Here is a 57,671-nt window from a genome sequence, read left to right on the forward strand (position 1 = left end):
CACATAGTTTTTGCTCTGTGGAAAAGAAATATGCAGAAGAATAACAAAGGAGGTTATCAGTAGATAACCTCCTGTCATGTATCAAATTAAAGTTTTACTACGTTAGTAGCTTGAGGTCCGCGATTTCCTTCAACGATTTCGAAAGAAACTTCTTGACCTTCTTCTAAAGATTTGTAGCCTTCGCCTTGAATTGCAGTGAAGTGTACGAACACATCGTCAGCACCTTCAATTTCGATAAATCCAAAACCTTTTTCGCTATTAAACCATTTTACTTTACCTTGCATACTACAATGCCCCCTAAATATGTGTATTTTTATCGTGGATTTCAAAATGTAAAACAAGGAATTTTACATTCAAATATCGAATATATAAGGTAAGAAGTGGTAGGGGGATTTCATTAATCCTTCATGGCATGTTTTTTAATCCGTTGAGCCTTCTTTTTTTGTTTGGTGTAATGGAAGTACAAATTATTTTACGGAATGTAAATATTGCTTTTTCTATTCATTTTGCATATAAAGTTTTATAATTGTTTATATAAGATTGAAGGGGAGATTTCTATGTATCGAACCACCGTAAATGAAAAGGAAATTATTATTACATTAGCAGCAAAAATACGGAAAGAAGTAACAGACAGAAATCCATTATACGAGGCTGTTCTTCAAATAGCTGAACGATTACTTCAAACAAAACAACCGACATTTGCTGTAAATCATGAAATATTTGGGTTGATTATTGGAGAAGTACAAAGAGGAGAAGTAACAGTTTTTGCAGTGGAACATATTATTCCAAAACAGAATATATTCGGTTCGAACAATATTTTCTATCCAACTGGGGAAACAAGCAAATTTGTAATGGGAATAGAATAGAAATAAAAAGCGGCCATAACAATGTGTTACGGTCGCTTTCTGAAGAGAGGGGAATGGGGATGAAACGGGTAATAAAAGAGTTTTTCTTTCAGCACGATATTGTCATTATGATTGGAGTTTTAATTGCTATTATCGTATTTTTGAACATGCAATTGTTTACATGGATTGCAGCTATTGCAGTTATTGCAGGTATTATTTTTTATACAATTAACGAATATGTAACACATCGTTTTTTATTCCATTTAAAACCGCCAAAGAATGCATTTTTATTAAAAATGCTAAAACGTCTTCATTACGATCATCATGTATACCCGAATGATTTAAATCTACTATTTTTACCAGTGTGGTATAGTCTTCCTGGATTTACGATTTATTTATGTATTGTATATGGTATTACTTCTAACGTCACGGTGACATTATCATTTGGAATTGGAATGATTGTCATGCTATTAGTATATGAATGGAAACATTACATTGCGCATCGACCAATGCGTCCATTGACTCCGTACGGAAGATGGCTAAAGAAGCAACATTTACTTCATCATTATAAAAATGAGAATTATTGGTTTGGAGTATCAAATTTATTTTACGATTTTCTGTTTAAGACATATAAAGAAGGAAAAGATGTCGAAACGAGTGAAACTGCTCGTAATTTAGAAGGTGAAAAAGCGGTGCGATAAGTACTGCTTTTTATTTTAATAAACTATATCGGAATTTTAGGGAAAAATGACATAATTTGTCTATCGAAAAATCTTTGCATACAAAAATAGATTGTCTACAATAAACTTAAGTTTCTGAATATTTATAAAATTAGGATTTTTATTTATGAAAGAAAGCGTTTAGCGATTTGTATTGAAAAGAAAGGAGTAGGTATGAAATGAAACAAGAAACATCTGCGCGTAAATTGAATGGTGAAATCAATTACTCAAACGTAGTACAGTCTGCCGAATTTCAAAATTTGTTACAAGCAAAGAAAAAATTTATTGTACCGATGAGTATTTTCTTTTTCAGTTTTTTTATTGCTTTGCCTATATTAACATCGTATTCAAAAGTACTCAATACATCAGCGTTTGGTGATATTACATGGGCATGGGTATTTGCATTTGCTCAGTTCATTATGACATGGACATTGTGCATGATTTACAGTAAAAAAGCAGAATCATTTGATCGATTATCGAATCAAATTCTTGAAAACTTGGATAAAGAGAGGGGATAAATATTGAATACAACAGCTTTCACTTTATTTTTAGCCATTGTTCTTGGAACGCTTGTTATTACGTATTATGCATCGAAAAAAACAAAAAATGCAAGTGATTTTTATACAGCAGGCGGTGGGTTAACAGGATGGCAAAACGGTTTGGCGATTGCGGGCGATTACATGTCCGCTGCTTCTTTTCTTGGAATTGCCGGAGCAATAGCATTAACAGGGTTTGATGGATTTTTTTATAGCATTGGTTTTCTTGTTGCCTATTTAGTTGTATTATATCTTGTTGCAGAGCCGCTTCGGAACCTCGGGAAATTTACATTAGCAGATATGATTGCAGCGCGTTTTGATGCAAGAAAAGTACGCGGAGTAGCAGCGCTTAATACGATGACAATTTCAATTTTTTATATGATTGCACAGTTAGTCGGAGCAGGAGCACTTATTAAATTATTATTAGGAATCGAATACAGTGCGGCTGTACTCATTGTTGGGACATTGATGACTGTATATGTTATTTTTGGAGGAATGACAGCAACGAGCTGGGTGCAAATTGTTAAAGCGGTATTATTAATGGCCGGTACTTTTATTATTTCTGTTATTGTGTTTTCAAAGTTTAACTTTAGTATTACAGAAATGTTTGCACAAATGAAGACAGCGACACCATTGAAAGAAGCATTTTTAAATCCTGGTGTAAAGTATAAAGATGGTTTAGATACAATTTCGCTAAATTTAGGACTTGTTCTTGGTACAGCAGGGTTGCCGCATATTCTCGTTCGTTTCTTTACAGTGCGTGATGCGAAAACAGCCCGTCAATCTGTTGTATATGCCACGTGGCTAATCGGAGCTTTTTATATTATGACAATTTTCTTAGGATTTGGTGCAGCAGCATTTGTTGGGAATGGAGCAATTGTGAAAGCGAATGCAGCTGGTAATATGGCGGCACCAATGTTAGCAGAAGCGTTAGGTGGAAATCTTTTATTCGCTTTCGTTTCGGCAGTAGCCTTTGCGACAATTTTAGCTGTAGTAGCAGGACTTGTTTTAACAGCAGCATCGGCGTTTGCTCACGATTTTTATAATGAAATTTTACGCCGAGGAAAAGCAACAGAAAAAGAACAAGTAAAAATGGCACGCTACGCTTCAGTGGGAGTTGCAGTATTTTCTATTATTTTAGCGTTATTTGCACAAACGTTAAATGTAGCGTTCCTTGTATCGCTTGCATTTGCTGTTGCGGCAAGCGCGAACTTACCAGTTATTCTATTTACGATATACTGGAAGCGCTTTAATACGACGGGTGCTATTTGTGGTATGCTTGTTGGCTTAACTTCCGCAATTCTCCTCGTTGCAATGAGTCCGAATGTATGGAATCCAGTGGTTGGAAAAGCGATTTTTGTGGGAGACCCCTTATTTCCATATACAACGCCAGGAATTATTTCTATTCCACTTGGATTTTTAGCGGCATATTTAGGAACGATTTTCTCAAGTAAGAAAGAAGATGTGGCGAAATTTGATGAAATACTTGTAAAGTCGAATACAGGACATGGTATTAGTGATATCTCAGCACATTAAGAAACAGAAGTGCTTTCTGGCTAAGGGAAGGCACTTCTGTTTTTATTTGTTTTCTCAATTAAATTTATCCATTTTTATTGTGGATTTTTTTGTTTATACAGTAGGATTTATATTATTTTTGTGGAATGAAAGTTTAGTGAGAGAAAAGTTTCAACTATTATGAGGCACCGAGCAGCTATAGAGATAAAAAGTTGTAATGGAAGGTGGAATATATAGTGAAAACGAGGCAAATTGGAGAATTATTAGCCAAAGATGAAAAATATGTATGGCATGGAATGCGTCCGTATAGTCCGAGCAGTACAATGATTGGAACAAAGGCAGAGGGCTGTTGGGTGGAGGATAGTGAAGGAAAGCGCTATTTAGATGGAATGAGCGGTCTTTGGTGTGTGAATAGTGGTTATGGAAGAAAAGAACTAGCTGATGCTGCACATGAACAGCTGAAAAAGCTTTCTTATTTTCCGATGTCACAGTCACATGAGCCGGCAATTCAATTAGCAGAAAAATTAAATGAGTGGCTTGGAGGAGAATACGTTATTTTCTTCTCTAACAGTGGATCAGAGGCTAATGAGACAGCATTTAAAATTGCTCGCCAATATTATGCATTTAAAGGAGAACCGCATCGTTTTAAAGTTATGGCACGCTACCGTGGTTATCATGGAAATACGATGGCAGCAATGGCAGCAACAGGCCAAGCACAACGGAAATATCAATATGAACCGTTAGTAGCAGGATTTTTACATGTCACACCGCCAGACTGTTATCGCATGCCGAGAATTGAAGAAGAAAATATTTACGAGGTGGAATGCGTAAAGGAAATTGACCGCGTAATGTCATGGGAACTAAGTGAAACGATCGCTGCATTTATTATGGAGCCAATTATTACAGGCGGAGGTATTTTAATGCCGCCGCAAAATTATATGAAAGCTGTCCAAGAAACGTGCAAAAAGCATGGAGCCCTTCTTATTAGTGATGAGGTTATTTGTGGTTTTGGACGTACAGGAAAACCATTTGGGTTCATGCATTATGATGTAAAGCCAGATATTATTACGATGGCAAAGGGAATTACAAGTGGATATTTACCATTGTCCGCAACGGCAGTGAAAAAAGAAATTTACGAGGCGTTCCAAGGGGCTGGAGAATACGAATTTTTCCGCCATATTAATACATTTGGTGGAAATCCAGCTGCTTGTGCCTTAGCGCTTAAAAATTTAGAAATTATGGAGGACGAAGGCTTGATTGATCGTTCTGCTCAGATGGGATCTCTTCTATTGAAACAATTAAAAGAGGCAATTGGTGATCATCCATATGTAGGAGATATTCGCGGAAAGGGATTACTCGTGGGAATTGAACTTGTAAACGATAAAGCGACGAAAGAACCAATTGATGGGGACAAAATTGCAAGTGTTGTGAATGCTTGTAAAGAAAAAGGATTACTTATTGGACGCAACGGTATGACGACAGTCGGTTATAATAACGTTTTAACGTTAGCGCCGCCGCTTGTAATTTCTAGTGAAGAAATTACGTTTGTTGTAACAACAGTGAAAGAGGCAATGGAGCGTATTAGATAAAAATAGGCAGGCGAGCCGGGACATAGAGGCTCGCCTGTCTATTTTTCAAGACACATGTTTCATCATGGCATGTAATCATCTGCTTTAAAAAGATGTCTTTTCCATTCATGACACATCTCTAATCATTTTTTATAACAGTACAGCTACATTAGCCCTTATAGATGATCTTTTCTTGTATTCCTGCTCATCATTTATTGTGGTTACATGGTAATGAGATTTACGATTGCTTAAAAGAAATTAGTATTGGAGATTTTGTTATTTATAATACAGTTCATGCACTTGTATAATAAAGGAAACGGATGGGTAAATAAAAAGAACGGAGAAGTAAATATGTTATTAAATCAACGGTTTACAATTGGAGAAATGGCGAAAATGCATAATATCCCTGAATCGACATTGCGGTATTATGATGAAAAGGGAATCTTTCATCCAGCAATTGTTGATTCGCAAACAAATTATCGCTACTATACAATCGATCAATTTTCAATGTTGGATACAATTAAGTTTTTACGACAGTTAAATATACCGCTAAAAGAGATTAAACGATATATAGATGAAAGAACACCAGCATTTGCGCTGGATTTATTGGAGAAACAGGAAGAGATGTTACTGAAAAAACAAAGGGAAATTGAATATACGTTAGCAAAAATAAAGCATAAAATTTATTTAATGAAAGAAGCTGTACAAACAGATGCTTATACGGTCTTTTTTAAAGAATTACCAAAGCGGAAAATTACAGCTCTTCCTATTACTCCAAATGTAACAGATGATATGTTTGAATATTATATTCATTCACTTCAAAAAAATATGAAACAAGTAGATGATAGTTTATTTTCAGGTGATATAGGTGTGACTGTAGCAAAAGATGGATTATTACAACATGATTTTCAAGCATACAATCGTGTATTTATTCTTCTTGATTACATGCCATTTCAAATTACTACTTCCCATGTAATTGAAGAGGGAATATATGCGTGTGCGTATCATCATGGACCATACGAAGAAACTGGTAAGACTTACAAGAGGCTGCTACTAGCTATTGAGAAAGATGGATATGAAATATATGGTGACGCAATTGAACTGGCCTTAATTGATTTGTCTGTAACGGATAATCAAGAGGAGCAAGTGACAGAAATCCAAATCCCTGTGATGAAAAAAGTGAAATAGAAAGGCTTCTCATTTATATATTTTTTACTTCTCTCTTGACCTTCAAGTAACTTGAAGGTCTACAATATGAACAGAGAGTCGTAAAGGAGAATTTTGTAATGGAAACAACTGAGCATTTAAGAGAAAAACCGATGAAAAGTCTATTTATTTCTTATTTAATTCCGGCTGTACTTGGAATGGTACTGATGTCGGTGAATATTATAATCGATGCGGTTATGGTCAGCCGTGGTGTGGGAGCAAATGGATTGGCTGGAGTAAACGTTGCTGTTCCCGCATTTTCTATCTTTTTCTCCATCTCACTATGGATTGGGATGGGCGGAGCTACGATGTATTCTATTGCTTTAGGAGAAAATAATATAGAGAGAGCACGTTCTATTTTTACACAATCTATGACGGTAGCAGTTACGATTGTTGGTATATTAATGATTATTTGTTTATGGAAAATAGAAGATATAGCGTACTTATTTGGAGCAAATGATGTAATTTTACCGTATTCGTTAGATTATCTACACGTATTATTCACCTTTGGAATGATATATGTGTTAGAAAATGTCTTGAGTACATTTATACGAAACGATGGAAATCCGAATTTGGCTATGGCAGGTTTGATTGTCACAGCGGTGTTAAACATTGTATTTAATTATATTTTTATTTTCATTCTAGGCTGGGGTGTGACAGGATCAGCATCTGCTACAATTTTATCTGCAGCAATTGGTTTTCTTGTGCTACTGAGTCATTTCTTTAGAAAAAACAGTATTTTAAAATGGACGAAACTCCATTTAGAATGGGAAACCGTAAAGCAAATTATGGTCATTGGTTTTCCGAGTTTCACGACAGAGGTTACAGTAGCGATTGTAACGATTGGATTTAATATCACTTTTATTCAATATGCTGGTGAACAAGGCGTTGCATCGTATGCTATAGTAAATAGTATTCATGCGATGACGTTACTTTTATTCTTTGGTGTTGGGGCAGCACTGCAACCAATCGCAAGCTTCCATTATGGTGCAAACTTAACGGAAAGATTAAAACAAGGGTTACAGATTGCGGTTAAAACAGCTGTTGCACTCGGTGTTATCGCAACACTGATTGGTTTATTCTTTGGGAAATATCTGGTCGGCTTATTTGACGTTCAATCCGAAGAATTATTAAATATGACGGTTATAGGAATTAGTTTATTCTTCATGCAATACGTATTTTTAGGTTATAACATTGTGTGTGGTGAATATTTCCAATCTGTACGACAAACAAAAAAATCTGTTTTAATTATTTTAAGTCGAGGATTGTTACTTATCATTCCTCTTCTGTGGGTGATGCCGAAATTATTTGGTGTAAATGGAATATGGCTTGTAATGCCTGTTGCGGAACTATTAACAGCATGTGCCGTATTTGTGATGAATCATTATTCACATCCAGTTTCTATACGTGTGTTGGAAGAAAAACATATATAATGATGAAGTCCCCTTAATATGTTAAGGGGATTTTTTCTTGTTCTATACGAATTCGTACAAATATTACTTTTAAAGGATAAACTATCTTGAATTGGAAAATAAAACTATACAAATAATTGGAAGGATATTATGATGAAAAAAATGGTGAAATAGGAGAATTTATAGGGATGTTAAAAAAAAAGAGATTCAAAAAGTATTGTTTTATTTTCATTATCATTGCAGCAGTTTATATGAGTACTTTACAATATATTATTTACAAGCATGGTCACATGGAAGCACCAGATGATGCGGATTATATGATTGTACTTGGTGCTCGTGTGAAAGGAACAGAACCTTCTTATGCTTTGCAATATCGTATTGATAAAGCAGCTGAATATTTAAAAACACATCCACAAACAACTGTTATTGTGTCTGGTGGTAAAGGGAAAAGAGAGGATATTTCCGAAGCTTTAGCGATGAAACGCGGATTGGTGGCGCAGGGAATTCAAGAAGAACGAATTACAATGGAAGATCGTTCCACGAATACAGATGAGAACATAAAATTTTCAAAACTGCTTATTCCAACAAATAAGAAGAAAGGAATCATTGTAACGAATGATTTTCATATGTACCGCGCGAAAAAAATTGCCGAAAAACAAGGATTGCAGCTAGAGGGATTGTCTGCAAGAACACCAAAGCCGATCATCATTCAATCTAATCTTAGAGAGTATGTAGCAATTACGAAGTATTGGATTATGAATCAAATATAATGAGAAATCTTCCGAAATTGGTAACTACTCAGTCGCTCTATGAAAAAAAGAGCAGAAAAGCATTTTTTTTAAACGGTCGAGAGGGACTGGCTGTGTATAGTAGGGGTCATGCTGTATTCTGCATTATGTTATTTTAGCATTTTCTTTGCACTGGTAGGAATGTATTACTTCGTTTGGAGTACGATTAAAGGTATGGAAAGAGGTCTAATATGATAGGAAAGAACCAATTAAATACGATTGGTTCTTTTTCATGTATCGTTTTGTTTTAAGCATATCGTTTGTCTATATACAAAAAATGTGATAATTATGGAGTATTCAGACTATAGGGGGTAGGATATGATGAATGAAATGATACATACAATGGAACAACATGTATCAGTACGAAAATATAAGAAAGAGCCAATTCCAAAGAATATAATCGAAAGAATGATTGGAGCAGCACAGCATGCAGCATCATCACATTTTGTGCAAGCCTATTCAGTTGTATATGTAACAGATGAAGCTTTGAAAGAGCAATTAGCAGAGCTATCTGGAAATCGCCATGTGAAAAGTTGCGCGGCATTCTTTGTTTGCTGTGCAGATTTAAAGCGGTTAGAAGTTGCATGCGAGAAGCATGGAGCAGAAATTAAATCTAATACTACAGAAAATTTCATTGTGGCAACGGTAGATGTATCTCTGTTTGCTCAAAATTTAGCGCTTGCCGCTGAATCTCTCGGATACGGCATTTGTTATATTGGGGGAATTCGTAATAACCCAGAACAAGTAAGTGAATTACTACATTTGCCGGATAACGTGTACCCAGTCTTTGGAATGACAGTTGGTGTACCAGATGAAAAACATGGCGTGAAACCTCGCTTACCAGTTGGAGCTATTCTACATGAAAACACATATGATGAGAACAAATATAACGAACTACTAGATGAGTATGATCGTACGACCAATGAATATTATAAGGAAAGATTGACAAATCAAAAGGATATAACGTGGACAGGATCAATGAGCGAGTTTATGTCACAGGAGAAGCGATTGCATATGAAAGAGTTTTTGGTTAAAAAGGGATTTAATCAAAAATAATGTAGAAAAAGCAAATCTGTTTAGACAGGTTTGCTTTTTTGCATGATTAAAAAACCGACATAAAATCATTCTTTTTTGGTGGGCGAGAGCATCTAGCCATGCATAGAAGCGGTCAGTGCCCTTTCCTGCCACATGCAAGTTTTAAAACAAAAGGAGAAAGCAAGTGCAGATCATGTTGTATTCGGTATAGCAGCGACTTATATGTCGGAAAATTAAAATGGATATATATAGGTAAGAAAGAAGGAGTTTATTGGTCCAATTAGAAGATAGAAAGTGGTTTTGATATTTAGATTGCAAAAGTACAGCTAATATATTTGAAATAATTTTATACTCAATGAAAGAAGGAGATTGCGTGATATATGAATTAGAACAGCAGCAATTTATTCGTTGTAAGCATCTTTTACAGCAAGAGAGACACCTTGAGGTACAAGCGATTATTGAAGGGAATAATCCAGGGCGTGTGTTTGTTGATCATGTTGAGTTTCCACAGTCAGGCCTAGTATGGCTTGGTAATTTGGATGGTTTTATTTTTATTGGTAATTCGAATAATGAATCGTTTAATTCTGAAATAAAGAAGTTTTTAAATGAAAAAATTGCTAAAGAAGCGATTGAACTAGGTGTACATTGGTTCGAAGGATTTGGCCATGGAACAAATTGGGATGAAACAATTAGAAATATATTGAATGGCTATTTATATGAGGAATCTAATCAAAGAGTATACAAATTATATGAAAATCAGTACCAGATTGAAAGTGAACCGAAAATTGATGAGGCATATACAGTTTTTAAAATAACAAAAGAAAATGTAATTGCTAATCGCTTATATGATCATTCATTTTTGGTATCAAAACTTTCATTATTTTGGGATTCTATAGAATCTTTCTTGGAAAAAGGCATTGGATATGTGATTATGTATAAAAATGAAGTAGTAAGTATTTGTTTTTCAGGATTTGTTAGTGAAAATACACATGCAGTAGATATTGAAACAACGAAAGAGCATCGCGGGAAAAAATTAGCTCAGAAAGTTGCACATGCATTTGTACAGGATTGTCTCGCTAATGGGAAAACTCCTTATTGGGATTGTATGGAAGAGAACACATCTTCAATTGTGATTGCAGAGAGTTTAGGATTTGTAAATGTGTTTAATTATATAGTATATGACTATCAGTTTTTACCTGAAGGACAAGAATAGTAAGAATAAACCAATCTGAAAAAGGAATGAACCAGGCGTGTTGATTATCCAGTAAAAAACCATAAATACATACAAAAATGAAGAGAAATTCCCAGGTGTTTTTAAATTATAAAAGAATCACCAGAAAAGATTTTAGTAGAAGCTAAAGTCTTTTTTTGTTTGTAAAATAAAAATATTTCCAATTTTCGATTGACGATTTATTCCTATACTGCTAATATACTGAATAATTTTGCAAAATTATAAAACTGATTCGATAGATACCGAATCAAAGAGAGGGGACCATATGGTACACATTACATCTTGGTTTGAACGACATGTCAAAGTTGTTTATTCACCATTTCGCGAAATGTTATTGAGTTTACACGTTTTATCTAATCCAGCGCATCATGTGAAACGACTACCGTGGGCAGAAAATCTATTGAGTATGATGAATGAAAACGAAAAGGAATTACTGCATGAAATTAATAGAAAAAGTGATGATTGGTTTCGATTCATTGACTGGTGTTCAGAGTTTCCAGTTGAAGTGTATGTAGAAGAAGGGATTGAAAGATTACGAGCTACAGATGAAAAGGTATTTCAAAGATTTTTTCCGGATTTAGAGAAAGAAACGATTTGTAATTTTTTATACGAATACCATCAATGTTATTTCGCAAGGGAGCTTTTTCGAATTGAACCTTGGCTCCAGCAATCCGTACATGATTTGAAAGAAATGATAAAACAAAATCCATTATCGCTTTCTAAGAGGTTACATCCAAGGTTTTTAATTGAAGGGGAGCAAATCACATTTTTAAAAGCACGTACATGGCAGTATCGTTTTGTAGATTTATCTGCGATTACGTTTTATCCATCAACTTTTATCGCACCTCATTTGCTAATGGATAACTTCATTTCTACTCATATAAAAGTGTATTATGAAGTCGAAATTGCTTCATCCTATCCAGATGAAGTACCAAAGGATTTATTGCAAATTTTACAAGCGATATCAGATGAAACACGCTTAAAAATGTTGCGAGATTTATCATTTCAATCGTTTTGTACGCAGCAATTAACAGAGAGGTACAACCTTACGAAATCGACTGTTTCGAATCATTTAAAAATACTTGAAGCAACTGAACTAGTACAAAAAGAGCGAAAAGGATATTACGTATTTTATCAAACAAATCGTGAAAAGCTGGAACAAATTCGAGTGGATTTAGATCAATTTATGGACTTTCCAGCCTTTCATAAAACAGAGGAGGAAAAAACGTGTGGCTAACGTTTTGGGCTACATTTCGTCGTGATTTTTATACGATGCGGAGAGCATATCCATGGGCATTTTTTCTAGGACATATTTTAAGTGGTATTTATATTGTGTTGTTTTCTTATTTAACATATCACTTTATGTTCCAAGGGAAATTAAATGATAGCTTTATGAAACTAGGAAAAACAGATGATTATCTTTCCTACGTTATACTAGGTGCTGTTTTTTATTCGTTTGCCGTTTCTTTATTAATGATTGTGAGCCGAACGTTAATTACGGAATTACGTGAAGGAACTTTAGATGTACTGTTGTTAACTCCATCATCTCGGCAAGGATATTTTTTAGGAGCAGCTGCACAAGGAATGCTTCGAGTTGGACTTGAATTTATTGCAATTTTTATGTTTGGTTTGTTGTTTGGATTACAATTTCGTGAAATGAATATCGCTGCTGTGTCACTGTTATTACTTGTTTTATTTTTTTCAATTTTTGCACAAGCATTAGTGCTTGGAGCTTTCATGCTTTATTTTCGAGATACATATTTAACGCAAAATACATTGTTTATTTTTATGAGTCTTGTTAGCGGAGTATTTTTTCCGGTAGGCTATCTTCCTGCGGTTTTACAGACTATAAGTTTGCTCATGCCATTATCACATGGCTTATCAGCATTTCGATTATGCATGATCGAGGGCGGGAATGTAACTGCTATACAATCTGATCTTATATGGTTATTGGGATTAGGGGTTGTTTATTTTGTAATTGGTGTAATGGCCATAAAACGAATGGAAAAGTATGTTATTGAAAAACATTTTGCATAGGGGAGATTTGGATGATACGGGCGAAACAACTTGTGAAACGCTATGAATTAAAAGAAAAAATAGGTTTTTTTCGCAAAAAAAGAAAAATAATTGAGGCAGTGAACGGGTTAGATTTAACGATTGAGAAAGGAGAAATTGTCGGTTTGTTAGGTGTGAATGGTGCTGGAAAAACAACAACTATTAAAATGTTAGCTACGCTTCTTGAACCGACTTCAGGTGTGATTGAAATTGATGGAACAGATAGTACAAAGCAGGATATTCTTGTGAAGAAAAAAATTAATATGATTGCTGGTGGGGAGCGTATGCTTTATTGGCGCTTAACAGGGAAAGAAAACCTTCAGTATTTTGGAAGTCTATATGGTTTAAAAGGAGCAGAATTAGAAGAACGCATTCATTTTCTTTTGAAGCAAGTGGAGTTAGAAGAAGCTGCTAATACACCTGTTGAACGATATTCAAAGGGAATGAAACAGCGTTTACAAATTGCAAGAGGACTCATCAATGATCCTGATTATTTATTTCTTGATGAGCCGACATTAGGATTAGATGCACCAGTAGCAAAAAAATTACGAGAAATGGTATATAAATTAGCGAAAGAACAGAATAAAGGAATTTTATTAACAAGTCACTATCTTGAAGAAGTAGAAGAGCTTTGCGATCGCCTTTATATTATTGAAAAAGGAAGCCTTCTGTATGAAGGAACTCCTCAAGATATTATACAATCTATCGTACGCGAGTATCATTTAGAAATTGTGATTTCTGTGTTATCAAATGAATTAACAGAACAATTGGAGCGCTCTTTCGGAAAAAGAGAAATAAAGTTTGTAAAGGAACATATAGGAGATGGACTGCGCTATGAACTAACAGCATCCTTTGATATGACCACGGTAGTTTTATCGTTATTAGCAAAACATCAAATTAGCATACTACAATTAGAAACACATAAAGCGAGGTTAGAGGATGCAATCTTGCAAATTGCAAATGGGGTGAGTGCGTGAATATGTTTTTTGCAGAATGGAAGAAGAGTCACCGTAATCATTTTCATAGTAAAATGGTCTATTTTTCTTTATTCATTTGGCCTGTATTATTATTTGCGACTGCTTATTTTTCGGTGAAACCATTTGATACATCAAATAGTAGCCCACTGACAAAATGGATGGATCCAAAGCAAATTAGCTTTTTTCTCATTACAGGTTATATCGGCTATGTTTTCTTTTGGAGTCTTGTTCAATCAGCATGGCAAATGTCATGGGAACGTCAAAATGGAACATTAGAGCTCATTTTTTTAACACCTGTATCACGCGTATGGATGATGTATTGCCGGGCGGGAGCAAATTTAATAGAAGGTGTATGGATGTTCACCGTTTTCTCTATACTCATTGTCTTATTTCTTGATGATGTGAAGGTACCACCAGTTGAAAATATTGTATTTGCTTTTATTGTGTTATGTATTTCAGCAGTTGTATGGGGAGGGGTCTTGAACACTATCTTTTTATTTTCAAGAGATGCGAGCATTCTCTTTACAATTTTAGAAGAACCGATGCAATTTTTTGCTGGTGTACGTATTCCTGTTGTTGTGTTACCTCTATGGGGAAAAATAATGGCAGCATTGTTTCCATTAACATATGTGCTGCAAATATTTCGCTCGCTATTGATGGAGGGAGAGAGTGTTATAGATTTATTCCCAAACTTATGCTTGTTATTTAGTATGTTAGCCTTGTTGGTGGTCATATCTTATTTGCTCGTTCGAAAGGCAGAAAAGCATGCAAAACGAACAGGGAATATGATTTTGTTTTAAGAGGAGGGAGAAAAAATGGAGATTTTTCAAGGTGCAGCAGCATTATGTATAAACAAAGATGGAAATTTATTAATGGTATTACAAGGACGACCAGATGTAAAAGAGGAGGAATTAAAATGGTCCGTTCCATCTGGTGGAAAATTTGAAAATGAAACATTTGAACAGTGTTGTATACGTGAAGTAAAAGAAGAAACGGGATATGATGTACGAATCATTCAAAAGGTACATGAAAAAATTGGTGACAGCAATGGGTATAACGTTCATATTGTGTACTATGAAGTAGAAGTGATTGGCGGAAAAGCAGAAATATGTGATCCGGACGGTTTAATTCATGAAATTAGCTGGAAAAGTTTGAGTGAAATAGAAGGAATCCACTTATCTTTTCCAGAGGATAAAGAGTTGTTTCATCAATTTGTTTTAGGTGGAAATGAATCTTTTGTACATAATGAAAGAAGGGAAGTAATTGTAAAGAAACCTGAAAAAATGGAGGTAATTATGAAAACTTTCATATATATGGTGAGACATGGGGATTCACCGAAATATGGAAAAGAAAAAACGAGAGGATTAACTGAAAAAGGAAAATTAGATGTTCACCGAATAACAGATGTATTACAAGGTGAGGGAATTGACGTTGTTATCTCAAGTCCATACAATCGTTCAATTCTAACTGTTCAGCAGTTAGCGAAGCAAATAGGACAAGAAGTTTTAGTATTTGAAGACTTAAAAGAGAGAATTTTTATTGCTGAAGAGGAACGAATGTCGGATAAAGAATTATTCCCTTTGATAACAAAGTCATTCTTAGAACCCGAATTTGCTTTAACGAGAGGAGAGTCTAATGTCGACTGTCAGAAACGTGCTATAAAAGTCTTAAAAGAATTATTAAACACCTATCGAGGTCAGAAAGTAGTATTAGGCACTCATGGAGCTGTTATGACTTTGATGATGGGGTATTATGACAGTAAGTATGATTTGAATTTTTTACTACAGACATCAAAACCAGATATATACAGAATGGAATTCAATGGACAGGAATTGGTGGAGGTTAAAAGATTGTGGGGAATTTCATAGATTGACTGTATTCATCCATAGCTTCTCCAAATGACGTGTATTATAAACAATAGGGTTACTGCGGTAACTCTTTTTCTTATTGCACTAATGGGGGATTGAGTTCAACAATCTAAAAAATCCGGTTCCTTAGCGTACAAAATTCACGTTTTGTTCTTGCTATCCCGAGATGAAATGGGAGGGAATGGTTTTTGGGCAGAATACCTTTAAAGTTATTTTTTAAATCAATCCTATTTTTTTCTTATGCGGTATTGTTGTTTATTCTATATTTCAGATTATTTTTGTCTGGAGTGTTTCGACAGGATTAGGGAGGGATGATATAGTCGGATTTTCTGATAATAAGTATGTAATTGGTCGTCCACCTGTTAGCTATAATTTATATAAAAAAGATAGTGGGGAAACTATATTAGATAATGTTATTGGTTATAAAAAGGGAAAAACTAAAAGCTATGTTCGGAATGAAATTGAATTTGCAGTGATAAATGAGATAAAGGGTAGCTATGAACTGTATAAAATAGAAAATGCTTCAGAAAAGGATATAGAACAGCTAAAAGAAATGAAGAAATTAGAATAAAAGAGACTACCTGAAAGGTAAAAATGTACACTTGTTATTGTTAGATCTAAAAAATGGTTTAGACTGATAACTGGGTTTTATTTTATGAAAAGAGTTATTATTAAAATAAAGTATTAGGGATTCAGTCCCATGCCCCTCAAGCTAATATTTTGAAGTGTCCTCAAAACGAAAATTTTCTTCGTTTTGGGGAACTACCAATTTCTTAAGTTGATGGGCATGAGGTATTTGTATTTCTTAGCTTGATAGCGATGGGGTGGGACTCCTATATAAATAAAGGCGAAGTCTTCAAAGAGACTCCGCTTTTTCAACGTACAATGAACTTCAACAATTACTAGCTACTTCCTAAACATTGTTCCTCATTTACCAACCTGTTTATGCTTTTTTCAAACTTTGCACCAGAACCTTTCAATCTATAAAAATAAAAAATAAAAAAATTCTGAAATATATTTACATATACATTATTTGTAAGATATGATTAGGTGTATCTTCCTAATATACCAAAAAGTTGGAAGTTTTGTAATTTTTGTTAATAATTCGAAAATAGAGGGGTGTAATATGAAAAAATTACATGCATTAGCATTAACAATGGGTTTAATGACTTCAGCTGTGGTTGTACCTACTGCTACTTTTGCAGGAAGTGATGATTTACCTTATTTGAATGAAATTAAGAAAATGCAACCAGATTTGAGTACATCGGAATTAATATCAAGTATTAATGAAATGGCAAAGAATACAGGAAATACGAAAGAGGCAATTTCTGAACAGATTTATAAAGAACTCAAAGCAGATGAAGCTCAAAGTAAAAAAGAAGCAAGTAAAAAAGTAAATACGTTAGGAGGAGGAGGTGGTACAGTATCTGTAGGTAATAGCAATATGGGCGATTTCTTTTATACTGGTTCATATACTGCATATTTGAATCATGGACATGTTGGTATGTACTATAGTTCAAATACAATAGTAGAATCAGTTCCAGGTGACGGAGTACGTACACTTAGTACAACAGCTCGCAAAGTCGATAAAGGCGACGCTGTTGTCAAATCTGTAAATACTACTTGGCAAAATAAAAATGATGCTGCATGGTGGGTGAAAGATCGTGTAGGTAAAGACGGATATTCTTATAATTTCGCTACGAATAGAATTACCACTCATTATGGAGACAAAAATTGTTCAAAACTTATCTGGTCAGCTTATAAGCTTAATGGTGGTTTAGATTTAGACAAAGATGGTGGCGCTGGCGTATATCCACGAGATGTTCGTGATGCGGAACAAACATCAGTAGTTCGACATATTTAATAGAAAGAAGTGCAACGAATACATTTGTTGCACTTCTTCTTGTAAGAAAGGAATATATCATGATGAAAAAACTACTATTTGTTATTTTAGGTGTAATTGTGATTACAGTATTAGTCTATTTTTTCTTTTTCAGTAACTCAAATGTGGATTTGATATCTGAGGAAGATGTTCAAAAAAAAGATTTTTTGAAGGATAAACACGCTGTGATATACCTTTCTTCTACAGCTGATCAAGACATGGATGGTAAGGGTATTAGTTATGCAGTGTTTATTAATAAGAATGGGGAAGCAAGTGGTTATAAAATGAATGGTTTAGAGCTTGGTGGTATAGGAGTATCAGAAAATAAAAAAGAACTTCTATTAGAAAGTAAGGATAAGCTTAAAATTGTAGGGGAGAACTTTAAAGAGTTTAAGATGAAATACCAACATACAGGAGATTACAGAGCATATTTAAAGAACAGCGACTTGTTTGTAAATATCTATAATTCTGGTAGTAATCCTGATACCGGAGGATATGATTCAAATGTTGTATATGGTAATAAAAAGGGCATTCATAAAGGAAATATTCCACATTATCTTATGAGCTCTGGAGTGGATGAAGAAACTATTTTAGTCATAACTCAAGATATAGACAAAAAAGAATATAGTCTAAAAAAATTAGCATTTAATGATCTAAAGATGAAACTTGAAGATGTTACAGAAATTAGTTTAGATAAAATTATGTCATATTCTAGTTATTCTTCTATTTTAAGTGATTCAAATTATTACTATACGGTTTTAGTTGAAAATGATAATACGATTAAAGGAAAAGTTTATTTGTTGCGTATCGATAAAACGACATTAAAACAAGAATTAATTTTGTTGTCTTCCGAAGAGAACACTACAGCTTCAATACCATTTACAAAACATAATTCCGCGTATTTACATAACAATGAACTCTATTTTATAAATGGATTAGGTAACGTTATTACGTTTAATACACAGACAAATACAGTAAATACTAAATTTAAGATTGACTATCATGTAACAGATGGTGTTAGATACAATGAGCAAACTTTCTTCAAGGGCGATCAATTATATGTCTTACGGTATGATGAAAATCGAAAAGATAAATATTATATAGAAATTTATTCTTTAAAAAATGGTAAGAAAATTAAAGAAAGTGAAGTTATAGGTATGGAAGAAATCATTAACTCTGTCCAGGGAGGGAAATCAATTCATGCTTATGATTTTAAAGTGTTAGGTTCAAAAAATTAAATAAGTGATCTAATATAAACTTCTGGATTTGAGTCAATATTTTGGACACAAGAAAATTAAGTCTATGCTACTTTTTTAGCTAGATCTTCTATTGCTTGGGGAGTTTTATAACCAATACTACTATGAATTCTCTTGCGGTTATACCATCCCTCAATGTATTGAAATAGTGCTACGTTTGCTTGTTCAAATGTGGCATATTTTGTACGATATACTTTTCTTTCTTTAAATTTGCATGAAATGATTCGGTACAAGCGTTATCATACGGGCAGCCTTTCTTACTGAAAGAGGGCTTTATTTTATAATTCGTAAGTATGGTTTGAAATTCTTGACTTGTATATTGGGTGCCTAAGTCGGTATGTAGAATAAGGCCTTCTGATGGCGTTTGAGTATAGTGAGCGCTTTCTAACGCTTTTATCACAAGGTTCTGGCGGGACCCCATAATGAAAGAAGAGAATAGTAATATAGAAGAAACCACATGGAAATTTTTCATGCGGTTTCTTTTTTATAATTAGTAGTAACTTTCAATCATGAATTATATAAATCTATTTTAATTTTTTAACATCTTTGTCTAGCTCTGTCTCCTAAGCCCTCATGTCTAAGAACCTTCCACACGAGAAGGTAAAAACACCTTCTGTGTGAAAGAACCTTAGCCAGCGGGCCTAAACGGTCGGCTCCGCTTTTCTTTATAATCCAGCTCCAGCGGCTAGAACAGTCGGTGGCTTTCGCGTCTTCCGCCGAGGCAAAAAGCGCCTCTATGTCAGAAGCTCCATCCCCCTCTTGTTCTGAGCGAGCCACTTCCGCTTTTCTTTATAAGTCGCTGCCGTGCAGAATAAAACATGATAGCTACTTGCTTTCTCCCTTTGTTTTAAAGGCAGGGAAAGACCCTGACCGCTTCTATGCACAGCCAGATGCTCTGGTCCCATCATTAAAAAAGGGGTTTTATGTCAGTTTTTCAAATTGTATTTAGAATATTACTGCTTACAAGCCTCAACATCGATCCCAGCAGCAATTAATTTTTTTTCTCCTTCTTTTTCAATAATCTTTTGTAACTTTGATAAGAATGAATCAAAATCTGTATGCTGTGCAACTTGGAATGTCATTTTATGTTCAATAGGAATCCACGTATCGATGTCTGCTTCATTATGTTGAATTTTTACTTCTAGCTTATCTAAAGCATTTGCTACTTTTGCTTCATACGTTTCTTTTTCTTCAAACTCCATCCATAGTTCATATAATTCTTCCCCAAGTGGCCCTGACAGTGTATGTTTAATATTTAGAATCGCTTGTTGTTCGTTTTCTTGTTTTTTTCGTTGTAATTCTTCACTATTCATCGTATCGAATGCAGGGATATCACCAGCTTCAGCTTCGACTAAATCGTGGATAATTACCATCTTAAGTAACTTTTCGATATTCACTTTTTTATCTAAATAAGGATGAACGAGGATAGCCATGAGTGACATACGCCATGTATGCTCTGCTACACTCTCTTGACGGCCGTTAGAAAGCCAACTGTGCCGCATTTCATATTTTAGTTTTTCTGCTAGTGCAATAACTTTTAAAATATTATATTCCATATAAATTCCCCTCCATATATTTTAATCTTAATACGAAAGTAGAATGTGTCAAATTTATATTAAATAATTTCAGGGGTTATTTGGAATTGAATGTAATAGTATGAGTTTTTTTGTATGTTAAAATAAGGAAGGGGGAGTGAAGAAAATGAAATTAGATATTGAAAGAGTTGTATTTATTGGCCGTACGTTTGAAGAGTATTGTGATATGTTCCAATTATGTGATGAGGACATACAAAATAAGAAAATACTAGATTGCCCAGCTGGTGCTTGTTCATTTACTGCAGTCGCAAATACAAAGGGCGGAGATGTAACAGCTTGTGATGTTGTATATCAATTTGATGGGGAAGCTTTATATGAAAAAGGATTACAAGATGTAATACATACGATGGAACATATGGAAAAAGCAAAAGCCAATTACATATGGAATTATTTTTCTAGTGTAGAAGATTTACGGAAGCACCGTTTAGAAGCACTTCAAGTTTGCGGAGCGGACATGAAACATAATCAAGAGAAGTATGTGTATGCTACGTTACCTAATTTGCCTTTTCAAGATGAAGAATTTGATATGGTTTTATCAGCACATTTTCTATTTATGTATGGTGATCGCTTCGATTATAAGTTCCATGTTGATACGATTACAGAATTGCTCCGCGTTGCGAAACAAGAAATTAGAATTTTCCCATGTATCGATTTAAAGGGTGAACGATATGAATTTTTAGACGAGCTCATAGAAAATTTACGAAACAAAGGGTGTGAAGTAGCAGAAGTACAGGTCCCATATGAGTTTCAAAAGAATGGGAATATGATGCTGCAAATTAAGAAGGGCTGTTAGTGGAATAGTAAAAAAGTACCTGCTTTAAGTAAGTAACGGAATATTAATATACAGAAATCAAAAAGAAGATAATTTCCTATATAGCTAGAAAGTTATCTTCTTTTTTTCTTTTAAGGTTATTTTTTTATTGGTTGAAAATTCGGAATATTATTGATTTGGTAAGGGTATGACAGAAGGAGTGTACCTATGCATAGAAGCGACTTATATGTTGGAAATCAAAATGGATCAGCAGTATCAGGAATTTATAGAAATGAAGGAATCAGGGGCTGTGAAAACATATGATTCAGCTTTAGTTCACCTTATATAAGGGTAAAGGAGGAATGTGGAGTGGAACGAGCAACAGTGATACAGTCGCAAGATAACACGTTCATGCAAGGCGTGAAAGACTGTTTGCCGACAGTTCTTGGTTATTTAAGTATCGGAGTAGCATCAGGTGTTATTGAAAAAACAGCTGGATTTTCATTAACAGAAATTGCGCTTATTTCGTTGCTGATTTATGCAGGTTCAGCGCAGTTTATTATGGCTGGAATGTTTGTAGCAGGTGCACCAGCTTCTACTATTATTTTTACAGTTTTTTTTGTGAATTTAAGACATTTTTTAATGAGCGCAGCATTAGCTCCCTATTTAAAAAAAGTATCGGTTTGGAAAAACATAGTGATCGGTTCGCAACTTACAGATGAAACATTTGGTGTTGCAGCCCAGCATGTAACAGGAAAACAATATGTAAGTGAAAAATGGATGCTCGGTTTAAATATGACAGGTTATATAAATTGGGTAGCAGCAAATATCATTGGTGGTATTTTGGGAGACTGGATACGAGATCCGCATACATACGGGATGGATTATGCAATTCCAGCGATGTTCATCGGCTTGTTTGTTTTACAATTTGTGAGCAGTCGTCCGGAGCTATTTGTTCATCTTTGCGTTGCAATTGTATCAATGATCATTGCATATGGTGCTCATTTCTTTGTATCAAATAGCGTAGCTGTTATTATTGCCACACTTGCAGCAGCGACAATTGGGATGGTGATTGAAAAATGGAAGTAAGATGGGGTTTGTTACTTGTTGTGCTCGGGTCCGCAATTGTCACATTTCTTCCGAGAGTCGTACCACTACTTGTATTAAGTAAAGTAGAAATTCCAGAATGGGGATTGAAATGGCTGAGTCATATTCCAATTGCAATATTAGCAGCATTGTTAGCACAAACGTTATTTATGCATGAAACAGTGAAAGTAGATTATTTAGTAGCTGCTATTCCAACGTTCTTTGTTGCGATTTTCACACGGAGTTTGCTTGGGGCTGTATTAACAGGAGTCATTGTGGTGTTTTTGTTACGTTTATTTTTTTCGGTTTAATAAAGAAAATTTTCTTTGAAAGAAGTTTCAGTTTTTAGGATAAAGCGGTCATTCATCTCCACATTTCAATGGGGAGATGAATGACTGCCTTCTTTGTGTTATCTACACACTATATGTACTATACTTGATGATTTGAATTATTGATAATATTTAGAAATTATTTTATGCTATATGTATGGAAAATAAGTCAAATCTTAAACATGCGAGAACTTGTGTTTATAACGTTAACTATCATATCGTTTGGTCGGTCAAATATCGAAGAAAGCTGCTAACAGGAAAAATTGAACAGTATCTGAAGGAGCTTTTTCAGGAATTTGTCAATGAAAAAGGGTTTGAAGTCGTCATGATGGAGGTTGGCGAACAAGACCATGTTCATGTATTTGCTTCAGCCCATCCTAAAGTGGCTCCCTCTTATATTGTTAAAATGTTAAAAGGAATCTCAGGGCGAAAATTGTTTTTGGAATTCCCTAAAGTTAAAGGGGAATCATGGAAATTGAATTTATAGAATCGTAGGTTCTATATTGAAACGGTTGGTTCTATAAACGAAGAAGCGATTAAAAAGTATATTGCAAAACAATCGAAAGGTGGGTGAGTCATGTGATTCGTGCATCTTATTTTATATTCAAGCCGAATAACGAAGTAGATCGGATTTTAATTCAGTTGGGGTATGCAGCAAGAAAGTTATGGAATGTCGCAAACTATGAAAAAATGAACTGGAATAAGGAGTCTAATGCTCCTTTTCCTGATTGGTATGATCAGAAAAAGAGACTAAAAAAACATTTTTGGTACAAAAATTTGCCCTCGCAGTCAGCACAGGAAGTTTTAAAAGTTCTTCAAGAAGCGTGGGTATCGTTTTTTGAATTAAAAAAGTCAGGAGGGATTGAAAGCCCAAAGCCTCCACGCTTTAAGCAAAAAAACGTGAATGTCAAGTTTTTGAATAATGGGTTTTGTCTAGATGGGAAAAATCTTCGGCTCTCGATCCCAGCACAACAAAAGGCTTATTTAAAAGAAAAGTATAACATTAAAAAGAAGTTTATCTATATTCCCGTTCCTACTCATATCAAACTAGGTGTTATTAAAACCGTGGAAGTGAAGCTCATATCTGATGGAGAGTACAAGATTATACTAGCTCAAGAATATCCAAATTGTTCGGTTTACGAAAAAAGTGATAAATGTATGGCGATAGATATCGGGGTCGCGAATGCCCTTACTTGTTATGATTATCGAGGACATTCACACATCATTTCTGGTCGCCAATGGCTGTCTGTTGAACGGTATTTTCATAAGAAAATAGCTCATTATCAAGCTATTTCAGACGCTCAACAATCAGTTAAAGGAATCGAATATCCGAAAAAATCTAAGAGAGTCCTTCAGTTATATAAGAAAAAGAGAGCTCAGACGTTTCATATCTTGCATTGTATGACAAAGAGAGTAGTTGACATAGCAGTACAACAAGGAGTCGAGACCATTGTGATCGGCGATATTTCAGGGATTCGCGAAAAAGCTAACTTAGGGAAGAAGAACAATCAAAAATTTCATGCTCTTCCATTTTTGAAAATGGTTCAAATGATTACTTATAAAGCAGAAGAAAAAGGAATAGCTGTTCAAATAATCAAAGAAGATTATACTTCTCAGGTTTGCTCAATCTGTAAACCCATTCCTTCAAAGGAACATGCAAAAAAAGGTAATCGTAGACATAGAGGTCTTTATGTTTGCGAAGAATGTAAAACGGTTATCAATGCAGATGTAAATGGAGCCATTAACATCTGTAAAAGGTATCTGAAAGAGCTAAATGTTCAATCAGTAGTGGTGTTGGACACGCCAAATGTGTATACGTTTAACGGACAACAGTTCGTGGCGTAGAACTTGAAGTTCACCATTTTAATGGCGATGTAGTTCACAAAGAGGAGTATTTCATATTATATCGAACTTTGTAGTATAACGATTACTAAGGGAGGATGCCATGCTTATTTTAGCAAGCGGAGTTGTTATGTTTATGCTTTTTCTCTGTGTTGTAATAGGATTTACTGTATATAAAATGCGTGTTCAAAAAGTGACACCTCAAATTTACTACACGCCATTTGATTCCATTAGCGCACAATCGCGTGTGGAGTTTCATAAAGAGCAGGAAGATAGGGAAGAACGCACGGATGAAGGGGAAGATAACGATAGATAAAAACTATTTTATGTTGAAAGGGCAAAAATGAAAAAGTTTAAAATAATTTGTATTACTAGTGTTGTAACAATTTTGATTCTGCTTGGAATCTCTGTTTTTTCACCCTACAATGTTTTAAATCGTGTTCATGCAGAAGGGATTTTGCAAGAAAAAGAATTAAAAGATGAATTTGAAAGTAAAAACGTAAAGAGCGTTATATATAAAGGTGATCATACTTATGTTGTTAAAACGGATACGAAGGAATATGTTGTAATTCAAGAATACTACACATTTATGAACTATAAATGGAAGGTATATGAACTTCAAAAAACGTGGGGTTAAAATAAACATAACAGAGGAGTAGGTGCTACTTCTCTGTTATGTTTTGAAGAAAAGAACGTATCATCTCATACCCTTGATTCGCAGCTTCCTGGTTGTATGCTGAAGAAAATGGATCAAGAAATCCATGCTCTCCGTTAAACTGTTTTATATTTAGAAGGGGATGGCCTTTACTTTGTAAACTCTCAATCAAAGTAGAAACTGAAAAACTAGTTTCGTTTGTTGGGAATAATAAAAGCGCCTTGCATTTCGGTACAATATTTGTGTAATCACGAATGCGTGAACCATAGCAACCAATAACAAAATCAATTCTAGAATCTTCACTACATAACCAAGCAATTGTTGCGCCAACGCTAAATCCGAGAACTCCTACATACGTATAGTTATTTCGTAGTTCAGCGAGCATATCTTCAATTTGTTGTTTTCCCTGTTGAAATCCAACGTTCTTCATAAAATGTAAATATGCCTCTGATTCCTTGTCGTAATGAAAGGGAGAGGAGCGCTGTAATAAATTCGGACAAATAACGTCTATAGTCGCAGAGGAAAGTGTATGAATGACATGTTCCATATGTTGATTGATTCCATATATTTCATGTAGAAGAAGAAGAGCAGTTTTCTGTTTCATAGGTTAAGATTCTCCTTTTGCAATACGATACTCTCTTTCAACGAGACAAATTCTTGTATGAAACTGTTCATACCATTGTTCTCTTCCTCTTTTTCTGGCGATGGTATGGGAGGCGTGTTCTTTCCACTGCTTGATTGCTTCAAGCGATTCCCAATATGAAATAGTAATACCAAATCCCGCTTCATTACGAACGCTTTCAACATCGATAAATCCGGGTTGCTGCGCTGCTAGTTTTACCATTTCATCTGCTACGATTTCGTAATCGTCAGTTTCAGATGATAGTTGAGAAGTGAAAATGACGGCATAGTATGGAGCTTTGTTCATTGTGCTTCCCCCTTACTATAAATTTTTTCTTTTTAGTTTATCACGAAATCTGAATAGTGTGTCACTTTTTGTCTGAATTAAATATTAATTTCACTTACCGTAGTAAGTGTAATATTAAATAAGAAAGAGAAGTATATAAGTCCATTTTAATTTCCCGATATATAATTCGCTACCATGCAGAATACAACATGACCGCTATTTTCTCTCTTTGTTTTAAACATCGCATGTGGCAGGAAAAGGCCCTGACCGCTTCTAGGCGCGGCCAGATGTTCTTGTCCATCCTAAAAAGAAAGGGGTTTTTATGTCATTTTTTGTGTTTACATAGGCAATAAGACAGTTTCTTAAGCGGGGGAATTGCCTGCAAGTGATAAAAGAACTCCCACTTCAAAATAAAATGAAGTGGGAGTTTTCATATTTCCTCTAAGCTGTTAATGGGAACGGTAAGTTCACGATTTGGATTTGTTGCCTCGTATATGCGCGCAGTTTCATTTGTTTCATCGACATGTTGAATCATAACAGACATGCCTTGAAATGTTACATTTGTTTGTTCCATTGATTCTGAAATTTCTTTTGCTCTTTGAATGTTCATTTTCAAACTCCTCTCTATATCCGATTGGTAAATCATCAAGATGGAAGTTTTCTTGTACTATTATTTTCCCTAAAAACAAGGGATAATATACCAATTGGTAGAGAGTTCACAGTTTTTGAATCATTTGTAATGTTTCTTCAGTGAAAGAAGAGAACATTGGAGCATGGTAATCTTGAATAGCAGTGTGTGCTTGTTTTGCTTCATACAGTGCTTGTTCTTTATCTTTTAGGTGCATATAGCATAATGCACGAAAAGAGCCTGCTGTAGTCAGTAATGCTTGGTCTATTGGATGATGCGTATAAGTAGGGATTGTCACTTGGTCCAATTCATGTAATGCTTCGTGATAACGTTTTAGACCATATAATGCTTTTCCTTTTTCAAGATAATAAAAGCCGTTTTTCTCGGATTCTAGCTTTGTTATCAGCTCTTTTCCATATGTTTCAACATAAGAAAGCGCTATTTCATATTGTTTCGTTATCGTATTATGAAAATAAGCTTGCAATAGGTGAAGGGTGGTTAAGGACAACGTATTTTCTGTAAAGATGGCAAATTGCTTTGCTTTCTCTAAATTGTGTAAATATCCTTCTGTATCTTTAACAAATATAGCTTGATAAGATAAAAGACGATAAAACTCATCCATTTTATAGTACACTTGATTTTTTTTAGAAAAATGAAGTGTTTGTAAAAGGATATCTTTACATCCTTCATAATTCCCAAGTGCTAACAAAATAATAGCTTCATACCAAAAAAGCTCAATTTGCATGATTAAATCCATTTCTAAATGTTTTTCTTTATATTCGTCACGAATAGAATGAATCAATTGTAAGCACTCATTATATTCTTTGTGTCGAAATAATGAGTAGTAGGATATCAGCTTTGTTTCTGTACTTTCCCGATATAAAGCGTATTTCTCAAAAATGATGATTGCTTTTTCGGTATACGCATGTACATCGTAGTTTCCCGTATAAGTTGCTACTTTTGCATATTGTTTATATAAACGTGCAGCGTTTAATGTAGAAGGCAATACATTATGAACAATAGGATGAAGTGTTTCGTACACATCTTTAAAACGCATTTCTTGTATATACTGCTCCATTTTTTGTACAAGAGTAGTGTATTCATTTTCCTCTTCTAACAAAAAGCTTGCATCACAGCCGAGCTTGTCAGCAAGATAATGTAATGTTTTTATAGAAGGAGTCGCTTTCCCATTTTCAATTTGACTAAGCATACTTTTAGTCAATACTGTCCCAGCAAGTTCAGATTGGGTAAGTTTCTTTTCTTTTCGTAACGTCCGTATTTTTTCTCCGAGAGTAGCCATGGAAATCCTCCTTTTACACAAAAAAGTTAAATATAATTAAACTTTTTGTTGCTGAATTCAGAAAATTAATTATATAATAAGTTTAACACAATTTAACTTTTAAAGGGAGAGTGATTATATGGAGGGTGTATTAAAAAATCAAGATGATACACGATTGAAAATTGCAAAGCGAAATATTGTTTTGATGATGATTGGAAAATTATCATCAATGCTTGGGGCAAATATTTATACGTTCGCAATGGGGCTATACGTTTTAAAAACGACAGGGTCTGGTATGGGATTTGCGATTACACTTGTTTGTGGTGCCGTTCCGCGTTTAATTTGTGGGCCAATTGCCGGGGCAGCAGCAGACCGAATGAACCGGAAGAAGCTCGCTGTTGGAGCTGATATATTAAGTGCTCTTATTATGTTCACCATGTTTTTACTTTCAACTTCATTTGAACTTTCATTAATCTTCATCTATGTATCCGCAGCACTGTTATCGATGTGTGCAAGTTTTTTCTCTATCGCTTTAACATCTTCAATTCCATCTCTAGTTGATACAACACGTATTCAAAAAGCAAATTCATTAAATCAAACAGCTACATCGCTTGCAACCATTTTAGGACCGGTTATTGGTGGTCTTGTATACGGCTTATTTTCTATAAAATTCTTTTTTTTACTGAATGGTATTACATTTGCTCTTGCGGCAATGATAGAAGTATTTATGGTCTTTGACTTGTATAAAGCAAACAAAAAAGAAGAGAAGGGTCATTTTTTAACGAGTATAAAAGAAGGTTTTATATATGTGAAAGAGCAAAGTGATATCTTCTCGATGTTGAAATTTTCACTTTGGCTCAATTTCTTTTTTTGTGCAGTTTCGGTCTCGCTTCCGTATATTATTGTTCAAAAATTATCACTTTCTTCTCAGCAATTTGGAGTCATTGAAGCAATGCTTGCTGCCGGGATGCTATTTGCTTCTATTCTTTTATCTGTTCGAGCAGAGGCAACAAATAAGTTTCAGACGATTCGCAGGAACCTTTTCATACTATCAGCCTTATTGTTTTGCATTGCATTACCGATGTTTCTTCCGTTAACTAAAACAATGATTTTTATATATTACATTACCCTTATGATCCTTTTTGGGGTGAATCTCATTACGATTAATGTTCCGTTACAAGTATTCGTTCAAAAAGCGACGGCACCTGAATATTTAGGACGTGTATTCGGATTAATTGAAACGATGTCAACAGCAATTGTCCCTCTTGGAACACTTTTGTATGGTGTACTTTTAGACTATATACCAGCATCCACTGTTATTTTCATATCTGCGTTTGGACTGTTTGTTGTTGTTTTCATAGGAACGAAGCACTGGAAGGATATCCAGCAACAAGAGGGAGTGTCTATGTAGTAAAAATGAACAGTCATTGTTACAAAAATATGAACTTCCTACATTGAGAGAAAAAAAGGAGTATACTAGTATCATAATCCAATTACAAGGAAGTGTCGTAATGAGTACGGTTAGTGCTGTATATGGAGTTATTCTTTCTTCTCTTTTTGTTTCTTTCATTATAGGCGTAACACGTTATATTCATAAATGGAAAGAAGGGAATGCAAAGTTAGACCATATTGAAGAAGAAGTAAGTGATTTCATGTTACATCACGGGAAATAGTTTTTCCGAAATGTATTGTTCGTAGTATTTTTAACCTCATAATTTTATTATGTAAACAAAAGAGGCGTGGTGTTTGAATAAAACACCATGCTTTTTGCTAAGTAAAGTATGATGTTAATTAATTATTAAACTTAGATAAATACAGATAAAAAATGATAAATAAAGTAAAAGGGGATAAGGGAATGACTACTATTTATTTTGTACGACATGCGCATTCTACATATACACCTGATGAGAGGGAAAGGCCGTTATCTGAGAATGGTTGGCAAGCTGCAGAGAGAGTGACAGAAGTATTGAAAAATGAACCTATAGATGTTGTAATTGCTAGTCCATATAAGAGAGCTATTCAAACAGTAGAAGGGGTTGCCAAACATTTTCAATTATCAATTGAATTAGAGGAAGATGTAAGAGAGCGTTTATTAAGCTTGGAGCCTGTTCAAGATTTTGAGCAAGTTATTACAAAAGTATGGGAAAATCCTTTGTTTCATATAGAAGGTGGAGAATCGAACATTATTGCTCAGGAGCGCGGGGTTTCTTGTATAATGAAAATCTTGGAGAAATATAAAGGGAAAAACATTGTTATAGGAACACATGGAAATATTATGGTCCTTATCATGAATTATTTCGATTCCAAATATGATTTTTTATTTTGGAAGGGGTTACAAATGCCTGACATATATAAACTGACATTTACAGAAAATCAACTTGTTCAAGTAAATCAAATTTGGAAAGAAGACTTTGTAAAGAATGTGTGAAGATTAACGAAAAGAGAAGGAGATTATACAGCAGCCATAGAAATAAATGGCTGGAATATAAAAGCTTTTAATAAAAGGAGGCTGTTCATATGTTCGAGAAAAACAATCGATTTTCATCCATGCCAGAAGAAGTTGTGGAAGTTCATAATGTATATGAGATTTTACCACCTGACGGAACGATTATTGGTATGGCAACACCTGAAGAAATGGAAATTGCTGCAGAACTAGAACTAAAACATTATGCCTTTTCACGTTTAATGGAAGCTAATATTCAATTAGACGGTGCCTCCTATAAAGAGATGCTAGAAGAATTTGAAGAATATGAAAGAAAATCAATGGCTTTCTGGCGGGCATTGCATGAAAGATTATCTGTGCCATGGGCGTGGGTATTACGTGTTGATGTCGCAAACGGTCCTATTCATGTAAGTACTGGGAACTTGTTTTATGATGTAGAAGAGTTAGAAGAAAACTTTGAATAAAAAGAAGAGGAAAGCAGTGATTCTATTGCTTTCCTCTTCTTTTTACAAGTTATGTAGATTTTTTATTGCTTCTATTATAATGTCTGGTCGATCTCATACCGGTTTGAATCACAACAGTTTGCGTACCTTCTCCTGTAATTAGCACTTCAACTTTTTTGCCGAAAACATCTACATGAGTAATCAAAATAACGCCCCCTTAAGTTTGAAAAAATCTCTGACAAGCTAATAATATTCCCCATACTCCTATACCGAATAGAATAGAAGTGCTAAGTGAAAATGAGTTGCGAAGCCCTAAATATACAATGAATAATAGCAAGGCTGATGCAGGAAATCCATATAACACACCAAGTGCAAAATCACTTAATTTTTCCCTAGAACCTCCCTCAACAGAAATCCAAAATAAACTAAGCAAACTAATTAACGGAAGTGCGGCAATGAAGCCGCCAAGTGTACTATAGTGCTTGGCAATCTCTGTAACGCCCCCAATAATAAGTGCAGAGACGATTACTTTAATGAGAAAAGACATCGTAGGCCTCCTTTGCTAATAATTCGAATGCAGATTGAATCAGCTTTTTTTCTTCTTCAGATAATTTCTCTTCTATTTTTTTTAGTTTTGTCTCATCGAGTAGTGTGTGTGTAGCTAATGCTTGCTGTCCTTTTTCTGTTAGCTTTACAATTACAACTCGTTCATCTTGTTGACTACGCTCCTTTATTACAAACTCTTTTTGAATTAATCGTTTAATATGTTCAGAAGCCGTGTTATGTGAGAGATGTAGTTTTGCTGCGATAGTACTAATGGTTTGTGCTTCTTGTCGAGAAATCATTTGTAAAATACGAATAGCTTGGTGAGTTAAATTATCTTCATATTCATGACGAAGATAAAAATAAATTGTTTCCCAATGTTTATTTATTAGCATGATTACAACTCCTTTTTTTATATCGTATAATACGATATAATTGTTTGTAAAGATATATAGTTTTATTTGTGAAATTTTTCTTTGGAAAAGTATCTTTTTTTTAGTAGATAATATAAGCTTATCTTATAATCACAATGAAACGAGGGATGGGGATGAAGGCTGTACATACCTTTAAATGGATTGGTGATAAAAAAGCGTATTTAAATGAAATTCATGTTGAAGAGCTAGGTCCTCTTTCTATCGGATTATATGGCGGGAATTCAGAGGGAAGTGCAGTTGAAAATGAGGAAGCTGTCCTTGCTTGGTGTGATCCACATGGTACATGGGAATTTGTGATGATTTTTGATGCAGAGCATACAATTGAAAGAGCGCAGTTTATTATAAATATAATTTGTGAAAGAAAAGAGAAATTACTACAACTATTTTCATATCCAAACCATTTAGTTTTTCATCATACACATATGTATTTATTATCTCTATTTACAGATGAAACATTTATTGAAGAAAGTGAGAAGATGCAAGGGAAAACAGAGTGTCTCATTTGTCTTCGGAAAGATCAGCTCGTGTATTGGTTGTCGGTAGGAGAGTGCTTCATTTATTTATTCCATCCAGAGTTACAACAATGTAAACAGGGCCGTTTAAATGAGCAACGGTTTTATGAGCGAATTGGTAGACGAAATGTTTTTGCAGCAGCAACGCCTTGCTTTACATCAGGTGTTCGTGAATTACAGAAAGGAACAAATCATATTGTGGTAGCAACAGATAGAATCATCACATGTGGCGAACAAATGTTTAAAGAGGAACATTTCTTATATGAGTCGTTGCTTAATGTTAGATATATATTAGAAAAGATGAATACTTGGAAAGAAACAAATAGTGCTGCAATTATAGGTTGGACCGTGGATGTGGGCGGATAGATTGTATTTGTAAGAATATGTTAATTATTGAATTATCTCCTTATAAGGATAAATATTACTATCTCTCTTATTACTAAATAGTAGGATGAGGGGCTATGGATTTTATGAACTGTAAGCCCCCGCCTAGATTTTTTTGATTCTTTACAATCTTAGGAGGGGCTGATATTGAGGTGAAAGTAGGATTTATATAAAGCTATTTTCATTTTTCGACATATAAGTCACTGCTATACAGAATAAAACGTTACCTGTATTCGCTTGCTTCCTTTGTTTTAAGTCTAGCTATATATAATGATTGTCATTCTTTTTATAGTTTAATATGGTATATCTTTAGCCATTCATTTACTTGAAGCATATATTCCATGATACTTCTAACTTGAAGTTCATCAATATGAAAACTTTTTCCTTCGGCAATGGTTCGTAATTTTGTTTTATCAACGAGACTAAAGATAGGAGCATTATGATCAGATAACATTTCAAGTGTTAAGTTACGAATCATTTGTAAATAATTTGGATCTTGTGAAGTAGGATAGGCACTCTTTCTTCTATTTCGAACATCATCAGGTAAAATATCTTTAAATGCTCTTCGTAAAATCCCTTTTTCGATGTTATCAATGCTTTTTATATGGAATGGTACGTTCCATAAATATTCGACAAGTCTGTAATCACAAAACGGTACTCGTACTTCAAAGCCAACATTCATACTCATTCGATCTTTACGATCCAGTAGAAATGGTAGGAAACGTGTTAAAAATAAATAGAACATTTGCCGCTGTCTGGCAGATTTGTAGTCCTCGCCTGGTAGACTTGGTACTTCTGCAACAGCTTCTTGAAATCGCTGTTGTATATAGGAATCTGTGTTTAATTGGTGTTTTACATCTTCTAATAGTAAGTTTGATGCATTGTTCATACTATAGAGCCAAGGAAATGTATTGATAGATAGGAATTCTTCCTGATGAAACCAAGGATATCCTCCAAATACTTCATCTGCCGATTCCCCAGATAATGCAACTGTGGCATCTTTTTTCATTTCCTGAAATAGTAAATAAAGTGAAGTTTCCATTTCACCAGCACCTGGTAAATCACGTGCGCGTAGAGGCACAAATAAATGACTTACTAGTTTATTTGCATCTACAATAATGTCATGATGGTTTGTGCCGACATATTCTGATACCCGATTTATCCACGGGGCGTCTAATCCTGTACGAGAAAACGTAAGTTCAAAGTCTTGGGCACTGTTCACAAAATCAATAGAATATGTGTTTAAAATTTTGTTATCTTTTTGGAATTCTTTTCTAGCCAATGCTGTAATACCGCTTGAATCTAAACCACCTGACAACATACATACGAGAGGAACATCGGCGATTAATTGCCTTTTTACTGTATCTTGTAGAATACTACGAATATGTGCTGCTGTTGTATCTGGATCCTCTGTGTGTATTTTGCTTTCCAGTGTCCAATATCTTTTTACTTCTGTTTTGTTACGTGTACAAGTTAGATAATGACCTGCACGTACTTCTTGTATATGCTTAAATACTCCACATCCAGGTGTGCGAAATAAATGTAACCCAAATATTTCATTTAGGCCACCTGTATCTATTTCCGTTTGAACAGCAGGGTGGGAGAGAAGAACTTTTAATTCTGAACCGAAAATGATACTACTGCCTTGCTGTATATAGAATAGTGGTTTCACTCCTAAATGATCGCGTGCCATAAATAATTGCTGCTTTTGTTCATCCCAAATTGCAAAAGCAAAAATACCATTTAGATGTTGAACACATTCTTCGTGCCATTGTAAATACGCATGTAATAATACTTCTGTATCAGAATGAGTGTAAAATGTATGACCGTGTTGTTTTAATATTTCTCGAAGTTCACGAAAGTTATAAATTTCTCCATTATACGTAATTGCATACGTATAATCTCCAGCTTGATATGTTTTTGGTTGAGAACCACCTTGTGGATCAATTACAATTAATCTCCGATGAGCGAAGGCCGCATGTGTAGAAAACCAATAACCTTCTGCATCAGGACCTCGATGTTCAATACTATTCGCCATTTTTTCAAGAATTGGACGTTCATTTGAAATATCCTTCAACCAATCAACCCAACCTGCAATACCACACATTCTTTTCATCCTCTCTTAATACAAGAAATTGATAGTTAGACTTGAAAATACTATTTATAAAATTATACAAATAGTAACTTTATAAATAGTATATTAGATTAACTAAAAGATAAGTTTGAGAAAGTTTTTATTGATGTAGACACCTTTCTTACAAATCCTGTTTATAAGGTGGAATCTTTTTTATTTACCATCATACATATATATAATGTGGCCACAAAACGTTCATGCAGTATAGTGTCGAAAGGAGTTTGGAAAAAGAATGAGTTATGGGCTTCGTTATGCTGTAGAAAAAAGGAAGAAACTATTGATTGAGAAGTTAATTGATGTAGGGATATATAAAGTATTAAATAAGCAGTTGTACGAATTAACTTTGGATGAATTGGAAAAAGAATATCAGGATCTTTTAAAATATGAAGGGGTGCCAGTTTATATAAATATAAATTAAAGAATCGACATAAAAACCCTTTTTCTTTTTAGGCGGGAGAGAGCAAGTAGCGGTCATGTTGGATTCTGCATAGCAGCGACTTATATGGCGAAAAAATAAAATGGATATATAGTTTATTCAGTATTCTCCTTTTTAGAAGAATTCAAGATGATAGATACGGTTTGCTATCGGTAAGAGATATAGAAAGCTTTATTTATGAATTCCCCTTTCTCAGCGTCATGAGGAGAAAGGGGAGTTTTTTTAATAAGCAGTCATAAATGGAGGGATAGGATCATGGAATATATCCCAGTTTTCATACATTTCTTGTTCAGTTAATAAGCAGTGGTCTAAAGATTTCTCTATTTTTTTCTGTTCATGTCAATACCAATAAAGACTAATTCTGTAATTCGATCCCCGTATGTGTCATCCCAGCGGTTTAAAATGTCAAGATCTTCTGCGATGAGTTGTTCTTCTTCTTCTTCTTCTTCTTTTGAAGTAGCTGAAACCCACTCACCAGCTCTTTGGATGATAAAAAAAGAAACCTTTTGAACTAACGGTATAGGTTACTTGAAATGATTTACAGGATATTTCTGGAATGGTAAACTTAAGTAACCTGTAATAATGGATTGCAAAGTGTGATGCTTTCTTTATTTAGGATTACATATAGTGGGGGTAGCTGCCAATAACATATACCTATTTTAAAATTTGTTTTTGCCTATTTAAAATGGCGTACAAATTATGATAGGAGTGTAATAATGATTGAATTAAACACTGAAAGATTAAGACTAATTCCTCTGAGTGCAGAAAATCTGAAATTACTAATTGATAATCCAAAGAAAATGGAACTAAGGTTATCTTTAAGTGAATCAAATAAATTTCTTAGCTTAGAACTTAAACAAGCTATGGAAACAAGGCTTTCAAAGCTGTTAGTTGATGAGGAAAATTATATATGGTATACTAATTGGTTAATTGTTTCGAAAGATAAAAACTGTAATGTTGGGGGAATCATGTTAAAAGGTCTTCCAAATGAAAATGGTGAAGTAGTAATTGGTTACTATACTCTTCCTGAATATCAAGGAAACGGCTATATGACGGAAACAATTAATACTATGAAAAACTGGTTGTTAAATCAGACGGGTGTTATGTACATTATTGCTGATACTGATAAAGATAATATTCCATCGCACCGGGTATTAGAAAAATCAGGGGGGGAAATGTATAAAGAAACAGATGAATTATACTTTTGGAGATTTGTCCGAAATAAGTTCCATGAAAAAAATAACTAAGAGTCATCATTTTATAGTGCTGGCTCTTAGTTAAGGCATCAGTACAATGTTGATCAATAGAATGGCAAAACCTTGTTCAATTAACGAGTGCTTCAGTTGAACAAAAAATAATTGAATTTTTTATAAAAGAGTAATACATTAGAATATTTTAAGAGCGTGTTTTGATTAAACTTTTTTCAAAACACGCTCTTTTTTTGTTCGTTTGTCAAGGTTATTAGCATTGATTTGTACAAACATGATTCCAAAGCAACAGCAAGCATAAATATACAATCACAACATAATGGAGGAGATTGCATGGTATTTCCACTTGTAAAAATAAAGTGAAACTTCTGTCAGTGGTGGGGGCTTCATCCCCCACCTATCTTCTTTGCTTCTTTCTGAATCTTGAGGTGGGGGTCTTACTGTCCGTTAATGCGGGATAAATAAAGTAGAAAAATAGAAACCGTATGCATATGAAAAATTAAAATCATAAAGAAAAAGATGAGCCCGAAACTGAGCTCATCTTAATTTATGGCTCATCTTCACAACTGATTTTACAATTTATCCATATAAATCGCTGCTATGCAGAATAAAACATGACCTGCACTTGCTTCCTCCCTTTGTTTAAACCTCGCATGTGGCAGGAAAAGGCCCTGACCGCTTCTACGCACGGCCAGATGCTCTCGTCTTCCTCTAAAAGAAAAAGGGGGTTATGTCATTTGTATATTTCAATTACATAATGGATTTTTAACTTTTACATAAAAATAAGCATGAGCTTCTCCCATCATACGCATAAGGGTTAAAGCTTTATAATCTACTTGATCTGCAAAAAAGACAGCATAGTCAGATAGTGCACACTCTTTGTAGTTAGGATTTTTTTGTAAATCTACAAAAATATTGTGTAAGACTCGTTTTACTATATTCCATAGCAGTTGTTCATCTAATTCATAGAACTGACTTATATGCAAAAATAACTCGCCAAAGTGATTTTGCATGACAGAATAAAATACTTTATTACGCATACTTTTTTCATCATCTACTAGAATTCTTGATTTATGATGAAACATGTTTATATCAAATCCTGCATTTTGTAAACGGTTACGATGAACACGAATACCTTCCCAATCACGCACGAGTAGTCGATCCGGTGTACCATCTTTTTTAAAGACAGGAACTGTATTTTGCAGGTGACCTTCTAAACCGATGCCGTATTTCACCATGAGCGGAATAAAACCGGTAAGGGCATTTGTTACATATTTCTCTATGAATTGAACAATTGCATCTTGTAATGATAGGTCATAGTTCTCTTTGTATAGCTCAATTAGTTCTACTATGACTGGTTTATTTGTACCGTGTACGGAAGCGACAAGGGCAGATCCGACAATAGCCCATTCATCTTGATTCACATAAGCATGAATATTATCACGAATGACACAAGCGAGATTTTCACTCCGTAATGTTTGGAATTCCTCGTCTACATCATTTGGATGAAGAAAATGAGCGCCAGCTCGCTCCATAATTGGAACAAAACGATTTCCATCAATCATTTTATCATGAGTAACAATTTGTTTTAAAATATTGCTCATGATTGGTCCGTTATGAATCGTTTGTTCTGATAATGTTCGTACTTCTCCAGTTAAATGAATATTTGTTGTTAGTTTATAATGTGGTCTAATCGTATCATGTTGTGCAGGAAAGATTGTGCGAAAAGACATGCCCGCTAAATATGTTGCTCTATAATCCAATAAAATAATAGTTTGTTTTTCAAGTTCTTCACTATAAATTTCACGTAACGTATGAGTAGCTTGCCATGGATGAATTGGTAATAGTATGTAGTCGTCTATCTTATCACCAAGTTTCAGTTCGGCTTCTACTTGAAGTGCAGGTTCAAAAGAAAATAATACTGCATTCCAAGTTTGTTCTTCCATAAAAGCTGAGCTTATGTAATTTTGGTGTACAGCTACAAAGCAGAGTGGAATGGTATTTTTAAACTCTGCTGAATAAGCCAATGTTTCTTCTGGGCTTAAACCCTTTCTCATTTTGGCACCAGGATGACAAGGGTGTCCTTCAATAACGAGCTGTTCAAAAAAGGCATAGGAATCTTGGGCCTGAGAAGCAGCTTGTAGCGTTGAAGTATTCTCGGTTTGTTCATGAAATGTATAAGCAAGAGCTAAATTAGCAGCACTATTTGTAACATCGTCTTTAAACATCTGAAAATAGGAAGGATGCCCCTGCCAATTTTCTTGCATTAGCAATGTCAATACTTCATTCGGATGCTTAATTTCTTTTTCATTAGATGGTGATACAAGAATATATGGTCCACTTATAACTGGTCGTTCAAAAGCATATATGTGTTGAATCGGTATAAGCAGGTATGCGTTTTGTTTCTTGAAACATAATCCTTGTATCATTGAAAACTCGTCAAATTGATGAGTATGAGTATTTATATAATCTAGTAAATAGTCTGGACAATGCTGCTTTGAAAATGAAGCAAATACCCCTTTATGTTTGCGAAGCAAAATCCCATTCTCTGTCATGTTACATATATTTTCACGTATGAAGGAAGATAGTAATCGTTCAAGTATACCAGCTCGTCCTTTTTGAATCATTTGTTGATAGGTTTCATGTAGTGGTGCGTGATGATGTTGTAAAAAAGAAAGCAAGTTTTGTTCCTCTAATTCTAATGTTTGAATTTTATTGAGATGCATAGAAACCACCTTTCTCAAATTTTTCTATCTTTACAGATAAAAAAGAATATTTTATATTATTTTACATAGATAATGATAATCAATTTCAATTATAAAGGGCGCATGTAAAAATGCAACCAAAAATTTCGGGGTGGTTTTTATTCGCAAACTATTTTTTAGTAGTTCATTTTTCTTATTTATGGGGAATTGGCTTGGAATGACTGCAATCAATTGGTACGTCTATGACTTGTATCACAGTGCCACATATTTAGGATGGATCAACTTTGTACGGCTGATTCCTATTGCATTGTTTAGTGTATATGCAGGGAAGCTTTGTGATTTGTATCCACGTATTAAGTTAATGAAGTCCTATTCATTTTGGGGATTAGTGGTTACAACAGTACTTGCTATTTATGTTGTGTTTATTACTCCTTCTTTTTTTATTTTTCTTCTTTTCTCATTTGTGAGAGGAATAATTAGTGCATTAGAAACACCAAATCGAAATACGATTCTTTCAGATATTGATACGAACCAGCAAATTAGTAAATTGATATCTATGAACTCATTTGTGATGAATGTTTGTCGCTCAACAGGGCCAGCTGTTGCTGGTTTTTTGATTGCAGGAGGACATATTGAGCTGACATTTATGATGCAGGCAGTTTGTTCACTTATTGCATTCATTCTCGTATTACCGATGAAAGATCGAACGATGAAAAAACGAAAAGAAAAGAAAAAAGCAAGCTGGGAACAAATTGTTCAATATTTTTCTCATGATACTATGGGAAAAAATATTTTTATGGCATCAATGATTACAATGGCTTTTGGCTTTTCGTATACGTCTGTATTGCCTGTACTTGTTTCTCATCAATTTACAGGAAAAGCGGAAGTGTTCGGTATTGCGATGTCTGCGGCAGCAATTGGGGCAATTATAGCAACGATTATTCTTCCTAGAATACTAGAGTATATTTCAGAAATTAAGATTTATTACATGAGTTTACTTTTGTTTTCCATTAGTATAGCGCTTCTTGTTATTAGTAATACGTTTACGTTTTTTATACTATTATTCTCTATCGGCCTTTTTGGACAGTTGTTACGCTCTAGTAACCGTGTCTATTTTCAAAATAATGTTCGTGAAGAAGAACGAGGCCTCATGCTTAGTGTTGTATTAATGGACCGAGGAATGATTCCGCTCGGTTCGATTGTAGTAAGTTATGCAATTGAATATGTGGGTATTTCCGAAACATTTGTGATGATGGGGATTTTATGTATTATCCCATTTGTATTTCAATATATAAAAGTGAAAAAACAAAACAGGAAGGTGAAGAATGTTGTCCATTCAAAGTAAACAATTCAATCGAGTACAAGCAGAATATCGTATTTTAAATCGTTTTTGTAATGCGTTAATTCGTGAAAAAAATTTATTAGAAAGTTGTGCTGTGCTAAAGCATGAGCATGGTATTGAAATTATAGATTGTATGAACGAAGCGGAATTATTACTAGAGGTGCAACAAGAAGGAGCATTTGAACGATACGAATTTGCGTTTCCACTTCGTTTTAAAGTAAGGGGACATGTTAGGTGGATTGGTTCATTACAATCGTTTTTTGAGGAAGTAGCACCATTCTTTCAGCTTCATGTTTCAGATGCTTTGCAAAATGAATTACAGAACAGCGTTGAGAACTTGGAAATGGCCTATGAGGCATGGGAGCAAAAACAAGAATGGGTAAAACAACAGCTTGAAACAAACATGATGTTTTTTGCGAAATATAAACCAAATAATCTATATCAATTCTTCGAAGAATTAAAAAGATGTACGTCATTTGACGAATTATTATATACAGAGTCATTAGTAATTGAAGGACATCCACTGCACCCTTCAACAAAGACGAAACTTGGTTTATCGAAAGAAGAAGTAAAGCGCTATGCACCTGAATTTGAACAGATTGTTCCGCTATATGTATTACTTATTCATAAAGATGTAATAGCAGTTACAGGAGATAGTTTTGAAAAAACATTATTATATGAAGTTATGCCAGACTTATATGAAACAGCATATGAAACATTAACAAATCAAAGAAAACAAATGGGGGATTATTATCCATTTCTTGTTCACCCGTGGCAATATGAACATGTACTAATCAAAGAGTATGATAAGGATTTGGAGGAAGCACGTATTATTCCAATTCCTTATCAACTTTCGTCCCGGGCGACGCTTTCATTTCGAACGATGAATCTACTAGAATTGCCATACCATGTAAAGCTTCCAGTACGCGCGCAAGCTACGAGTGCGGTCAGAACGGTATCACCAGAAATAACGATAAACGGACCCATTCTTTCTTCACTGTTTGATACGATTTACGCAAATGAGAAAGAGTTATCGCAGTCAGTAGTAGTTGTTCGTGAACGAGTTGGGGCTACTTTTACGAAAAATGATGATGCTCATTTAGGTCGAAATCTGGCATTTATTTTACGAGAAAGCCCAAATGTTTATAGGAAAGAAGGAGAATTACTATGGGTTGGAGCTAGTTTAACCGCAAGTAATCCATTAAAAGAAGATGAACCCGTTATTGTAGATATAATGCGCGCATATTTTGAAACAGAAACGATTGGAAAAAAAGAGGTATTTCATTATGTTGCTCATTATACTGAAAAAGTTATGATTCCTTTACTACAGCTAGTTTTACGATATGGAATTGCTTTAGAAGGACATATGCAAAACTCTATTATTGTTACAAAGGGAGGAGAAATTCAACGGATTTTTGTGCGTGATTTAGGAGGCGTGCGAATTCATAAGCAGACATTAGGAAAGGTAGTAGATATTGCGAATCTGAAAGAAGCAGTTGTATTTACAGATGATAGAAATGAAGTTTATAACAAGTTTATTCATTCCGTATTGCAAAATCACTTTGGAGATGTGTTATTTACGTTAGCTCGTGCGATAGACGACGTACAGGAAAAAGAATTATGGAGAATCGTTGCTGCGATTGTGAAAGAGTATATGGTAGATGCAACAGAGGAGCAAAAAGCAGCTATATTCGCAGATCAAATTGAAACAAAAGCATTGTTCTCAATGAGAATACAAGATCAAGCGAAATCTTATTTGTATACAAAGTTTCATAATCCGCTTTGTGCGTATATAAATACAAATTGAAAACCACTTTCTTTTAGGTAGGTGAGAGCATCTGGCCGTGCATAGAAGCGGTCAGGGCATTTCCTGCCACATGCAAGGATTAAGGCAAAGGAGAGAAAGCGAGTAGCGGTCATGTTTTGTTCTACATAGCAGAGCTAGACAAAGATGTTGAAAAATTAAAATGTATTTATGTAGTAGGAGGAATGAACATGCTGCCTATTATGAAAGTAAATCTTTCAAAATTGAAGCATAATGCCATGATGATGAAGCAATTATGTGAGCGCTCAAATATGATATGTTTTCCAGTGACAAAAGGGGTCGGCGCTGTGAAAGAGGTAATTGAAACGCTTCAAGAGGCAAAGTATACAAGGTTTGCTGATTCTAGATTACAGCATCTTCATCACATTCGTTCTATTGTCGGAAAAGAAGCTGAGCTCTTATTGATTCGTACGCCAGCTTTGTCGGAGGTAGAAGAAACGGTTCTTTGTGCGGATATTAGTTTGAATTCTGAACTATGTATTATAGAAGCATTAGGAAGAGCGGCGAGAACATATGGAAAAATACATCGTGTAATTTTAATGGTTGATTTAGGTGATCTTCGCGAAGGAATGATGTCGCATCAAGTGGTAGAAGCAGCACAAAGAGTATCGAATATACCTGGAATTGCACTCGATGGTATTGGAGCAAATTTCACTTGCTTTAGCGGTGTGATTCCAACTGAGAGTTCTTTGCAAGAATTAACACAATTAGCAAAGTTAGTAGAGAAAAAAATAGGAACACAGCTTCGGCTTATTTCAGGAGGTAATTCAAGTTCGTTACCACTTATTATGCAAAAAAAACATATTGGACGTGTCAACTCTTTACGGATTGGAGAAGCCATTTTTCTAGGAAAAGAAACAGCATATGGGAAACGTATTCCTTTTATGTACCAAGATGTATTTTCAATTGAAGCAGAAATCATTGAAATAAAAAGAAAGCCGTCTATGCCAAGGGGAGTCATTGGAAGAGATGCGTTTGGCCAAGTTCCGTCTTTTGAAGATAAAGGAGAGCGACTACGAGCAATTGTTGCAATAGGAAGACAGGATCTTGATATTAGCGGTTTACAAGCTTCTGATAAGAATATTGAAATTCTTGGTGGAAGTAGTGATCATTTAATTGTTGATATAACGGATAGTACACTGCATAGCATAGGGGATATAATGACATTTATTCCGGCGTATAGTGCATTGCAAAGCGGTATGGTTTCTTCACTTGTACGAAAACAATATGTGTATGATGAGGTGCTTCAAAAATCGCTTATTTTATAAAGTGAAACTTCCATCAGTAGGGGCTACTGCTCGCGAATCGAGTGTATGAATCATTCCAAAAAATATTTTTTTTGGAAAAATAATAGACAATTTCTAAAATTATGCTATCATATTAACTGAAATTGATTATCAATATTGTTGGTATGGGGGACTACATAATGAACAGGAAAAAAGTAAGTACTTTACTTGTAGCTATGTCATTAGCGGTGGGAGCGCTTGCTGGTTGCAGTGGAGGAGCAAAAGAAACGACTAAAAAAGAAGATAAAGCAGAAGCAAACAGTCAAACAGGATCAGTGAAAATTAAACATGAGTGGGGAGAAACAGAGTTAAAAGAAACACCAAAAAATATTGTAACTCTTGACTTTTCATTTATTGATACATTAGTAGATTTAGGTGTTACACCAGTTGCAAATGCTGGAGTAGGGAAAACGAAAATTCCAGAATATTTACAAGATAAAGCATCAAAAGTTAAAGATGTTGGGGAGCGAAAAGCACCAAACTTAGAAGTTATTTCATCTGTGAAACCAGATTTAATTATTGCAAGTAAAGATCGCCACAATATGATTCAAAAAGAATTAAAAGATATTGCTCCAACGATTGCATTTGATGACAATAGTTATGAAGAAGTAATGAAAAATATGGATACCATTGCTAAAGCAGTTGGAAAAGAAGAGCAAGCGAAAAAGATTCGTACAGATTTACAAGATAAAATTTCAAAAGCAAAAGAGAAAGTAAAAGGAAATCCAACAGTACTGGTTATTGGTGCTTTTGATGATGAGTTTTCAGTATGGATTAAAGATTCATTTATTGGCTCGTTAATGACGGATGTTGGTGTGAAGTATGCATATGAAGGTAAAAAAGAAAAAACAGAAGGTAAAGCAGAAATTGCAAAAATTACGATGGAACGTCTAAATGAAATTAATCCAGACTATATCTTCTTATATGGAGAAAATGTAGAGAAGTTTAAAAATAATCCACTATACAATAACTTAAAAGCAGTAAAAGAAAAGCATGTAATTGATGTTGATCGTAATCTTTGGGCACGTGGGCGCGGACCAATTGCAGCAAATAAAATTTTAGATGAGGCACTTCCAGCATTAACAGGTCAGTCTTCTAAATAAGGAGTTGGAGACTTTGTATCATACACAAACTAGAAGCAGACGGGCGTTAAACCCGTATGCTTCTTCTACTTTGCAATTTATTTTCTTTTTTCTATTATTAGTAATGGTGGGAGCTTTCTCCGCATTATTTCGTGTAAAAGGATTATCATTTCATAACATATCAGAAGTATTTGCAGCGGATACAAAAAATTTAATTTACTATACAGTTTGGCAAGTACGTATACCACGTGTAGTGTTAGGAGCTTTACTTGGCGCGGCATTAGCTGTTGCCGGGTGTCTTTTACAAGGAATTACGCGAAATCCGTTATCTGACCCAGAAAATATGGGAATAAATCAAGGGGCTTCTTGTTTTGTTGTTATTGCCCTTTTAGTATTTGGAGAGAAGGATACGAGTTTCGTTATTTTACTAGCAGCTTTTCTCGGGGCCGCAGCAGGAGGAAGCGTTATTTATTCATTAGCATTTCGCGGCGAATATACACCTTCACGTCTTGTGCTTGCTGGTATTGCAGTGAGTCTATTCCTTGGATCATTAACGACAGGAGCGATTTTGTTATACGAAACACAACTAACAGAGATTTTATATTGGATGGCCGGAAAGTTATCAGGGGCAAGCTGGCAAGATATAAAAATGATGTTAGTATCAGCAGTTCCTGTTATAATTCTTGTTTTTTTTCTAGCAAATCAATTGAATATTTTATCGCTTGGTGAGGAGACAGCGCGTGGACTTGGTGTAAATGTTCTTCGTATTCGGAGAGTATTTGCGTTTTTAATTGTTCTTCTTGTCGGTAGTGCAGTTGCGGTAGCTGGACCGATTGGTTTTATCGGACTGATAGTTCCGCATATTGCAAGAAAATTAGTTGGTCAAGATTATCGAATCATTTTACCATTTTCTGCATTGCTCGGCGCTAATCTTCTTGTCATCGCAGATTTTGCAGCGCAATGGGTGTCTTATCCAGCAGATACACCTGTTGGCGTTATAACAGCGCTTTTAGGTACACCGTTCTTCATTTATTTAATGAGAAGGAAGAGAGGTGCTGTTAAATGAAGAAGTTTGGCCGGTTTACTATTGTTATAATAGTAGGTCTTATATTGCTAATTGCACTTTCTTTACTAAGTTTGCGGCTTGGCGCGGTACCAACGCCATTTGCTGAGATTATAGAAGGACTGATGACAGGAGAAGGTGTTGTCTTAAAATATCGTTTACCACGTCTTATCATAGCGATTTTAGTTGGAATTAACATGGCGTTATCAGGATCCATTTTACAAAGTGTTACAAGAAATCCACTTGCAGCACCTGATGTTATTGGAGTTTCTGCTGGTGGAGGATTAGCGGCTGTTATTATGCTCCTTATGTTTCCGAGTGTGCCGGCAATTATGCTCCCAGTTGCTGCATTTGCTGGGGCAATGATTGCAAGTTTGCTTGTGTATGTATTATCGTATCAAAAAGGAGGAGTAAAACCGGAACGTCTTGCACTATGCGGCGTTGCGATTTCTACGGGTTTACAGGCTCTTATTACATTTATTATTGTGAAATTTGCAGTTGATTCCTCACAAGCACTTGTGTGGCTAAAGGGGAGTTTATATGCAAGATCTTGGGAACATGTTGACATGCTATGGCCGTGGACGATCATTGGAGCGGTCATTACATTTGCAAGTTATAAGCAAATTAATCTTTTGTTATTAAATGAAGAAACAGTAAAAGGTTTAGGCATGCGTATTAATGCTGTTCGTCTTGTTCTGATCGGTGTGGCCGTTGCCTTAGCTGCAAGTTCAGTAGCAGTAGCAGGGACAATTAGTTTTGTAGGGCTTGTTATCCCGCATGCAGCGCGTCTGCTTATTGGTTCAGACAGTAGATTGTTCTTGCCAATTTCAGCGTTACTTGGTGCATTACTCGTTACGGGTGCAGATATGGTGGGGAGAATTATAATTCCGCCAATTGAAATACCAGCTGGTATTATAACAGCACTTATTGGCGCACCGTATTTTATATATTTACTCGTGATTAGAAAAGGAACATAGTCTCCTATAAAGTGAAACTTCCATCAGTGGAGAATTTTTTTCATCTCCCACTGATGGTTAGCCCGCGAATAGCGGGATAAATAACAAATAAGGAGTGAACAAGATGACAAGTTTACATACGGAACAGTTGGAGCTTACGTACGGAAATCAAACCATTATTAATCATCTTGATTTACATATTCCAGAAGGAAAAATTACGGCACTAGTTGGCCGAAATGGATGCGGAAAGTCAACGATTTTAAAATCGCTAGCACGATTGCTGCAACCAACTAAAGGTCACGTATATTTAGATGGTAAAGCAATTCATACGATGCCAACAAAAGAAGTATCAAAGAAATTGGCAATTTTACCACAATCACCGACGGCACCCGAAGGATTAACAGTAGAAGGTCTCGTTTGGCATGGTCGTTATCCGCACCAACACTTACTGGGAAAGCGAACGGAGAAAGACCATGAAATGGTAAACTGGGCGCTTGAAGTAACGGGAATGCATCAATTTACAGATCGTACATTAGATGAACTTTCAGGTGGACAGCGTCAGCGTGTTTGGATTGCGATGGCACTTGCGCAAGATACAGAGTTATTATTACTAGATGAACCGACAACGTATTTAGATATGGCCCACCAGTTAGAAATATTAGAGTTATTGAGAAAGTTAAATGAAGAAGAAAATCGAACGGTTGTTATGGTTGTACATGATTTAAATCATGCGGCTAAATATGCGCATCACATTGTTGCGATTAAAGATGGAGATAAAGTAATGGAAGGAGCACCAAGTGATATTTTAAATGATGAATTGTTTGAAACAGTGTTTGGTGTGAAAGCACGTGTTGTATATGATCCAGTTGCGATGACATATATGTGTACACCTTATGCGTTACTCTCAGAAAAAAAAGAACAGCAAAAAGAAAGAATTGTTGGATAAAAAAACTGTTGAGAAAAGATTCTCAGCAGTTTTTTTATTGGGAATTTTGGGCAGTAAGATCGCTTCTCAAGAATGAGGGAGAAATGAAATAATAAAGTTATTTCATTTTATTTTTAGGCTGTTTTCTCAAAGATTTTTGTTTTTGCAACATAAAATAAAAGTAAGAACATATGTTTGTTTGTTGTGGATTTTATGTTATGATTATATTAACTTAATTTAGAAAAGAGGGATTAATTTGAGTGAGGTAAAAAGTATAATTCGTCATTTTAATCATTATTCATCCTGGCTAATCACTTTAGAAGAAGTCGATGAAACTTTATGGTTTAAACCGATAGCCGATGGTAAATGGTCTGTAAGTGAGATAATAGCACATATTATGAATTGGGATAATCATCTATTAACAGAAATCCTCCCATCTGTACAAAATGAAAAGGGAATGGAGTTTCCCGATTTTGGTATACATAATCAAAAGGCATCAAACTACGCAAAATCAGGCATATCACAATCAAAACTTCTTGAAGAAGCAAAAGATACAAGGGAACTACTTGTAAAAGAACTTAATGAACTGCCAATCGAAAAGCTAAAAAAGCCATTAACTGCAAACGGTGTAACTCATTGTCCACATACAGGAACGCCTTATTCACTTATATATATTGTTAAGGAATTTACAGACCACGATAACCACCACCAAAGACAAATTATACAATTCCTAAGGGAAAACAGCCTATTTTTAAAAATATAAAGGTGTAGCTTTATAATCAGGTTTGATTTAAAGTGTTTCTCAAAACTGGATGATACAACCAAATAAAAAGAAGCCATTTTGAAAAAGCTTAGTCAAAATGGTTTTCATTTTTGAAATTAGATTTTTGGTTTTATAAAAAAGTTGATTATTTCTTTGGCTGTTAATATAGATGCCTTAAGAAATACTATATTGTTATTTTTAACTCAGTATTTTATTTATCGCTGTAGTTGCTTTGGGCCATCCAACATAAAAAGCCATATGTGTTATCAAAGCAATAATCTCCTTTTCGTTAATTCCATTCTTTTTAGCTAATTGTAGATGAAATGGTAGTTGTTCAGTATTGCCAATACTAATTAGAGCGGAAAGGGTAATTAAACTTCTTTCTTTTGATGTTAATGTCGGATCTCTCCATACTTTTTCAAATAATATATTTTCACCGTAATCAACAAAATCAGGAGCAATATCTCGCATTTCCTTTGGTATATTGGATTCGATACGATCATTCACTATTTTTTTCCTCCTTCATAGTAACCATTTGTGCTATTCCTTGACCAAATGACCAGTTTTCAGCAGATGTCTCGTTTAATGTAATAAAAATATCAGTTGTAGAGATGTTTAAATGATTATAAAAAGCTTCCGCGATGGATTGATACAAATCTCTTTTTTGATTTATTGTTCTTCCTGGTCCACATGTAATAGAAACGTGTAGTATTTTATCTGTTCTCTTTTGCTCTCTTTCTAAGAGATAATACGGGTCGTAAAAAAACTGATTAGATTGGTAAGGTAAAAACATGTGAAAGTAATCATTTTCGGGAATTTTAAAATGTTCAATTAATGAATGATGAATACAATTGCTCACCTTTTTTAACTCTTCTTTATTCAATTGCCCTTCTGGATAATAAACATTAACAAATGGCATATTTTCACTTCCTTCCTGACAACTTTATTGTACTTCTGGAATATTGATTTGTATAATTGAAAATAAATAATATTATTATCAATAAAACCGATAGAGATTAGGTGTAAAATTGGAAATAAAAGAGTTAAATACATTTAAAAAGATTATTGAAGAAGGAACTTTTTCACTCGCAGCTAAAAAATTAAACTATGCTCAATCAACGGTAACAACACATATAAAAAAATTAGAAAATGAGCTTGGCTTTCTTTTATTTGAACGAGGGTGGGATGCTCGATTAACAGATGAAGGTGTATTATTTGCTGAGGAAGTAGATAACTTATTAATGCATTGGGATTATTCTGTATCTCAAGCGCAGCGCATAAGTAATGAAGAGAAGGGGGATTTAAGAATAGGATTATTGGAATCAGTTGCAGAAAAATTAATTCCACCTATATTAAAATATTTAAACGATAAAAAACCATACATACATTGTGATTTTGTCGTGGGAAATACAGCGCTTTTATCACAAATGATCGATCAAAATAAGATTGATTTTGCCGTTTGTGGAAACAACAAAAATATTTCCAATGTGAATTTTACTCCACTTTGCAAAGAACAAATCGAATTTATAGTAAGTAATCCAAATCATCCAGTATTATCAAAAGAATCAGTTGAAATATCTGATATTATTAATTATCCCATTTTGGTTGGAGAGAATAGTTGTTATTATTATCAATCTGTGAATGCTTTTTTATCAGAGAACAATTTATCTTTTAAAAGGGTCTATAATTGTAGTGCCCTGCATCTTATTCCACAAATGGTTTTTGGGGATGCGATAGGTATAATCCCTAAAGGAACTATTTTAAAACAAAATTCAATATCATTTAAGGTTGAGGGATTTGATCCTAAAATGCCTATAGGATTAGTAATTTCTTCTAAAAAAAGAAACTATTTAAGCCAGACGAAACAGCAACTTATGAAATTGATTGAATCGATGTTGTTATAAATAACGTTTTCGATTACTTATTATCTAAGTTGATTTGATTAAATACACCATATAAATCTTTAAAAGTTGAGAATACAAAAAGAAGCTATTTTTATCAATTTTAAAATAGCTTCTTTTTAATGACTCGGAGTGAATATGATGAGATACGAAAAAAATAATGTATTTTTTCAAATTAGCATTGCGAAATATAGGTTGTACTTTTAAAATAAAAAGGTCGTGTATTTATTATACTAAAAAAACAAATCGAAATAATGTGAATATTTATGTTTTATCTAGTTATGTTTATGTAAAAATAACTAAACGACATGCATCATGTTATTGCTTCATAAGGAGAGAAGAAATTTGAAAAGTGTAAGATTACCATCGATGATAGAAATCATCATTCTTTTGCTGTTATTTTTAGGCGTTGTCTTTTCATTTCAGACAATTTTTGATTTACCGATTCAGCTTGCGTTATTTATTTCATGGTTTCTTGTCATTGCGCTTGGATTAAGGCTTGGATTTCGTTATCAAGAATTACAAGATGCGATTACAAAAGGAATTTCGAATGGACTCGAAGCAGTTTTAATATTAGTAGCGGTTGGTGCTCTTATTGGAACTTGGATTGCTGGCGGTGTTGTGCCAACACTTATTTATTATGGTTTAGAATTTATTCACCCAAGTATCTTTCTATTAGCAACATTAATTATTTGTTCGATTACATCTATCGCAACAGGTACTTCTTGGGGGACGGTAGGTACAGCTGGTATTGCCATGATGGCAATCGGAGAAGGACTTGGATTACCACTTCCTCTTGTAGCTGGTGCAGTTCTGTCCGGTGCGTATTTCGGAGATAAATTATCACCATTATCTGATAGCACCGTACTTGCAGCTTCTATGGCGAAAGTAGATGTTATTGCGCACGTTCGTGCTATGTTGTATTTAGATGTTCCAGCTTATATTATTACCGGTATTATGTTTACAGTTGCCGGCTGGATATATGGCGGAAAAAATGTAGATTTAGAAAAAGTAGATTTTCTAAAGGCATCTTTACTAAAGCAATTTGATATTCACATTTGGATGCTCGTTCCAGCAGTCGTTGTCATTATACTGTTAGCGATGAAACGTCCATCTATGCCTACAATTGCAATGGGGGCTCTTCTTGGTGCCATCTGGGCAGCTGTGTTCCAAGGCATGCCTTTTGGAGAAGCGATTGGCACAGCTTACAAAGGATTTTCTATCGATTCTGGTATCGATTTCATTGATAAGTTATTAAATCGCGGCGGAATTGAAGGAATGCTCAGCTCAGTTGCTGTTATTATTTTCGGACTTGGTTTTGGTGGTTTACTAGAAAAGCTTGGCGTTTTGAAAGTTATTGTTTCGAAGTTTGAGAAAAAATTAACATCTGCAGGTAATGTAACACTTTCGACTTTAATTGTTGCATTTTTAGCAAACGTATTTGGCTGCGCCATGTATGTATCATTAATTTTAACGCCAAAAATTATGGAAGAAAGCTACGATAAATTAAAATTAGATCGCCGCATTTTAGCTCGTAACTCAGAAGTCGGTGGAACGCTCACATCAGGAATGGTTCCATGGTCTGATAACGGTATTTTTATGGCGGGTATTCTAGGCGTTTCGACGTTATCTTATCTGCCATTTATGTGGTTGAGCTTTGTATCATTAGCGCTTGCTGTTATTTACGGATATACAGGTAAATTTATTTGGTATGTAAATGATGTAGAGAAAGAAAAGCAAGTATCATAGTATGAAAAAATCATCCTTTCGCTTATAGCGGGGATGATTTTTTGTTTTTATGGGCTAATTTATTATCTTTGTGCAGTAATTTATATTATCAAAATCATCATTCAATAGATGACTTTCATTTTTAGTGGTAATATTTATTATTTTTAGTTTTTTCAGTAAAATGAAAGAGAAGGTATTTAATTCTAAGGGGATGAAAACATGGAGTACAGAATTGAAAGAGATACATTAGGAGAAATGAAAGTTCCAGCTGATAAATTATGGGCAGCACAAACGCAGCGTAGTAAGGAGAACTTTCCGATTGGAACAGAGTGTATGCCGCTTGAAATTGTTCGGGCATTTGCAATTTTAAAGAAAAGTGCAGCGATTAGTAATCAAAAGTTAGGGAAGCTAGCAGACGAAAAGGCAAATGCAATTGTAGAGGCAGTTGATGAAATTTTATCGGGAAAATGGGATGAGCATTTTCCGCTTGTTGTTTGGCAGACAGGAAGTGGTACACAATCTAATATGAATGTGAATGAAGTAATTGCTAACCGTGGAAATCAAATTTTAAGAGAAAAAGGGCTTGATCTACATATTCATCCAAACGATGATGTAAATATGTCTCAAAGCTCAAATGATACATTTCCAACAGCACTTCATATTGCGTGCGTGATAGCTGTAGAAGAGCAAGTATTGCCAGCAGTAGAAAAATTAAAAGGCACGTTAAAAGAAAAAGTAAACGAGTTCTCTCATATAATTAAAATTGGTCGTACTCATTTGCAGGATGCAACGCCGTTAACGTTAGGTCAAGAAGTGAGTGGCTGGCATCGTATGCTTGAAAAGACAGAGCGGATGATTATAGAAAGTAGTACATATATGAAAGAGCTTGCAATTGGTGGTACTGCGGTTGGAACAGGGATTAATGCCCACCCAAAATTCGGTGATATGGTTGCAGAAGAAATTAGTAATTTTACAGGAAAACATTTTGTATCAGCACTAAATAAATTTCATGCGTTAACAAGTCATGACGAAGTTGTTTATACGCACGGGGCGTTAAAAGCGTTAGCAGCTGATGTAATGAAAATTGCAAACGATGTCCGCTGGCTTGCAAGCGGACCGCGTAGCGGCCTTGGGGAAATTACGATTCCAACCAATGAGCCAGGGAGCTCTATTATGCCAGGAAAAGTAAATCCAACGCAAAGTGAATCTTTAACGATGGTTGCAGCACAGGTCATGGGAAATGATGCAACCATCGGCTTTGCGGCAAGTCAAGGGAACTTTGAGTTAAATGTCTTTAAGCCAGTCATTGCTTATAATTTCTTACAATCTGCTAGATTATTAGCAGATGCGCTTGTTTCATTTAATGATAAATGTGCAGTAGGTATTGAAGCAAATGAAGAAATTACCAGACAGCACTTAAATAACTCGTTAATGCTTGTAACAGCGTTAAATCCGCACATTGGTTATGAAAATGCAGCAAACATTGCCAAGCATGCACATAAAGAGGGATTAACACTAAAAGAAGCGGCACTGCAATCAGGTTTGTTAACAGAGGAACAATTTGATGAAATTGTAGATCCGAAGAAAATGATTGAGCCGAAGGAATGAAATACTTTATAAAAGATAGGATTCTCAAGTGAGGATCCTATCTTTTTAGTTTATCCCGCTATTTTGGGGCAGTAAGACCCCCACCTCAAGATTCAGAGAGAAGCATTGTCCAGCTCTAGCGGCTAGAATCTCCGGTCGTTTCGCCCCCTCGGACGAGGCAAAAAGCACCTCTTTGTCAGGGACTCCAACGTCCTACGATTCTGAGCGAGCCGCTTCCGCCTTTCTAAAGAAGATAGGTGGGAGATAACTGCCCGTAAAAGCCCGATTGGGTAGGCTTTCCATCCGTAGGGGATGAAGAAAACCCCCACGGATGGAAGTTTCACTTTATAAAGGGATTATATATATGAATCAATTTCATAATTGTTTCTTTTCCTGAGTTGGATTGGCAGAATTTTAGAAGTATGTTTTTTGAAAATACTAAGCGGTTTTTCCATCATGTAAGTAGTTTAGAAAAGATAAAATGAAATTTCCATTAGTATGGATCTTACTGCCTGCGAATAGCGGAATAAAAAAATCCCCGTTATAAACGGAGATTAGAAGGAAGGAATGAAAGAAATAAATAATAAAGTTGTATTTTGAATCTATTACTAATTTTGGGGCAATATAAGATTATATTTTCCTTAAGTTTTAAATAAATAATGAAACAACTTTTGGATGCATTTTATTAATCTCTGCAAGCAATTCGTTTTTTTAATAGACGCGAAAAAACAAACCAGTAAGTTCAGAGTTAACACTAAAATCATCATTTAACGTGATAGAGAAACAAGCAGTTAAAGGTAACGTAATTACGACAGATCCATCTGCTTTTACTTCGATTGTAGGACTTGTCCCACATGCATCAGCACAATCCACAGCTACTTCAGCTTCACTACCTGGTGTAATGGTAATTGTAAGACATATATCAAAACAAACATTCTCTTTTGTACAAGCCATCATTTTCCCTCCTTTAATAGAATTCACTGATAGATTATGTAATAAAGAGAGAAAATGTACCTTATAATTCATATATTAAGTTTAAAATGAGGCATATACTCTATATTTTCTCTTGAAAAATGTTGTTATTATTTATGGCTTATATTCTTTATTAACAACATTTGCTCTTATTTTTCTTTCTATATATAGAATCCACTTATCGATTTAACTAAGTTGCACTTTATAGTGAAAAAATATTATTTTCCAAATCATACAAAATTACTTCACAAATTCCACACAATTGTTTGTTATCCTTCATATAGGTCGACTTGATTTAGAGGAGATTGCCATATGAAAATAACTCGAGTTTTTTTTCTCTTTTGTATAATTTTTTTAAGTTTTTCATTCCATACTTATGCACAGGATACGTTACAATCTCAAATTGACGCTGCTCCTGAATATGGAATTGTAAAAATACCGAGTGGTATCTATAACGAGACACTCGTTCTTTCAAAGCCTGTTACTTTAGAAGGGACAGGGGAAGTCACTGTTCGTTCTTGTAGTAAAGAGCCTGTTATTACGGTAAAAGGACAATCTGTCACCTTGAAGCATATAAAGGTAGAACAATGCAGCAGTAGAGCAGACACGGAGGCTATTCGTGTTACTGGTAAGAATCATAGGTTGAATAATCTTCAAATCTACACAAAGCAGTTCGGGATTAAATTTAACGAGACAAGTGATACGGTTGTAGAAGGTGGTTTTATTAAAGGGAATTCGAAAGGAAACGGAATCGACTTATGGGAATCAAATAACAATATGATTCAAGGAGTCGAGATTGATAGAGTAAGAGATGGCATTTATATTGAAAATAGTCATTTTAATCGAATAACCCGCAATGCTATCGGAAATTCTCGTTATGGCATACATATTATGTTTTCTAATCACATAACCGTACAGGATAACAAGTCTCACAACAATATTACAGGTGCCATGGTGATGGGAACAAAAGAGACAAAAATTAAAAGGAACGAGTTAACTTTCAATAATCGTAATGTTAATGCACAGGGTTTATTGCTGTATGATGCAGAGAAAACAGAAGCGATTGGCAATCGAATTTCTTATAATCGTGTTGGAATGTATGTGGAAAATGCAAATAACAACCGTATTTCAGATAATGAAGTAAATGGGAATTTTATTGGCATGCAAATTAAAAATGCTAATGAAAATAATGTGTCTGACAATGTCTTTATTGGAAATGTAAATGAGTCTCAAGCGATAAACAGCACTGAAAACAAAATTATACATAATTATTGGGACGCATCCTTGAAACTGGATACAAAGGGAAATGGTATTAGCAGCATTCCGCACAGAGCAGATCCATTTTTTCTAACACTAACAAATGAAGTCCCCGAATATCAGTTGTTTTTCCAAGCGCCTGGTATGCTTGTACTCCAAGCATTGTTAAAAAGTCCTGAAAATCAAGTTTTAACTGATTATGAACCTAGGATGACAATTAGAGGGAAAAAGGAAGAAAACAATTCTTCATTTAAGATGCAAATCGGAATAATCAGTATGAGTATGTTAGCAATAAGTATTACTTTATTTAAAATTGGGAGGAAAAGAAGATGAAATGGAAAGGTTTATTTATTACAATAGTTGCAGCTCTTTTATTGACAGTAGTTGGCTGCGGGAAAAAGGAAGTTAAGCCAGTATCAATTGACGAGAAAACTGATAAATGTGCCAACTGTAATATGGCTGTGACGAACGATCAATTCGGAACAGAAGTAATTCTTGAAAACGGTAAATCATTAAAATTTGATGATCTTGGTTGTATGTACAAATGGATGAATAAAAACAAGAACGAAAAGTTGCAAGCAAAATTTGTACGTGATTACAATACAAAAGAGTGGGTTGAAGTAGAGAAAGCGACTTATGTTTATGACAAAGATATTAAAACACCGATGGCTTATAATGTGATTTCTTTCAAAGATAAAAAAGATGCAGAAAGCTTTGTCTCTAAAAATAAAGGTGAAGTGTTAGAAGCAAAAGATTTGGAAAAGCATGAATGGAAAAAGAACATGGATATGATGATGAAAATAAAAGAAGAGAATGCAAAGAAAAAGGATATGAATCATTCTCATTAATAAAAAAGGACAACCGCTCCGGTTGTCCTTTTTTATCCTGCAATAAGAGGGAGTTAGCCCCACTTTAAGATTGAGAGAGAAGAAAATAGATGGGGGCTAACTGCTGGCATGCGCCCGATTGGTTCAATTAACCATCAGTGGGGGACTCCACTGATGGAAGTTTCACATTATGGAAAGAGGGATATTATGTGGCACATTTGGCAATCTGAGTGGCGAATCACGATAAGACAACGTTCATCTTATACATTTGTCATTCTTTGGACGAGCGTTTTGTCTTTACTATTTTTATTGGAGCGAAATACACCTACTATAACAGGATACACAAATATGACAGGTACAATGGTGAATTTAGTGCTGTATATTATACCGTTATTTATGCTTATTATCAGTTCTTTTTCTATTGCAAATGAAATGGAAAACGGACAGTGGCGGTTATTAAGTACGTATCCCATTTCTAGTGTTGCTTATGTAATGGGAAAAGCATTCGGACAATTTACAGCGCAGCTCATTATTTTTACACTTAGTTATGGTATAAGCCTTATAATTGGTCTCATTAGTGGAAGTGCATTATCTATTAAATGGGTGCTAGCTCTTTATATATTCTCAATAGTATTAATGCTTTTCTTTTTAATAATCGGTTTCGTGGTAGGTTCTTTTGTCGTAACAAGATGGCAGGCGCTAACAATATCTGTTGGGGTTTGGTTTTTCTTAATTATGATTTGGCCTACTGCACTTATTGCTGTTCTTAGCTTTGTTCCGTATCCAATGATTGCTGTGTTCCTAAAAGTAGCTTTGTTTGTTAATCCTGCTGAACTGCTTCGCATCGTATTTGTTGTTCAATTAGGTGGTGGTGCAATATTTGGACAAGCATACGATACTCTTATTACTTTCTTACAATCTGAGGCGGCGTGGGGAGTTCTCATTTTATA

At 34.7% G+C, this 57,671-nt stretch carries 58 protein-coding genes and 7 pseudogenes (1 of these 65 only partly in view); 49 read left to right on the top strand and 16 right to left on the bottom strand.

The features are described from left to right. Positions 1-86: 86 nt before the first annotated feature. Positions 87-284, bottom strand: coding sequence for a cold-shock protein CspD (gene cspD / locus BM350_RS10170; protein WP_090912344.1), 198 nt, complete (start codon positions 282-284; stop codon positions 87-89). Positions 285-302: 18 nt separating this feature from the next. Here cspD and BM350_RS27475 point away from each other — a divergent pair. The 21 genes and pseudogenes from BM350_RS27475 to BM350_RS10265 all read left to right on the top strand — a co-directional run. Then, positions 303-496, top strand: a pseudogene (locus BM350_RS27475) (amino acid transporter); the annotation flags it as partial. Positions 497-557: 61 nt separating this feature from the next. Further along, the gene (locus BM350_RS10175; protein ID WP_090912342.1) at positions 558-866 is read left to right on the top strand and encodes a cytoplasmic protein; all 309 of its coding nucleotides are present in this window, start codon (positions 558-560) and stop codon (positions 864-866) included. Positions 867-925: 59 nt separating this feature from the next. After that, positions 926-1,546 carry a sterol desaturase family protein gene (locus BM350_RS10180; protein WP_090912340.1) on the top strand — a complete coding sequence of 207 codons (621 nt, stop codon included), beginning with the start codon at positions 926-928 and terminating at the stop codon, positions 1,544-1,546. A 197-nt stretch (positions 1,547-1,743) separates the two neighbouring features. Continuing rightward, positions 1,744-2,082 (top strand): DUF485 domain-containing protein, encoded by a 339-nt coding sequence (locus tag BM350_RS10185; RefSeq protein WP_090912338.1) that lies wholly within the window; start codon positions 1,744-1,746, stop codon positions 2,080-2,082. A 3-nt stretch (positions 2,083-2,085) separates the two neighbouring features. Further along, on the top strand, positions 2,086-3,636 hold the full coding sequence (locus tag BM350_RS10190; protein WP_090912336.1) for a solute symporter family protein: 1,551 nt from the start codon (positions 2,086-2,088) through the stop codon (positions 3,634-3,636). Positions 3,637-3,851: 215 nt separating this feature from the next. Beyond that, positions 3,852-5,204 (top strand): aspartate aminotransferase family protein, encoded by a 1,353-nt coding sequence (locus BM350_RS10195; protein WP_090912334.1) that lies wholly within the window; start codon positions 3,852-3,854, stop codon positions 5,202-5,204. Between the two features lie 330 nt (positions 5,205-5,534). Continuing rightward, positions 5,535-6,371, top strand: coding sequence for a MerR family transcriptional regulator (locus tag BM350_RS10200; protein WP_090912651.1), 837 nt, complete (start codon positions 5,535-5,537; stop codon positions 6,369-6,371). 98 nt (positions 6,372-6,469) lie between these two features. Further along, positions 6,470-7,822: an MATE family efflux transporter gene (locus BM350_RS10205; protein ID WP_090912332.1), complete on the top strand. Its 1,353-nt coding sequence runs from the start codon at positions 6,470-6,472 to the stop codon at positions 7,820-7,822. Between the two features lie 167 nt (positions 7,823-7,989). After that, positions 7,990-8,571 carry a YdcF family protein gene (locus tag BM350_RS10210; RefSeq protein WP_090912330.1) on the top strand — a complete coding sequence of 194 codons (582 nt, stop codon included), beginning with the start codon at positions 7,990-7,992 and terminating at the stop codon, positions 8,569-8,571. 339 nt (positions 8,572-8,910) lie between these two features. Continuing rightward, positions 8,911-9,645 carry an oxygen-insensitive NADPH nitroreductase gene (gene nfsA, locus BM350_RS10215; protein ID WP_090912649.1) on the top strand — a complete coding sequence of 245 codons (735 nt, stop codon included), beginning with the start codon at positions 8,911-8,913 and terminating at the stop codon, positions 9,643-9,645. A gap of 352 nt (positions 9,646-9,997) precedes the next feature. Next, a complete protein-coding gene (locus tag BM350_RS10220; protein WP_090912328.1) occupies positions 9,998-10,837 on the top strand; it encodes a GNAT family N-acetyltransferase in 840 nt (279 codons plus the stop codon). 283 nt (positions 10,838-11,120) lie between these two features. Then, the gene (locus tag BM350_RS10225) at positions 11,121-12,092 is read left to right on the top strand and encodes an ArsR/SmtB family transcription factor (RefSeq protein WP_090912326.1); all 972 of its coding nucleotides are present in this window, start codon (positions 11,121-11,123) and stop codon (positions 12,090-12,092) included. Beyond that, positions 12,083-12,892 carry an ABC transporter permease gene (locus BM350_RS10230; protein ID WP_090912324.1) on the top strand — a complete coding sequence of 270 codons (810 nt, stop codon included), beginning with the start codon at positions 12,083-12,085 and terminating at the stop codon, positions 12,890-12,892. Before BM350_RS10225 ends, BM350_RS10230 begins: the two co-directional genes overlap by 10 nt. 11 nt (positions 12,893-12,903) lie before the next feature. Then, the gene (locus BM350_RS10235; protein ID WP_090912322.1) at positions 12,904-13,887 is read left to right on the top strand and encodes an ABC transporter ATP-binding protein; all 984 of its coding nucleotides are present in this window, start codon (positions 12,904-12,906) and stop codon (positions 13,885-13,887) included. Positions 13,888-13,889: 2 nt separating this feature from the next. Next, positions 13,890-14,687, top strand: a complete 798-nt coding sequence (locus BM350_RS10240; protein WP_090912647.1) for an ABC transporter permease — start codon at positions 13,890-13,892, stop codon at positions 14,685-14,687. A gap of 15 nt (positions 14,688-14,702) precedes the next feature. Further along, positions 14,703-15,083: pseudogene (locus BM350_RS10245) on the top strand (NUDIX hydrolase); the annotation flags it as partial. A gap of 99 nt (positions 15,084-15,182) precedes the next feature. After that, the gene (locus BM350_RS10250) at positions 15,183-15,755 is read left to right on the top strand and encodes a histidine phosphatase family protein (RefSeq protein WP_090912645.1); all 573 of its coding nucleotides are present in this window, start codon (positions 15,183-15,185) and stop codon (positions 15,753-15,755) included. A 188-nt stretch (positions 15,756-15,943) separates the two neighbouring features. After that, positions 15,944-16,326, top strand: a pseudogene (locus tag BM350_RS10255) (hypothetical protein). A gap of 262 nt (positions 16,327-16,588) precedes the next feature. Then, positions 16,589-16,672: pseudogene (locus BM350_RS28005) on the top strand (IS6 family transposase); the annotation flags it as partial. A 209-nt stretch (positions 16,673-16,881) separates the two neighbouring features. Beyond that, entirely contained in the window at positions 16,882-17,619 is a 738-nt protein-coding gene (locus BM350_RS10260; RefSeq protein WP_090912320.1) for a hypothetical protein, read from the top strand. 62 nt (positions 17,620-17,681) lie between these two features. Next, positions 17,682-18,875, top strand: coding sequence for a hypothetical protein (locus BM350_RS10265; protein ID WP_090912319.1), 1,194 nt, complete (start codon positions 17,682-17,684; stop codon positions 18,873-18,875). A 62-nt stretch (positions 18,876-18,937) separates the two neighbouring features. On the opposite strand, the pseudogene BM350_RS10270 reads toward BM350_RS10265, so the two are convergent. After that, positions 18,938-19,299, bottom strand: a pseudogene (locus BM350_RS10270) (integrase core domain-containing protein); the annotation flags it as partial. Between the two features lie 547 nt (positions 19,300-19,846). After that, complete coding sequence (locus BM350_RS10280; protein ID WP_090912317.1) at positions 19,847-20,449, bottom strand: HD domain-containing protein; 603 nt, start codon at positions 20,447-20,449, stop codon at positions 19,847-19,849. A 145-nt stretch (positions 20,450-20,594) separates the two neighbouring features. On the opposite strand from BM350_RS10280, the gene BM350_RS10285 reads away from it, so the two are divergent. The 7 genes and pseudogenes from BM350_RS10285 to BM350_RS10315 all read left to right on the top strand — a co-directional run bounded on the left by BM350_RS10285 (position 20,595) and on the right by BM350_RS10315 (position 25,133). Continuing rightward, on the top strand, positions 20,595-21,281 hold the full coding sequence (locus BM350_RS10285; RefSeq protein ID WP_090912314.1) for a class I SAM-dependent methyltransferase: 687 nt from the start codon (positions 20,595-20,597) through the stop codon (positions 21,279-21,281). 369 nt (positions 21,282-21,650) lie between these two features. Next, entirely contained in the window at positions 21,651-22,328 is a 678-nt protein-coding gene (locus BM350_RS10290) for an AzlC family ABC transporter permease (protein WP_090912643.1), read from the top strand. After that, a complete protein-coding gene (locus tag BM350_RS10295; protein WP_090912312.1) occupies positions 22,319-22,636 on the top strand; it encodes an AzlD domain-containing protein in 318 nt (105 codons plus the stop codon). Before BM350_RS10290 ends, BM350_RS10295 begins: the two co-directional genes overlap by 10 nt. Positions 22,637-22,811: 175 nt before the next feature. Further along, a pseudogene (gene tnpA, locus BM350_RS10300) lies at positions 22,812-23,228 on the top strand (IS200/IS605 family transposase). Positions 23,229-23,233: 5 nt separating this feature from the next. Next, positions 23,234-24,499 carry an RNA-guided endonuclease InsQ/TnpB family protein gene (locus BM350_RS10305; RefSeq protein WP_090912310.1) on the top strand — a complete coding sequence of 422 codons (1,266 nt, stop codon included), beginning with the start codon at positions 23,234-23,236 and terminating at the stop codon, positions 24,497-24,499. Between the two features lie 100 nt (positions 24,500-24,599). Continuing rightward, positions 24,600-24,812 carry a DUF3951 domain-containing protein gene (locus BM350_RS10310; RefSeq protein WP_090912308.1) on the top strand — a complete coding sequence of 71 codons (213 nt, stop codon included), beginning with the start codon at positions 24,600-24,602 and terminating at the stop codon, positions 24,810-24,812. 27 nt (positions 24,813-24,839) lie between these two features. Next, positions 24,840-25,133, top strand: a complete 294-nt coding sequence (locus tag BM350_RS10315; RefSeq protein WP_090912306.1) for a hypothetical protein — start codon at positions 24,840-24,842, stop codon at positions 25,131-25,133. Positions 25,134-25,158: 25 nt separating this feature from the next. Here BM350_RS10315 and BM350_RS10320 read toward each other — a convergent pair whose 3' ends face one another. The 4 genes from BM350_RS10320 to BM350_RS10335 form a co-directional block, all read right to left on the bottom strand. Continuing rightward, the gene (locus tag BM350_RS10320) at positions 25,159-25,755 is read right to left on the bottom strand and encodes a dienelactone hydrolase family protein (RefSeq protein ID WP_090912304.1); all 597 of its coding nucleotides are present in this window, start codon (positions 25,753-25,755) and stop codon (positions 25,159-25,161) included. Between the two features lie 3 nt (positions 25,756-25,758). Beyond that, positions 25,759-26,079 (bottom strand): antibiotic biosynthesis monooxygenase family protein, encoded by a 321-nt coding sequence (locus BM350_RS10325; RefSeq protein ID WP_090912302.1) that lies wholly within the window; start codon positions 26,077-26,079, stop codon positions 25,759-25,761. Positions 26,080-26,488: 409 nt separating this feature from the next. After that, the gene (locus tag BM350_RS10330; RefSeq protein ID WP_090912300.1) at positions 26,489-26,668 is read right to left on the bottom strand and encodes an H-type small acid-soluble spore protein; all 180 of its coding nucleotides are present in this window, start codon (positions 26,666-26,668) and stop codon (positions 26,489-26,491) included. A gap of 106 nt (positions 26,669-26,774) precedes the next feature. Next, positions 26,775-27,986, bottom strand: a complete 1,212-nt coding sequence (locus BM350_RS10335; protein ID WP_090912298.1) for a helix-turn-helix domain-containing protein — start codon at positions 27,984-27,986, stop codon at positions 26,775-26,777. 118 nt (positions 27,987-28,104) lie between these two features. On the opposite strand from BM350_RS10335, the gene BM350_RS10340 reads away from it, so the two are divergent. The 4 genes from BM350_RS10340 to BM350_RS10355 all read left to right on the top strand — a co-directional run bounded on the left by BM350_RS10340 (position 28,105) and on the right by BM350_RS10355 (position 30,872). After that, a complete protein-coding gene (locus tag BM350_RS10340) occupies positions 28,105-29,376 on the top strand; it encodes an MFS transporter (RefSeq protein ID WP_090912296.1) in 1,272 nt (423 codons plus the stop codon). A gap of 100 nt (positions 29,377-29,476) precedes the next feature. Then, a complete protein-coding gene (locus tag BM350_RS10345) occupies positions 29,477-29,638 on the top strand; it encodes a peptidase (protein WP_090912294.1) in 162 nt (53 codons plus the stop codon). A 182-nt stretch (positions 29,639-29,820) separates the two neighbouring features. Continuing rightward, positions 29,821-30,393 carry a histidine phosphatase family protein gene (locus tag BM350_RS10350; RefSeq protein WP_090912292.1) on the top strand — a complete coding sequence of 191 codons (573 nt, stop codon included), beginning with the start codon at positions 29,821-29,823 and terminating at the stop codon, positions 30,391-30,393. Between the two features lie 89 nt (positions 30,394-30,482). Next, the gene (locus BM350_RS10355; RefSeq protein WP_090912291.1) at positions 30,483-30,872 is read left to right on the top strand and encodes a hypothetical protein; all 390 of its coding nucleotides are present in this window, start codon (positions 30,483-30,485) and stop codon (positions 30,870-30,872) included. A 49-nt stretch (positions 30,873-30,921) separates the two neighbouring features. Here the strand turns inward: BM350_RS10355 and BM350_RS27845 are convergent, their stop codons facing one another. Genes BM350_RS27845 through BM350_RS10365 form a run of 3 tightly spaced genes read right to left on the bottom strand, consistent with a single transcriptional unit; the run spans position 30,922 to position 31,792 of the window. Then, positions 30,922-31,056, bottom strand: a complete 135-nt coding sequence (locus BM350_RS27845; RefSeq protein WP_280141372.1) for a hypothetical protein — start codon at positions 31,054-31,056, stop codon at positions 30,922-30,924. A gap of 12 nt (positions 31,057-31,068) precedes the next feature. Next, positions 31,069-31,398 carry a DUF3147 family protein gene (locus BM350_RS10360; RefSeq protein ID WP_090912289.1) on the bottom strand — a complete coding sequence of 110 codons (330 nt, stop codon included), beginning with the start codon at positions 31,396-31,398 and terminating at the stop codon, positions 31,069-31,071. Continuing rightward, positions 31,382-31,792, bottom strand: a complete 411-nt coding sequence (locus BM350_RS10365) for a MarR family winged helix-turn-helix transcriptional regulator (protein ID WP_090912287.1) — start codon at positions 31,790-31,792, stop codon at positions 31,382-31,384. Before BM350_RS10365 ends, BM350_RS10360 begins: the two co-directional genes overlap by 17 nt. A 149-nt stretch (positions 31,793-31,941) precedes the next feature. On the opposite strand from BM350_RS10365, the gene BM350_RS10370 reads away from it, so the two are divergent. Further along, complete coding sequence (locus BM350_RS10370) at positions 31,942-32,706, top strand: hypothetical protein (RefSeq protein ID WP_090912285.1); 765 nt, start codon at positions 31,942-31,944, stop codon at positions 32,704-32,706. Between the two features lie 304 nt (positions 32,707-33,010). Here the strand turns inward: BM350_RS10370 and asnB are convergent, their stop codons facing one another. Further along, positions 33,011-34,831 carry an asparagine synthase (glutamine-hydrolyzing) gene (gene asnB, locus BM350_RS10375; RefSeq protein ID WP_090912282.1) on the bottom strand — a complete coding sequence of 607 codons (1,821 nt, stop codon included), beginning with the start codon at positions 34,829-34,831 and terminating at the stop codon, positions 33,011-33,013. A gap of 259 nt (positions 34,832-35,090) precedes the next feature. Here asnB and BM350_RS10380 point away from each other — a divergent pair, with 259 nt between their 5' ends. Further along, positions 35,091-35,276 (top strand): Fur-regulated basic protein FbpA, encoded by a 186-nt coding sequence (locus BM350_RS10380; protein ID WP_090912280.1) that lies wholly within the window; start codon positions 35,091-35,093, stop codon positions 35,274-35,276. A 240-nt stretch (positions 35,277-35,516) separates the two neighbouring features. On the opposite strand, the pseudogene BM350_RS26170 reads toward BM350_RS10380, so the two are convergent. Beyond that, positions 35,517-35,782, bottom strand: a pseudogene (locus tag BM350_RS26170) (GTP-binding protein); the annotation flags it as partial. A gap of 228 nt (positions 35,783-36,010) precedes the next feature. Here BM350_RS26170 and BM350_RS10385 point away from each other — a divergent pair. Continuing rightward, on the top strand, positions 36,011-36,541 hold the full coding sequence (locus BM350_RS10385) for a GNAT family N-acetyltransferase (protein WP_090912278.1): 531 nt from the start codon (positions 36,011-36,013) through the stop codon (positions 36,539-36,541). Between the two features lie 707 nt (positions 36,542-37,248). On the opposite strand, the gene BM350_RS10390 is transcribed toward BM350_RS10385, so the two are convergent. Continuing rightward, positions 37,249-39,228, bottom strand: a complete 1,980-nt coding sequence (locus tag BM350_RS10390; protein WP_090912276.1) for an IucA/IucC family protein — start codon at positions 39,226-39,228, stop codon at positions 37,249-37,251. Positions 39,229-39,358: 130 nt separating this feature from the next. On the opposite strand from BM350_RS10390, the gene BM350_RS10395 reads away from it, so the two are divergent. The 8 genes from BM350_RS10395 (at position 39,359) to BM350_RS10430 (ending at position 48,449) form a co-directional block, all read left to right on the top strand. Beyond that, the gene (locus BM350_RS10395) at positions 39,359-40,552 is read left to right on the top strand and encodes an MFS transporter (protein WP_280141373.1); all 1,194 of its coding nucleotides are present in this window, start codon (positions 39,359-39,361) and stop codon (positions 40,550-40,552) included. Then, positions 40,533-42,356 (top strand): IucA/IucC family protein, encoded by a 1,824-nt coding sequence (locus BM350_RS10400; RefSeq protein ID WP_244547970.1) that lies wholly within the window; start codon positions 40,533-40,535, stop codon positions 42,354-42,356. The genes BM350_RS10395 and BM350_RS10400 overlap by 20 nt, the downstream gene beginning before the upstream one ends. Before the next feature lie 188 nt (positions 42,357-42,544). Then, positions 42,545-43,642 (top strand): alanine/ornithine racemase family PLP-dependent enzyme, encoded by a 1,098-nt coding sequence (locus BM350_RS10405; protein ID WP_090912274.1) that lies wholly within the window; start codon positions 42,545-42,547, stop codon positions 43,640-43,642. Between the two features lie 158 nt (positions 43,643-43,800). Beyond that, positions 43,801-44,763, top strand: a complete 963-nt coding sequence (locus BM350_RS10410) for an ABC transporter substrate-binding protein (protein ID WP_170857676.1) — start codon at positions 43,801-43,803, stop codon at positions 44,761-44,763. Positions 44,764-44,776: 13 nt separating this feature from the next. After that, entirely contained in the window at positions 44,777-45,808 is a 1,032-nt protein-coding gene (locus BM350_RS10415; RefSeq protein WP_090912269.1) for a FecCD family ABC transporter permease, read from the top strand. Beyond that, complete coding sequence (locus BM350_RS10420; protein WP_090912268.1) at positions 45,805-46,782, top strand: FecCD family ABC transporter permease; 978 nt, start codon at positions 45,805-45,807, stop codon at positions 46,780-46,782. The genes BM350_RS10415 and BM350_RS10420 overlap by 4 nt, the downstream gene beginning before the upstream one ends. Before the next feature lie 103 nt (positions 46,783-46,885). Further along, positions 46,886-47,707, top strand: coding sequence for an ABC transporter ATP-binding protein (locus BM350_RS10425; protein WP_090912266.1), 822 nt, complete (start codon positions 46,886-46,888; stop codon positions 47,705-47,707). Between the two features lie 235 nt (positions 47,708-47,942). Further along, positions 47,943-48,449 carry a DinB family protein gene (locus BM350_RS10430; protein WP_090912264.1) on the top strand — a complete coding sequence of 169 codons (507 nt, stop codon included), beginning with the start codon at positions 47,943-47,945 and terminating at the stop codon, positions 48,447-48,449. A 198-nt stretch (positions 48,450-48,647) separates the two neighbouring features. Here the strand turns inward: BM350_RS10430 and BM350_RS10435 are convergent, their stop codons facing one another. Together BM350_RS10435 and BM350_RS10440 are read right to left on the bottom strand one after the other, a co-directional pair. After that, complete coding sequence (locus BM350_RS10435) at positions 48,648-48,956, bottom strand: carboxymuconolactone decarboxylase family protein (protein ID WP_090912263.1); 309 nt, start codon at positions 48,954-48,956, stop codon at positions 48,648-48,650. Further along, on the bottom strand, positions 48,949-49,368 hold the full coding sequence (locus tag BM350_RS10440) for a tautomerase family protein (protein ID WP_090912261.1): 420 nt from the start codon (positions 49,366-49,368) through the stop codon (positions 48,949-48,951). The genes BM350_RS10435 and BM350_RS10440 overlap by 8 nt, the downstream gene beginning before the upstream one ends. Before the next feature lie 109 nt (positions 49,369-49,477). Here BM350_RS10440 and BM350_RS10445 point away from each other — a divergent pair, with 109 nt between their 5' ends. From BM350_RS10445 to fumC, 3 genes are all read left to right on the top strand, one after another. Beyond that, positions 49,478-50,353 (top strand): LysR family transcriptional regulator, encoded by an 876-nt coding sequence (locus BM350_RS10445; protein WP_090912259.1) that lies wholly within the window; start codon positions 49,478-49,480, stop codon positions 50,351-50,353. A gap of 342 nt (positions 50,354-50,695) precedes the next feature. Next, a complete protein-coding gene (gene nhaC / locus BM350_RS10450) occupies positions 50,696-52,099 on the top strand; it encodes a Na+/H+ antiporter NhaC (protein ID WP_090912257.1) in 1,404 nt (467 codons plus the stop codon). A 198-nt stretch (positions 52,100-52,297) separates the two neighbouring features. After that, on the top strand, positions 52,298-53,686 hold the full coding sequence (fumC, locus tag BM350_RS10455) for a class II fumarate hydratase (protein ID WP_090912255.1): 1,389 nt from the start codon (positions 52,298-52,300) through the stop codon (positions 53,684-53,686). Between the two features lie 690 nt (positions 53,687-54,376). Here the strand turns inward: fumC and BM350_RS10465 are convergent. Then, positions 54,377-54,619 (bottom strand): hypothetical protein, encoded by a 243-nt coding sequence (locus BM350_RS10465; RefSeq protein ID WP_090912253.1) that lies wholly within the window; start codon positions 54,617-54,619, stop codon positions 54,377-54,379. Positions 54,620-54,949: 330 nt separating this feature from the next. Between BM350_RS10465 and BM350_RS10470 the strand changes: the two genes are divergently transcribed. The 3 genes from BM350_RS10470 to BM350_RS10480 form a co-directional block, all read left to right on the top strand. Further along, positions 54,950-56,227: a right-handed parallel beta-helix repeat-containing protein gene (locus BM350_RS10470; protein ID WP_090912251.1), complete on the top strand. Its 1,278-nt coding sequence runs from the start codon at positions 54,950-54,952 to the stop codon at positions 56,225-56,227. Next, a complete protein-coding gene (locus BM350_RS10475; protein ID WP_090912249.1) occupies positions 56,224-56,742 on the top strand; it encodes a nitrous oxide reductase accessory protein NosL in 519 nt (172 codons plus the stop codon). Before BM350_RS10470 ends, BM350_RS10475 begins: the two co-directional genes overlap by 4 nt. A 186-nt stretch (positions 56,743-56,928) precedes the next feature. After that, on the top strand, positions 56,929-57,671 hold the 5' portion of the coding sequence (locus BM350_RS10480) for an ABC transporter permease (RefSeq protein WP_090912636.1). Its footprint extends 70 nt past the window's final position; the window shows 743 of its 813 coding nt (coding positions 1-743); its start codon is at positions 56,929-56,931; its stop codon lies beyond the right edge, outside the window.

This window comes from Bacillus sp. 103mf, from assembly GCF_900116295.1.
GTDB classification, from domain to species: Bacteria; Bacillota; Bacilli; order Bacillales; family Bacillaceae_G; genus Bacillus_A; species Bacillus_A bruguierae.

Bases quoted from the DNA above. Each gene is read 5' to 3' on its own strand.
- cspD (WP_090912344.1), bottom strand. From the start codon at position 284: ATGCAAGGTAAAGTAAAATGGTTTAATAGCGAAAAAGGTTTTGGATTT.
- BM350_RS10175 (WP_090912342.1), top strand. From the start codon at position 558: ATGTATCGAACCACCGTAAATGAAAAGGAAATTATTATTACATTAGCA.
- BM350_RS10180 (WP_090912340.1), top strand. From the start codon at position 926: ATGAAACGGGTAATAAAAGAGTTTTTCTTTCAGCACGATATTGTCATT.
- BM350_RS10185 (WP_090912338.1), top strand. From the start codon at position 1,744: ATGAAACAAGAAACATCTGCGCGTAAATTGAATGGTGAAATCAATTAC.
- BM350_RS10200 (WP_090912651.1), top strand. From the start codon at position 5,535: ATGTTATTAAATCAACGGTTTACAATTGGAGAAATGGCGAAAATGCAT.
- BM350_RS10205 (WP_090912332.1), top strand. From the start codon at position 6,470: ATGGAAACAACTGAGCATTTAAGAGAAAAACCGATGAAAAGTCTATTT.
- BM350_RS10210 (WP_090912330.1), top strand. From the start codon at position 7,990: ATGTTAAAAAAAAAGAGATTCAAAAAGTATTGTTTTATTTTCATTATC.
- nfsA (WP_090912649.1), top strand. From the start codon at position 8,911: ATGAATGAAATGATACATACAATGGAACAACATGTATCAGTACGAAAA.
- BM350_RS10225 (WP_090912326.1), top strand. From the start codon at position 11,121: ATGGTACACATTACATCTTGGTTTGAACGACATGTCAAAGTTGTTTAT.
- BM350_RS10235 (WP_090912322.1), top strand. From the start codon at position 12,904: ATGATACGGGCGAAACAACTTGTGAAACGCTATGAATTAAAAGAAAAA.
- BM350_RS10240 (WP_090912647.1), top strand. From the start codon at position 13,890: ATGTTTTTTGCAGAATGGAAGAAGAGTCACCGTAATCATTTTCATAGT.
- BM350_RS10250 (WP_090912645.1), top strand. From the start codon at position 15,183: ATGAAAACTTTCATATATATGGTGAGACATGGGGATTCACCGAAATAT.
- BM350_RS10260 (WP_090912320.1), top strand. From the start codon at position 16,882: ATGAAAAAATTACATGCATTAGCATTAACAATGGGTTTAATGACTTCA.
- BM350_RS10265 (WP_090912319.1), top strand. From the start codon at position 17,682: ATGAAAAAACTACTATTTGTTATTTTAGGTGTAATTGTGATTACAGTA.
- BM350_RS10280 (WP_090912317.1), bottom strand. From the start codon at position 20,449: ATGGAATATAATATTTTAAAAGTTATTGCACTAGCAGAAAAACTAAAA.
- BM350_RS10285 (WP_090912314.1), top strand. From the start codon at position 20,595: ATGAAATTAGATATTGAAAGAGTTGTATTTATTGGCCGTACGTTTGAA.
- BM350_RS10290 (WP_090912643.1), top strand. From the start codon at position 21,651: ATGCAAGGCGTGAAAGACTGTTTGCCGACAGTTCTTGGTTATTTAAGT.
- BM350_RS10295 (WP_090912312.1), top strand. From the start codon at position 22,319: ATGGAAGTAAGATGGGGTTTGTTACTTGTTGTGCTCGGGTCCGCAATT.
- BM350_RS10310 (WP_090912308.1), top strand. From the start codon at position 24,600: ATGCTTATTTTAGCAAGCGGAGTTGTTATGTTTATGCTTTTTCTCTGT.
- BM350_RS10315 (WP_090912306.1), top strand. From the start codon at position 24,840: ATGAAAAAGTTTAAAATAATTTGTATTACTAGTGTTGTAACAATTTTG.
- BM350_RS10320 (WP_090912304.1), bottom strand. From the start codon at position 25,755: ATGAAACAGAAAACTGCTCTTCTTCTTCTACATGAAATATATGGAATC.
- BM350_RS10325 (WP_090912302.1), bottom strand. From the start codon at position 26,079: ATGAACAAAGCTCCATACTATGCCGTCATTTTCACTTCTCAACTATCA.
- BM350_RS10330 (WP_090912300.1), bottom strand. From the start codon at position 26,668: ATGAACATTCAAAGAGCAAAAGAAATTTCAGAATCAATGGAACAAACA.
- BM350_RS10335 (WP_090912298.1), bottom strand. From the start codon at position 27,986: ATGGCTACTCTCGGAGAAAAAATACGGACGTTACGAAAAGAAAAGAAA.
- BM350_RS10340 (WP_090912296.1), top strand. From the start codon at position 28,105: ATGGAGGGTGTATTAAAAAATCAAGATGATACACGATTGAAAATTGCA.
- BM350_RS10345 (WP_090912294.1), top strand. From the start codon at position 29,477: ATGAGTACGGTTAGTGCTGTATATGGAGTTATTCTTTCTTCTCTTTTT.
- BM350_RS10350 (WP_090912292.1), top strand. From the start codon at position 29,821: ATGACTACTATTTATTTTGTACGACATGCGCATTCTACATATACACCT.
- BM350_RS10355 (WP_090912291.1), top strand. From the start codon at position 30,483: ATGTTCGAGAAAAACAATCGATTTTCATCCATGCCAGAAGAAGTTGTG.
- BM350_RS10360 (WP_090912289.1), bottom strand. From the start codon at position 31,398: ATGTCTTTTCTCATTAAAGTAATCGTCTCTGCACTTATTATTGGGGGC.
- BM350_RS10370 (WP_090912285.1), top strand. From the start codon at position 31,942: ATGAAGGCTGTACATACCTTTAAATGGATTGGTGATAAAAAAGCGTAT.
- asnB (WP_090912282.1), bottom strand. From the start codon at position 34,831: ATGTGTGGTATTGCAGGTTGGGTTGATTGGTTGAAGGATATTTCAAAT.
- BM350_RS10380 (WP_090912280.1), top strand. From the start codon at position 35,091: ATGAGTTATGGGCTTCGTTATGCTGTAGAAAAAAGGAAGAAACTATTG.
- BM350_RS10385 (WP_090912278.1), top strand. From the start codon at position 36,011: ATGATTGAATTAAACACTGAAAGATTAAGACTAATTCCTCTGAGTGCA.
- BM350_RS10390 (WP_090912276.1), bottom strand. From the start codon at position 39,228: ATGCATCTCAATAAAATTCAAACATTAGAATTAGAGGAACAAAACTTG.
- BM350_RS10400 (WP_244547970.1), top strand. From the start codon at position 40,533: ATGTTGTCCATTCAAAGTAAACAATTCAATCGAGTACAAGCAGAATAT.
- BM350_RS10405 (WP_090912274.1), top strand. From the start codon at position 42,545: ATGCTGCCTATTATGAAAGTAAATCTTTCAAAATTGAAGCATAATGCC.
- BM350_RS10410 (WP_170857676.1), top strand. From the start codon at position 43,801: ATGAACAGGAAAAAAGTAAGTACTTTACTTGTAGCTATGTCATTAGCG.
- BM350_RS10420 (WP_090912268.1), top strand. From the start codon at position 45,805: ATGAAGAAGTTTGGCCGGTTTACTATTGTTATAATAGTAGGTCTTATA.
- BM350_RS10425 (WP_090912266.1), top strand. From the start codon at position 46,886: ATGACAAGTTTACATACGGAACAGTTGGAGCTTACGTACGGAAATCAA.
- BM350_RS10440 (WP_090912261.1), bottom strand. From the start codon at position 49,368: ATGCCATTTGTTAATGTTTATTATCCAGAAGGGCAATTGAATAAAGAA.
- fumC (WP_090912255.1), top strand. From the start codon at position 52,298: ATGGAGTACAGAATTGAAAGAGATACATTAGGAGAAATGAAAGTTCCA.
- BM350_RS10465 (WP_090912253.1), bottom strand. From the start codon at position 54,619: ATGGCTTGTACAAAAGAGAATGTTTGTTTTGATATATGTCTTACAATT.
- BM350_RS10470 (WP_090912251.1), top strand. From the start codon at position 54,950: ATGAAAATAACTCGAGTTTTTTTTCTCTTTTGTATAATTTTTTTAAGT.
- BM350_RS10475 (WP_090912249.1), top strand. From the start codon at position 56,224: ATGAAATGGAAAGGTTTATTTATTACAATAGTTGCAGCTCTTTTATTG.